This is a genomic window from Streptomyces sp. NPDC037273, assembly GCF_055603625.1.
In genome coordinates this window covers 828,832-885,097 of the sequence record NZ_JBVJVO010000002.1, presented here as the reverse complement: position 1 = coordinate 885,097, position 56,266 = coordinate 828,832, and the positions used below count along the sequence as shown (strand labels likewise).

Here is a 56,266-nt window from a genome sequence, read left to right as displayed (position 1 = left end):
CCGCTCCGCCCGTACCAGCGCCTTACGGGCCCGCCCCGGGGCCGCCATCATGTCCGCGCTCGTCGAGCCCTTCGTGCACAACCGCCCGGAGTTCGCCGGGTGCGCCTTGTCCCCGGAGGCCTTCACCGCGCGCCGCAGGCCCGTCGCCGGGTCGCGCTCCACGTCGAGGACGATCCCGCAGCCGACCCCGCAGTACGAGCAGACCGTCCGGACAGCCTCGGCCCGCGAGTCCGACGACGCCACCGGGACTCCTCCCCCTCAGGAACACTCCGCCCGCCCCGACCCGCGCCGGAACCGCCGGACCGTGGGAGGTCTCCCACGGCCTCCGACGGTACGAACCGCGCGTTTCCGGACCGTCACACGCCACGGGCACCCGGCGTTACACGCCCCGCACGACGGCCGGGAGATTACCGTGAGCGACCGGAGGACGGCTCAAGCCGCACAAGGGCCGGGCCCGGCCCCGAAGACGTCAAGGCACGGTGGCACGGCTCCTTCGATGGTGTGGTTTCGCCGCACGGCGAGGCGACGCCCGTGCGCGGGGCGTGCGCGCGGCGCGCGCCCGGCCCTTCCGTGGTGGTGGCCGGTTTCGCCCCCCGCACGCGGGCGTGCGACGAGGCCGGAGCGGCGCCGGCGGGCGGGATTCCGGAGATCACGCGGTACCTAGACTCCCCGCACATGTCGCTCTGGCTGCTCAATAACTTCAGCACCTTCAACCTGACCGTCGTCATCGTGGGCGGGACGATTCTCCTGGCCGTCGTCGGAAGCCTCTTCACCCGCCGCAAGTACCCGTCGCTGGCCGAGGGGGAGCACAACGACATGGTCGGAGTCACCCTGGGGATGTTCGGCGCGATCTACGGGATCATCCTCGCGTTCGTCATCGTCACCCTCTGGACCCAGCTGGAGAGCACGCAGACCGTCGTCGCCACCGAGGCCACCGACGCCGCGCTCATCGCCCGGGACGCCGCCGCCTTCCCCGCCCCCGTACGCGACCGGCTCGACATCGCGCTCAGCGGCTACGTCCACGGAGTCGTCGAGAAGCAGTGGCCCCTGATGCGCGAGGGAACGCCCGACTACGACGCCACCGCCAACAGCCTCCAGGGCGTCTTCGACGTACTCCAGTCGTACGAACCGAAGTCCGCCGGCGAGGAGGTCTTCTACGAGGAGGCCGTCGGCCACCTCAACGACATCGCCGCCCAGCGCCGCGCCCGCCTCACCATGGCCGAGCAGCAGCTCCCCCCGCTGCTCCAGCTCCTCGCCTTCGGCGGCGCGCTGGTCCTGATCCCGCTCACCTTCCTCTACGGAATGCGACGGCGGAGGATCCAGCTCCTCTTCGTCGCCTCGGTGGCCGGCCTCATCGGATTCAGCCTGCTGCTCGTCCTCGTCCTCGACAGGCCGTTCGCGGGCGAGCTCAGTGTCAGTCCGGCACCGTACCGTCAAGGAGCGCTCGCCCGGTACTGGGACGAGCCCCCGGCAGCGGAGGAGAGCACCCCGTGAGGATCCACCTGACCAGCGTCTTCGTCGACGACCAGGCCAAGGCCCTGAGCTTCTACACCGACATCCTCGGCTTCGTGAAGAAGCACGACGTGCCGGTCGGCGAGGAGGACCGCTGGCTGACCGTCGTCTCGCCCGACGAGCCCGGCGGCACCGAGCTCCTCCTGGAGCCCGCCCGCCACCCGGCCGCCCGCACGTACCGCGACACGCTCGTCAAGGACGGCATCCCGCTCGCGCAGTTCGCCGTCGAGGACGTCAAGGCCGAGTACGAGCGCCTGCGCGCCCTCGGTGTCCGCTTCACCCAGGAGCCCGTCGACATGGGCCCCGTCACCGTCGCCGTCCTCGACGACACCTGCGGCAACCTGATCCAGATCGCGACCAAGCCGGAATAGCCGGACGCCGGCCAGAGGGGGGCTGGTCGGCGGGGGAGCCGTCCGGCATGCCGAGGCCCTTGACAACAGGCCATGCTCCTGGCGCAGTTGCTCTGCATTACTCCCGAGTACGGTGTCCCACCCGAAGGAGATCAGAGCATGACCAGCCCTGAGAGCGCGGCCCCCGAGTACGACGTCGTCATCAGCGGAGCGAGCCTCGCCGGCAGCGCCGCGGCGATCCTGCTCGCCCGGCGCGGCGCCCGTGTCGCCCTGCTCGAACGCCGCTCGGACCCGGAGTCGTACAAGGTCCTGTGCACCCACGCCATGCAGGCGGCCGCCTACCCCGTGCTCGACGAACTCGGCCTGGTCCCCGCCCTGGAGAAGGCGGGCGCCATCCGCAACGACGCCCGCTGGTACACCCGCTGGGGCTGGATCGAACCGCGCCCCGCACCCGGCGGACCCGAGCTGCCCTACGCGTACAACATCCGGCGCAGCACCCTCGACCCGATGATCAGGGCCCGCGCCGCCGAGACCCCCGGCGTCGACCTGCTCCTCGGCCACCAGGTCAGCGGCCTGATCGCCGAGGCGGGGCGGACCCTCGGCGTGCGCGCCACGACACGGCGGGGCGAGCGGGAGATACGGGCCCGCCTGGTCGTCGGCGCCGACGGCAAGGACTCAGCCGTGGCCAAGTACGCCGCGATGCCCACCCGGACGCACGAGAACGGACGGTTCGGCTACCTCGCGCACTTCCGCGGCCTGCCCCTGCGCGACGGCATCAGCCACGCCTGGTTCCTCGACCCCGACGCGGCCTACGCCTTCCCGAACGACGACGGCGTCACCGTCGTCGCCGTCCTCCCGGACAAGAAGCGCCTGCCGGCCTTCCGCGAAGACCTGGAGGGCAGCTTCCTCGACCTCCTCCGCGGCCTCCCCGACGCACCCTCCTTCGACGACGCCGAACGCGTCTCGAAGATCATCGGCATGCTCGACTACCCACTCCACACCCGCAAGCCCACCGCCCCCGGCCTCGCCCTCATCGGCGACGCCGCCCTGACCGGCGACCCCCTCTGGGGCGTCGGCTGCGCCTGGGCCCTCCAGTCCGCCCAATGGCTGGCCGACGCCGTCGCCCCGGCCGCCACCGCCACCGGCGACCTCGACGCCTCCCTGGCCGCCTACGCGCGCACCCACCGCCGCCGCCTCAACGGCCACCAGTTCCTCTCCGTCGACTACGCCAAGTCCCGCCCGTTCAACCCCGTCGAACGCCTCCTCTTCTCCGCGGCGGCCCGCGACGCCTCCATGGCCCGCCACATGCACCTCTTCGCCTCCCGCCTCATCGGCCCCCGCCAGTTCCTGGCCCCCCGGGCGCTCGCCAAGGCCGCGGCCGTCAACATCAAGCACCGTCGCTCCGCACGCGCTCAGTCCGGATCCCGTACCTGACGGACAGCCAGTAACCCGTACCCCCCCTACGGTCAGGCGTGCGGCACCGACACCGCCGTCGCCACGAAGCCGTCCCGGACCGTCCACCGCCCGTCGAACCCGTCGAGCCGGCGGCCTCCGACCCGTGGACCCGGTACGAGGAGCCGGGCGTGGAACTCCCCGCGCGGGGGGCCGCCGGGACGTACGGAGAACTCGATGTCGGCCTCCGCGAAGTCGAGCCACGTGCCCGTCAGCGGCGACCACGCCTTGTAGACGGCCTCCTTCGCGCTGAACAGGAGCCGGTCCCAGGGGACAGCGGGGTCGTCCGCCGCGAGCCGCTCCAGGCGGTCGCGCTCGACGGGCAGCGACACGGCACCGAGGACGCCCTCGGGCAGCGGGGCCCGGGGCTCGGCGTCGATGCCGAGGGAGGCCAGGTCCGTGCCGAGCGCCAGCGCGGCCGCGTAGTAGCCCTCGCAGTGGGTGAGGCTCCCGACCAGACCCTCCTGCCAGGCCGGCGCGCCCCGCCGGCCCGGCAGCACCGGCTGCGGCGGCAGGCCGAGCTTCGCCATCGCGCGCCGGGCACAGGCCCGTACGGCCGTGAACTCCCGGCGCCGCTTCTCGACGGCCCGGCTCACGAGCGCCGCCTCCTCGGGGTACAGCTCCGATTCCAGACAGGTGTGGTCGTGGCTCTCCACCGCGACCACGCTTCCGGGAAGCAACTCCTCGATCACGCCACACCCTCCCCCTCGGGTCGTCGAAGCCGCCCTCCGCACCCGCCCGACCCTACGGTGAGAGTATGAGCGACCCGGAGAAGAACAAGGCCACCGCCAAGGCCTTCTACGACCTGATGTTCAATCAGTGCCGCCCCGCCGAGGCCATCGACCGCTACGCCGGTGACACCTACATCCAGCACAACCCGCACGTCGCCGACGGCAAGCAGGCCTTCGTCGACTACTTCGAGCGCATGGCCGCCGAGTACCCCGGCAAACACGTCGCCTTCAAGCGCGCCTTCGCCGAGGGCGACCACGTCGTCCTGCACTGCCACCAGACCTGGCCGGACGAGGCGTACGCCGGCATCGACATCTTCCGCTTCGACCCCGCCGGCCGGATCGTCGAACACTGGGACGTCCTCCAGGTCGTCCCGCCCACGTCCCGGAACGACAACACCATGTTCTGACGCCCGTCCGGGCGGCTAGACGACGGACTGGGGGTGGCGGAAGAGGCCCGTGGGGTCGTAGTGACGCTTGACGGCAGCCAGGCGGGGGTAGTTGGCGCCGTAGTAGGCGTGCCGCCAGTCACCGAGGTCCGGATCGGGGAAGTTGACGTAGGCGGCCGAGGTGCCGAGGCGGCGGCGGAGGGCCCGGTGGAGGGCGCCGGTCCCGGCGAGGAGGCCGTCGACCGCCGCCTGCGGGGTGCCGGGGGCCCAGTGGGTGCCGATGTCGATGACATAGGTGGCATCCCGGTGGGGGTAGGCGGTGTCGCCGGGGCGGAGCCGGTCGGTGGTGCCGCCCATCGCGAACAGCGTCACATAGCCGGTGGCCCTCGCCGGTCCTGGACGCCAGGCCCGCGCCCACTCGGCGATCTCCGCCACCGTGCCGGCACCCAGCCACCGGTCGGGAACGAGCGACCGGGAGGCGTAGCAGTCCCTGGCCCCCGGGGTCTCCATCAGCCGGTCCTGCGCGCCCCAGAAGCCGAGCTCCTCGACGCGCGCACGGGAGGGCCGGAGCGCCAGGAGCGGCGCGAGAAGCCGGCGCAGGGCGTCCTCGGGGCCGAGCCGCTGCCCCAGCACCCACAGACTCGTGGTGCCGTCACCCGCGTGCTTGAAACCGACCCGGACGTCGAAGTCGCCCGCGCCGTCCCCGGCCAGGACGTCCTGCACCTCCCGGACGACGTCCACGGCCGAATCCAGCCCGAAGACGAGGTCGAAGACCGTCGCCCGCAGCGACCCCACGGGCACGGCGTCGAACGTGAAGGCCGTGTTGATGCCGAAGTTACCGCCCGCGCCGCCACGACAGGCCCAGAACAGGTCCGCGTTCTCCCTCTCGGTGGCGCGCACCAGGCTGCCGCCCGCGAGCACGACCCGCGTCTCGGCCAGGCGGTCGCACGTCAGGCCCCACTTGCGGTCGTTGAAGCCGAGCCCGCCGCCGAGCGTGAGCCCCGCGACCCCGACGCCCGGACAGCGCCCGCCCGGGAAGTACAGGCCGGCGTCCCGGGCCGCGTACACGTCGGAGTTGGTCGCCCCGCCGCCCAGATGGAGACGGCGCCCGTCCGGCGCCACCCGGTTCATCGCCCGCAGGCTGATCACCAGACCGGTCGTCGTCGAGTGGCCCGCGTAGTTGTGCCCGCCGGAGCGCGGTACGAAGGGCACACCGTGCTTCGCCGCCTACCGCAGCGCCCGCACGTCGCCCTCGGTCGCGCAGGCCACGACTCCGGCCGGCAGGACCGACGCGTACCGCCGGTTGTCGGCCGCGGCCTGGGCCGGATAGTCCCCGTCCCCGGGCCGGTACAGACGGGCGGCCGCGCTCAGCGCACGCCGCAGCTCCCGCCACGCGCCCCGGTCGGCGAGGTCCGCCGGGGCGGCCGCCGTGGCAGGACCGGCGAGTCCGGGCGCGCGTACGGCTCCGGCGGCCGTGGCCGTATCGGCGAGTCCGGGCGCCAGTACGGCTCCGACGGCCGCGGCCGTACCGGCACGCAGGGCGGCTCTTCGGCTGATCTCCATTGGTCGTCTCTCCTCTGAATCCGTCGGCCGGGCCTACAGGCCGCCGGTGTACAGCAGCTTGTCGGCGGTGTCGGGACTGAGGTTGGTGAGAAGGCCCTTGGTGGAGTTGCCGTCGAGCCACTGGCTGATCTCGGCGGGGGAGGCGGTGGGGTGCGCGGCCTTGTAGAGGGCGGCGACGCCGGTGACGTGGGGGGCGGCCATGGAGGTGCCGTTCAGGGAGACGGAGCCGCCGCCGAGCCTGGCGGACAGGATGGCCTGGCCGGGGGCGAAGAGCTCGACACAGCGGCCGTGGTTGGAAAAGGAGGTCTCCTCGTCCCACACGTTGGAGGCGGCGACGGTGACGACGCCGTCCGCAGACGCGGGGGAGACCTCGCAGGCGTCCTTGGCGTCGTTGCCGGCCGCGATGACGGGCAGCACGCCGGCGCGCTGCACGGCGGTGACGGCGTCGTTGAGGGCGGCGGACCGGTTGCCGCCGAGTGAGCCGTTGAGGACGGCGGGCTGCCGGGCGTTCCTGGCGATCCAGTCGAGACCGGCGATCATGCCCGAGTACGCGCCACGGCCGTCGCAGCCGAGGACGCGCACGCTGACCAGACCGGCCTTGCGGGCCACCCCGTACGTGCTGCCGGCCACCGTCCCGGCCACATGGGTGCCGTGGCCGCTGCAGTCCTGGCCCGCCCGCCCGTCACCCATCGCGTCGAAGCCGAACACGGCCCGCCCGCCGAACTCGTCGTGCCCGTAGTCGATCCCGCTGTCGAGGATGTACGCGGTCACCCCCGCGCCGCTCCCGCGCGTGGTGAAGTCCTGGTCGAGCGGCAGCTTCCACTGGTTGATCCGGTCCAGGCCCCAGGTCGCGGCCGGCCCCCGGGGCTGCGCGGGCGTGACGGCCGGCTGCGGCGGCGCCAGGGCCACCGCGTCCTCCTCGACCGAGGCCACCCCCGCCGTCCTGCGGACCAGGTCCAACTGCACCGCGTTGAGCGGCACCGCGAAACCGTGGAGCGCCTTCTCGTAGACGAACGTCGGCTTCAGCCCGAGCTTCTCCGCGATCCCGGCGGCGTCGGCCGTCCCGTCGACACTCACGATGTACCTGCCCGGCACCGCGTCCGCCGCCGTGATCAGGGGCGCGGGGCCCGGCTCGGGCGCCGCGGCGGACTCCGCCGCCGTCGCCCACGGGGCGACGAGGGCCAGGGCCGCGCCGCACGCGCAAGCAAGAGCGACTCTGGTACGTGTGTTCATTCCGGTGTTCATTCCGGGAGGTGATCACGCGGCAACGATCACCGGCGACGACACCCCGGCCGTTTCCGGCGGAAGCCCCAAACATCACCTCAATGCCCTGCGACCTACAGCGGGAGCCAGGCCGCCCGCCGACCCCCGTACCGCTCCCGTCAGACCTCGATCGGGATGCCGCCGAGCCGCATCGCTTCCTCGATCTCGTCGAGCCGGGCGTCGGACACGGCGCCTGCCCGCTCGCTGACGTCCCGTTCGGTGAGGGTGGCGAGCCAGGTGCAGGGGGTCACGCCGGGCTGCGGGAAGGCGACGCGGACGACGCCTTCGAGGGGGAGGCCGTCGGCGGCGCCGAGGGGGACTTCGAGACCCATGCCCGTGATGTCGACGGGGGCGGGCTCGACGATCTGCATGCCGCGGAACTCGCCGTTCGCGCCTTCGGAGAGCAGCACCACCGCTCGCCGCTCCCCGAAATCCGCCCACCAGACTTCACCACGCCGCACGGGTACCTCCAGACGGGAAGGGCGGTCCGCTCCGAGGCGGACCGATCATCACGTTACTCCCGGCAGCGTGACCGCGGTCAGGACGAAACCACGCCCCACCCCCCACCTGCCGGAGAACACGTCGTGGCGTCGCCCGGCCACCTCGGGCCCGGGCACGAGGAGCCGCGCCGAGAACGTGCCGGAAGCCGCGTCGAACTCGACCTCCGCCTCCTCGAACCCCAGCTCGCGCCCGGTCAGCGGGTACCAGGCCTTGAACACCGACTCCTTGGCGCTGAACAGCATCCGGTCCCAGTGGACCCCGGGACGACGCCGGGCCAGTGCCGCGACCGCGGCCGCCTCGCGCGGAAGCGAGATGGACGCCAGGACCCCCGCGGGCAACCGCAGATTGGGCTCCGCGTCGATCCCGAGGGAGACCGCGACCTCGGTCCGCGCGACGGCCGCCGCCCGGAAGCCCGCGCAGTGCGTCATGCTGCCGCTGACCCCCTCCGGCCAGGTGATCACACCGCGCCTGCCCGGCACGAGCGGCGCCGGCGGCACGCCCAGCACCGCCAGGGCACGCCGTGCGCACAGCCGCACGGTCGTGAACTCGGCCTTCCGGCCCGCCACGGCATTCACGACCGCCGCCGCCTCGGCCGGGAAGAGCCGGTCGGGCCCCTCCTGCGCCGGCGTCAGCTCCTCGTACGACGTGACGCCGACGACGCCCTCGGGGAGCACCGACCCGATCACGCCGAACGCTCCCCGGCCGGCCGGGGCAGGATTTGCCGCAGCGGCGAGCGCGGCGGCCGCTGCCGCCACTCGCGCGGATACCCGATCGACACCTCCTCGAACCGGACCCCGTCGTGCCAGGTCACCCGGGGAATGTGCAGGTGACCGTAGACAGCGGCGACGGCCCGGAATCGCCGGTGCCAGTCCGCCGTGAGCTCGGTGCCGCACCACTGCGCGAACTCCGGATGACGCAACACACGGGTGGGTTCCCGCACCAGCGGATAGTGGTTGACCAGTACGGTCCCGTGCCCGGGATCGACCGCCGCCAGCCGCTCCTCGGTGAGCGCCACCCGGGCCCGGCACCAGGCGTCCCGCGACGGATAGGGATCGGGATGCAGCAGATACTCGTCCGTGCACACCACCCCCGCCTCATGCGCCACCCGGAGCGACTCCTCCTTGTCACGCGCCCCGGGCGCCATGAACGAGTAGTCGTACAGAACGAACAGCGGCGCGATCGTCACCGGCTCCTCCCCGCCCCGCCACACCGCATACGGGTCCTCGGGCGTCAGCACACCCAGCCCCCGGCACAACTCGACGAGCGCCTCGTACCGGGCGACCCCGCGCAGCGTCACCGGGTCCGTCGGATGCGTCCACAACTCATGGTTCCCCGGCGCCCAGATCACCCGCGAGAACCGCCCGGCCACGAGCCCCAGAGCCCACGCGATGTCCTCGAACTTCTCCCCGACATCCCCGGCGACGATCAGCCAGTCCTCGTCCGACTCCGGCCGCAACGACTCCGTGATCCGCCGGTTCTCCTGATGAGTGACATGCTGGTCGCTGAGCGCGAACAGCTTTCCGTGGGTCACGCGGGCATCCACACCCTCTCCCCCTCGCGCCGTTTCCCGCCCCGCACCACCCCCGGGGCCCCTTCTCGCTGTTCGAGATCCTTTCGATCCTCCCCACCCCTGTCAACGCCGGCCGAAAGCCCACGACGACCCAGAAAGGAACGGCCACCCGGAGGGAAACCTCTACAGCCAGTCCTTCCGCTTGAAGACCACGTACAGGCTCGTGCACACCACCGCCATCAGCACCACAGCGAACGGATACCCGCCCGCCCAGTGCAGCTCCGGCATGTGGTCGAAGTTCATGCCGTAGATCGTGCCCACCAACGTCGGTGCGAAGAGGATGGCGGCCCAGGAGGAGATTTTCTTGATCTCTTCGTTCTGTTCGAAGCCGGCTTCGGCGAGGGCGCGCATTTCGGCGTTTTGTTGTTGGGTGACGAGGGTGGCGTTGACGGTGAGGATGTCGGTGAGGGCTTGGCGGAAGCTGTCGACGCGTTCGCTGGTGTGGGTGACGTGGTCGGCGACGTCGCGGAGGTAGCGCTGGAGTTCTTCGTCGGTGCCGTATTTGGGGAAGCCGGCGATGAGGGCGTGGAGCATGCCGACGAGGGGGCGGGTGGCGCGCTGGAACTCGACCATTTCGCGGGAGAGTTCGTAGATGCGGCGGGAGACGGCGGGGTCGCCGCCGAAGACTTCGGTCTCGATCTCGTCGATGTCGTTCTGGACGCCGGCGACGACGGGGGCGTAGCCGTCGACGACGGCGTCGAGGATGGCGTAGAGGACGGCTTCGGGGCCGAGGGCGAGGAGGTCGGGGTTCTCCTCCATGCGGCGGCGGACGGCGGAGAGGTCGGGGGCGGCGCCGTGGCGGACGGTGATGAGGAAGTCGGGGCCGACGAAGACGTGGAGTTCGCCGAAGTCGACTTCTTCCTGGGCGTCGAGGTAGCGGGCGGCGCGGAGGACGACGAAGAGGGTGTCGCCGTAGCGTTCGAGTTTGGGGCGCTGGTGGGCCTCCATGGCGTCCTCGACGGCGAGTTCGTGGAGGTCGAACTCGGCGGCGAGCGAGTGGAGTTCCTCGTGGGTGGGGTGTTGGAGGCCGATCCAGGCCATGCCGGCGGGCTGTTCGCGCAGCCGGCGGAAGGTCTCCGCGAGGGTGGCGGGGGAGGCGACGCGGTGGCCGTCGCGGTAGAGCCCGACCTGGACCACGCTGGGCGGGTCCGGTGGCGTCTGCGCGGACGTGGTCTCGGGTGGCGGCTCGGGGTGGCGGCGCCACGCCGCGCGGGGGCGGCGGTCGGACATCGTCGTACACCTCCTGGGTCCTCCGCAGGATATATGGGGCGGATGGGATGTATGCCGTGTGCAGTCCCTCCGCGGGCCCGGGTCGATGTCCCCTTGCGGACCGCATCTGTCCGCAAGGGTCGGTAGCGTGCTGTGCATGGCCCTGAAGACGACTTATCCCGTGCTCGGTACGCGTGCTCTGAACCGCGCCACGCTCGACCGTCAGCTGCTGCTGCGCCGTGCGCCGCTCGGTGCCGAGGAGGCCGTGGGCCATCTCGTCGGGCTCCAGGCGCAGAACACCAAGCCGCCGTACTACGCGCTCGCCGCGCGGCTCGAAGGGTTCCGGCCCGAGGACCTGTCGGCCGGGATGGAGTCGCGGAAGGTGGCGCGGATCGTGTCGCTGCGGTCGACGGTCCACACGCACACCGCGCGGGACGCCGTCGGGCTGCGGCGGCTGGTGCAGGCGGGTGCCATCGAGCGGGAGCTGAAGATGTTCCGCAAGGGGCTCGACGGCGTCGACCTCGACCGGCTGACGGCCCTCGCGACCGAGTACGTCGAGGAGCGGCCGCGCACGCCCAAGGACCTGCGGGAGCGGCTGCTCGTGGAGTGGCCGGAGGCCGACCCGCTGGCGCTGACCATCGCCGCGCGGTGTCTGCTGCTGATGGTGCAGGTCACCCCGCGCGGCCTGTGGAGGAGGAGCGGGCAGGTCGCGCTCACCACGACGCGCGTGTGGTTCGACGAGCCCGACGGGGACATGGCGGAGATCGACGAGACCGTACGGCGCTACCTGGGCGCCTTCGGACCCGCCTCGGTCCAGGACATGCAGACCTGGTGCGGTCTCACCCGCCTCCGTCCGGCGTTCGAGCGGCTGCGGCCCGAGCTGCTCGTCTTCCAGGACGAGCGCGGCACCGAACTCTTCGACCTCGCCGACGCGGCCCGCCCCGACGACGACACCCCGGCGCCGCCGCGGCTCCTCCCCGAGTTCGACAACCTGCTGCTGTCCCACGCCGACCGCTCCCGGATCATCCCCGCCGAGCACCACGGCCGCACCTGGACCGGCAACCAGGCCCACCGCACCTTCCTCGTCGACGGCTTCCTCGCAGGTCTGTGGCGCCTCGACGAGGCGAAGGACCGTACGACCGTCACCATCGAGCCCTTCGCACCCCTGACGCGCGCGACGCGCACCGCCCTCACCGCCGAGGCCGAGCGGACGCTCGATCTGTTGACGCCGCCTGGTACTCCGTACGAGATCGCGTACGCGGAGGGGTGAGGGCTGAGGGGCGGAGGGGTGAGGGCTGAGGGGCGGCGGGCCGGTGGTCGTAGCGCTGCCGAGGAGGGCCCGGGGCATGGCGAGACCTGCCCCGCCCCGTCACGGCAGTACCCCCGCCCTCCGCGCCGCGACCACCGCCTCCATCCGCGTGTGGGCGCCGAGCTTGCGCATGGCCGAGCGGAGGTAGCCCTTCACGGTCTCGGGGCGCAGCCCGAGCCGACGGGCGGCGGTGGCGTTGGTGGCGCCGGAGGCGACGGCGGCGAGGACGTCGGTCTCGCGGGGGGTGAGGGCGACGCCGGGGACGGGTGCGGCGGGGCCGGAGGCGGTGCGGAGGCGGCCGGCGACGGCGAGCAGCCGGTCCCGCAGGGCCGGGTCGGTGACGTGGGGCGCGAGCTCGCGGAGTTCGCCGTAGGCCTGGCGTACGTCCTCCCAGGAGGGGCCGGGGGAGGGCGGGGTGAGCAGCTCGCGGACCTCGTCCTGGACGGCGAGGGCCTGCTCGACGTCACGCGCGGCGGCGACCGCGGCGTCGAAGATGCGCTCGCCAATCGGCAGGGCGTCGCGGAGGGCCCCGTACAGGACTCCGCGGACCTTGCGGCGTACGACGACGGGGACGGCGATCACGGAGCGGAGGCCCTCGGCGGAGACGGGGACGTCGTACTCGTGGGTGATGTGCTGCGCCGAGGGGTAGTCGGTGACGGCGCACGGCCGGGAGAGGGCGAGGCACTTGCCGCCGAGGCCGGAGCCGGCGGAGATGGCGAGTCCGTGGAGTGCGGGGGTGACGGCCCCGTTCAGCTCGGCGATCCGCATCCCGCGGGCCTCGTGGAGCAGGCCGCCGAAGACCACCGGAAGACCGGTGGCGCGGCGCATCCGCAGCAGCGCGGCACGCAGCTCCACCGATTCGACGTGCTCGCGCACCGTTCTCTCCCCGTCGTCGTTGGCTGGTTCACCCCCGAACGGGGGTAGTGAGACCTGGGTCACCGATTACACGATGTCCAGGACCGGTCCCGCAACGAGGAGGACACATGACGGCAGCGAGCGCGACCAGCGCGACGGAGGCGTTCCGGGCGGCCCGGGACTTCCTGCTCCGGCACCGCGACGACTACGAGACGGCCTACGAGGGCTTCGCCTGGCCCCGGCCCGACCGTTTCAACTGGGCGCTCGAATGGTTCGACGTCATTGCCGAGGGCAACGACCGGACCGCCCTGCACATCGTCGAGGAGGACGGCACCGAGGCGAAGGTCTCCTTCGCGGAGATGTCCGCCCGCTCCAACCAGGTGGCGAACTGGCTGCGCGGCCAGGGGGTGCGCGCCGGCGACCGGATCATCGTGATGCTCGGCAACCAGGTCGAGCTCTGGGAGACCGCGCTCGCCGCGATGAAGCTGCGCGCAGTCCTCATCCCCGCCACCCCGCTCCTCGGCCCCGCCGACCTGCGCGACCGCGTCGACCGCGGCCGCGCCCGCCATGTCATCGTGCGTGCCGAGGACACCGCCAAGTTCGACGAGGTGCCCGGCGACTACACGCGGATCGCGATCGGCGGCGACGGGGTGAACTGGCTCGGCTACGAGCACGCGGCCCAGGAGTCCGCCGACTTCGAGCCCGACGGCGTGACCTTCGCCGAGGACACGCTCATGCTGTACTTCACCTCCGGTACGACCGCCCGCCCCAAGCTCGTCGAGCACACCCACACCTCGTACCCCGTCGGGCACCTCTCGACCATGTACTGGATCGGCCTCAAGCCCGGCGACGTCCACCTCAACATCTCCTCGCCGGGCTGGGCCAAGCACGCCTGGTCCAACCTCTTCGCCCCGTGGAACGCGGAGGCGACCGTTTTCATCCACAACTACACGCGCTTCGACCCGGCGCGGCTGATGGACGAGATGGAACGGAACGGCGTCACCAGCTTCTGCGCCCCGCCGACTGTCTGGCGGATGCTCATCCAGGCCGACCTCGGCCAGCTGAAGACCCCGCCCCGCGAGGTCGTCGCCGCCGGCGAACCGCTCAACCCCGAGGTCATCGAGTCCGTCCGGCGCGCCTGGGGCGTCACCATCCGTGACGGCTTCGGCCAGACCGAGACCGCCGTCCAGGTCTCCAACAGCCCCGGCCAGCGGCTCAAGGAAGGCTCCATGGGCCGCCCGAGCCCCGGCTTCCGGGTCACCCTCGTCGACCCGGTGACCGGACGCCCCGACGCCGACGAGGGCGAGATCTGTCTGGACCTCTCGGCCAACCCGGTGGGCCTGATGACCGGCTACCACGGGGACCCGGAGCGTACGGCCGAGGCGATGGCGGGCGGCTACTACCGCACCGGCGACATCGGCACCCGCGACGAGGACGGCTACATCTTCTACGTCGGCCGGTCCGACGACGTCTTCAAGGCCTCCGACTACAAGATCAGCCCCTTCGAGCTGGAGAGCGCGCTCCTGGAGCACGAGGCCGTCGCCGAGGCCGCCGTCGTCCCCGCCCCCGACCCGGTCCGCCTCGCCGTCCCCAAGGCGTACGTCGTCCTCGCCGCGGGCTGGCAGCCCGACGAGGAGACCGCCAAGGCACTCTTCGCCCACTCGCGCGCGGTCCTCGCCCCGTACAAGCGCGTCCGCCGCATCGAGTTCGCCGAACTCCCCAAGACCGTCTCCGGCAAGATCCGCCGAGTGGAACTCCGCCGCCTCACGGCGGAGGGCGGCGGCAAGGAGTACGCGGAAGGGGACCTCGCGTGAGCCCGGAGCTGTCGTCCATGCAAGGAGACCTCGCGTGAGCCAGGAGCCTTCGTACGCGCACGGTGTGTCCACCACCCCGCTGCTCGGCGACACCATCGCCGGCAATCTCGACCGGGCCGTCGCCGCCTGGCCGGAGCGGGAGGCGCTCGTCGACGTGCCGACCGGCCGCCGCTGGACGTACGCCCAATTCGGCGCGGACGTAGACCGGTTGGCGGACTCGCTGCTCGGCAGCGGGGTGCGGAAGGGCGACCGGGTGGGCATCTGGGCGGTGAACTGCGCCGAGTGGGTGCTCGTCCAGTACGCCACCGCCCGCATCGGCGCGGTCATGGTGAACATCAACCCGGCTTACCGCGCCCACGAGTTGGCGTACGTGCTCAACCAGGCCGAGATCACCCTCCTGTTCGCGTCCCTCGCCCACAAGACCAGCGACTACCGCGCGATGGTCGACCAAGTGCGGCCGGAGTGCCCGCAGTTGCGTGAAGCCGTCTACTTCGGCGACGCGAGCTGGGACGCGCTCCTCGCCCGCACGGCCGGCGAGCTGCGCCCGGAACCGCTGTCCTGCGACGAGCCGGTCAACATCCAGTACACCTCGGGGACCACGGGCTTCCCCAAGGGCGCCACGCTCTCCCACCACAACATCCTCAACAACGGTTACTTCGTGGGCGAGATGATCGCCTACAGCGAGCAGGACCGGATCTGCATCCCGGTGCCCTTCTACCACTGCTTCGGCATGGTGATGGGCAACCTCGCGGCCACCTCCCACGGCGCCTGCATGGTGATCCCGGCCCCCTCCTTCGACGCCGCCGCCACCCTCAGGGCCGTACAGGAGGAGCGCTGCACCTCGCTCTACGGGGTGCCGACGATGTTCATCGCCGAGCTCAACCTGCCCGACTTCGCGACGTACGACCTCTCCTCGCTGCGCACCGGGATCATGGCGGGCTCGCCGTGCCCCGTGGAGGTCATGAAGCGGGTCGTCGCCGAGATGAACATGGCCGAGGTGTCCATCTGTTACGGCATGACCGAGACCTCGCCCGTCTCCACCCAGACCCGCCGCGACGACGACCTGGAACGCCGCACCGGCACCGTCGGCCGGGTCATGCCCCACGTCGAGGTGAAGGTCGTCGACCCCGCCACCGGCCTGACCGTCGCCCGCGGCACGGCGGGCGAGCTGTGCACCCGCGGCTACAGCGTCATGCTCGGCTACTGGGACGAACCCGCGAAGACCGCCGAGGCGATCGACTCCGGCCGCTGGATGCACACCGGCGACCTCGCCGTCATGCGCGATGACGGCTACGTCCAGATCGTCGGCCGCATCAAGGACATGATCATCCGCGGCGGCGAGAACGTCTATCCGCGCGAGATCGAGGAGTTCCTCTACGCCCACCCCAAAATCGCCGACGTCCAGGTCGTCGGCGTCCCCGACGAGCGCTACGGCGAGGAGATCCTCGCCTGCGTCATCCCCCGCGACCCCGCCGACCCACCCACCCTCGACGACCTCACCACCTTCTGCCGCGACCGCCTCGCCCACTACAAGATCCCGCGCCGCATCGAGATCCTCACCGAATTCCCCATGACGGTGAGCGGGAAGGTCCGCAAGGTGGAACTGCGACAGCGGTACGCGGCGGAGTGAGGGTCCGGCCGGTCCGCCGAGCTCGGCGGCGGACCTCGCCGGGCTCCGTCTCAGTCCGCTCGGCGGCGGACGTCGCCGGGCTCCGGTCTCAGCCGACCTCGCGCCGCATGCAGATGCGGGGCCAGGCCGAGAGGCCGTGGGCGGCTTCGGCGCGGCTGATGGCCAGGAGGCCTTCCGTGAGGGCCGGATCGTCGTCGCCGAGGGGGCGGAAGCCGAGGCGGGCGTAGTACGGGGCGTTCCACGGGACTTCGGTGAACGTCGTCAGGGTCAGGGCCGCGAGGCCCTGCTCCCTGGCCGCCGCCGCGAGGTGCTCGATCAGCGCCCGGCCGACACCACGGCGGGCCGCGTCCGGGTGGACCGACACCTGCTCGATGTGGGCCGAGCCGTCGACCGTGTCGGCGAGCAGATAGGCGACCGGGCGGTCGCCGGAGTCCACCGCCACCCACGCGCGGCCCGCGCTGCGGTACGCCTCCAGGACGTCGAGCGGCAGGGGGTCGTCATCGGCGATCGCCGCCATGCCGAGGGAACGGAAGGGCTCGCCCGCCGCCCGTTCGATGTCCTGGAGCAGCGGAAGTTCGGCCGGAGCGGCCGCTCTGATGCGCATAGGACAGTATGACGCGAGGTCACCGGGGAGGGTCCCCCGCGCCCGGACCGGGCTCCGGAGGAGGCCTGTTCGCGCCCATGCTCCTGTACGGGTACGGGTACGGGTCCCCGGCCGGACCTTCGTCGGCGGGGCGGTCGAGCAGGCCGCCCTCGCGGGAGAACCGGGGCAGGAAGAGCGCGAGCGCGGGATCGCCGTACAGGGCGACGTACAGCTGCACGAGATGCCCGTCGGTGACCTCGTGCCGGTGAGCGGGCAGCGGATACCGCTCGCGGAGCTCGTCGAGCAGCAGCCCGGCCGCCCGGGTCGCGGGCGGAAGCCGCAGCAACGCCACCGCCGCCAGCACCGCCGACCCACCGGCCGCCACCGCCGCGGCGATGTGCGCCCCGGACGTCCCGGGCGTGACGAGTCCGGCCGCCGCGCCCGCCACCACCGTCAGCGGTACGCACCCCAGCAGCACCCGCGCCGCCCACAACCGCGCCAGCGGCCGCAGCAGCCCCGCCCCGCGCAGCTCGTCGCGCAGCGCGTCCACCGCCCGACGCGCCTCGGGCCGCGCCGCGAGAGCCCCCAGCGCGAACGCCCGGTGCAGCGCCCCATGCACGCCGAGCTGCACCGGATCACTTGTCCTCCCCGGCCCACCATTGGCCCGAATCGTACGTTTACGCCCCGCCGCCACCGCCCCCCGCTGATGCAGCGCCACCAACGCCACCGTCACCGCCGCCCGCCGCCCACCCCTCAACAACGCCAACGCCTGCGGCCCCGGCACCTCACCCCCCGGCGACGCCCCACTCCCTCGACTGCGGCTTCGCAACAACACCGCCGCGAGCAGCAGTTCCCCCCACGCCGCCCCGATCAACCACCACATCCCCGCCGTCATCTCACCCACCCCCACGGTGAGTTGTGCCCGCCAGACCATGATCCTCACGCCCAAATGGCCGATTCCCACCACCGACCTGTCCCATCCGAGACGCCCACCCCCGCCGCCGCCCGGGCCTCCGTCCCCTACGCCCGTGGTCCTGGCGCCCTGGGCCGCCGCGCCGGCCCCGGGCTCGCCGGGCCGGCCCTCCACGACCGCAGCTCCACCCCGTGGACGAGTGCCTTCGGCCCGCGGGGCCGCCCTGCGGCGACCGGTAGGCCTTGGCGCCCGACCGGTGGGCGGTCTCGCGCCCTGCGTGCCAGCGGACGCCTGCCTCCGGCCCGCAGGGCGTCTGCGTCGACGGGTACGGCTTTGGCGCCCGCCCGGTGGAGGTCTCCCTCTGGCCCGCAGGGTCCTTGAGTCGACCGGTAGGGCCTGGGCGCGCCCGGCCGGTGGGTGCCTGCCTCCGGCGCGCAGCGACTGGTACGGCCTCGCGCCCCACTAGCGGACGCCTGCCGTTGGGCCTGCATGGCCTTGTCGCCCGGCTGGCAGGCGCCTCGGGCCGGTGGCGCGCTGGACTTCGCGCTCGCGGGGTCGGCCCCGCGAGCCCGAAGTCCTGGCCCCGTGGGTGAGTGCCACAGGCCCGGACCCGGGGCCCTGGCTCCGCCCGGCGGGCGCTTGCCTCCGGCCCGGAGGCCTGAGGCGCAGGCGCAGGCGCTTTGGGCGCGCGGCGCCAGCCTTGCGGCTTCGTGGTGCCGGGCTCGCATGCCCGTGCCCCCGTTCCCTGGAGCCGGTAGCAGCAGCTATCGGGCTCGCGGGCCCGACCTGCAGGCGCGCGTCCGCCTCCGGCGCGGAGGAGCGCTTTTCGCCGGGCTCGCATGCCCGTAACCCCGGCCCCGTGGGCCGATGGCAGCAGTTCTCAGGCCCGTGGGCTCGACCTGCGGGTGCGCCGGGCCTGCGGCTTTTCGGCCTTGGGCCCGGGGCCGCGTTTCGCTGGCCGTCAGGCTTGTGTCCCGGTCCTTGGGGCTGGTGGCGGGAGGTCTCAGGCTCGCGGGTTCGACCTGCGGGTGCGCTGGCCTGCGGCCCGCCGGCCTCCGCCCCTGAGGCCCGCTTCGCAGACCGTCAGGCTCGTGCGCCGGGCCTCGCAGTCCCGGGGCTCCAGCCGCCGCAGGCCTGTGGACCCGGCTCCCGTGGTCCCGGAGCCCCAGTCCCGCAGTCGGTGGTGCCTGGCCTACAGGCTCGTGGCGTCAGCCCCTCCGGCTCGTGGGTGGGCCCACCTTCAGGCCCGTAACCCTGGCTCCCGCAGCCTTGCGGCGGCCGGCCTTCAGGCCCGCAGCCCCCGCCCCCCCCGCAGGCCCGTGGCGTCGGCGTCCCAGCCTGCGTAGCCGGCTTCGCGGCTCACGCCCCGCCCGCTGCCAGATCGTCGGCGGGGAGGTTCACGGGTTGTGGGGTTCCGGTGAGGTCGAGGACGAAGAGGGGGAGGCCGATTTCGGCGGCGCGGGAGCGGGCCTCGGGGGTGTAGCCGGCGAGGGAGAAGAAGACGCTCACCGAGGAGGCGCTGAGGCCGTTGAGCCAGAGGCACTCCACCGCGCGGAGCCCGGTCTGCCGGGTGCTCGGGTCGACCTGGGCCACGAGGCCCGGCGCGCGCAGGTCCACGCCGGACACCGGGCGCTCCTCGGGCTGCACGACATCGCGGAAGCCGAGCCACCGCAAGTACCCGGCCGCCGCCGCCACCGCGTCCCGCGCCGTCCTGATCGTCACCGGCCGGAACGCTCCCCGCACCGGGGCCGGTCGTGGTGCCGTCGGCGGCAGCGGAACGTGCGCGGGATACCGCTCCGCGAACGACCGTTGCGCACCCAGCCTCGGCGGCACGCCACCCGCCCCCTGCGGCGGCACCCCCGACGCGCTCTGCGTGGCCGCCCCCGGCCCCCTCCCGAACCAGTCCGACCCGGGCTCGGCCGCCCGCGGCCGCGCGGAACCGGGCGACTCGCCGTCGCCTCCACCGACCCCGAAGCCCATTCCGAGCGGCCCGGCGCCCCCGGCTCCCGCCGCCCCGGAACCGTCCCCGCGCCCGAGCCCGAGCTCCGGCCCGGACCCGCTCCCCAGCCCGTCCCCGTGCCTACTCCCGCCCCCGGGCTCAAGCCCACGCTCGGCCCCGAGCCCATCGTGGGCCCCGGCCCCGAGCCCGTCCCCGGGCTCAAAGCCACCCCCGATCCCGAGCCCATCACCGGCCCCGGCCCCGGTCCCAGCCCCGACCCCACCCCCGAGCCCATCGCCGGCCCCGCCCCCAAGACGGTTCTCGTTCCCGAGTTCGTGCCCGTGCCCGTGCCCGCGCCCGTCCCCGTACCCCGCTCCGTCCCCACCTTCGGCAGCGCCAGCACCCGCACCCGCGCCCCCGGGCCCGCATGCCGTTCCCGGCCACGGCCCGGCATGCCCACCGTCAGCCCCAGGGGTCGAGACGCCCCCGTCGTCCGCACCCCCGTTGCCACCCCGCGGGCCGGCCCCCGGAGCCGTACCGGAGCGGCCACCCGCCCCGGGCACAGGAGACCCGCCAGAGGCGGGCGCAGGCGCGGGCGACGCAGGCGTGGCCGCAGGCTCAGGCGCAGCTGGGGCCACAGGCCCCGGCCCCGGCACCGCCCCCGCCGACGGCCGCCCGTCCCCGCCGTCCAGTCGTGCCGACGGGGCGCCGCCCGGCGTGGCCGTGGGCTCGGTGACCGGGCGGACGGGGACGCGGAGGACGGTGCCGCAGGGGCAGCCGAGTTCGGGGTGGGGCCAGTCGGAGGTGTGGTGGCAGGAGGGGCAGCGGACGGTGACCCATTCGTCGGTCCAGTTGCGGTGGGTGATGGGGGTGGGGGCGGCGCCGGGGAGGAGGGGTGGCGCGATGGGGGTGCCGCAGGCGCAGGGGAAGACGGGTGCGGCGTATGCCTGGGTGCGCAGGCACTCCGGGCAGCGCACTGGTACGGAATCGCCCACAACCAACCCCCTGTCGTTCGGTCCCATCGTCCACCCATCGGCGGCGTCGGGGGAGATGTTCGGCCACTTCGGTGATCCCGTCGGGCGGACTTCTCTTGACGGCTCTCCGGGAGCCCACCTACATTGCTTCCGTATAGCAGAACAGTATTTCCGCATTACGGAAACGGGTCGCGAGAGGCTTCCGGGCCACGGCGCGCACCCCGCATCCGACCGGCCGAAGCAGGAGCACTCCCATGCCTCGTATGACCGCCGCCGCAGCGGCCGTTGAGATCCTCAAGCGCGAAGGCGTCACCCAGGCGTTCGGCGTCCCCGGCGCGGCGATCAACCCCTTCTACCGCGAGCTCAAGAACGTGGGCGGGATCGGCCACACGCTGGCCCGCCACGTCGAGGGCGCGTCCCACATGGCCGAGGGCTACACCCGTGCCAAGGCCGGCAACATCGGTGTCTGCATCGGTACGTCGGGCCCCGCCGGCACCGACATGATCACCGGCCTGTACTCGGCGATCGCGGACTCGATCCCGATCCTGTGCATCACCGGCCAGGCTCCGGTCTCGAAGCTCCACAAGGAGGACTTCCAGGCCGTCGACATCGCGACGATCGCCAAGCCGGTGACGAAGGCCGCGACGACCGTCCTGGAGGCCGCGCAGGTCCCCGGCGTCTTCCAGCAGGCCTTCCACCTGATGCGCTCCGGCCGTCCCGGCCCGGTCCTCATCGACCTGCCGATCGACGTCCAGCTGACCGAGATCGAGTTCGACCCGGAGACCTACGAGCCGCTGCCGGTCTACAAGCCGTCCGCGACCCGCGCGCAGGCCGCGAAGGCGCTGAGCTTCCTGCTGGAGTCGGAGCGTCCGCTGATCGTCGCCGGTGGCGGCATCATCAACGCCGACGCCACCGACCTGCTCGTCGAGTTCGCCGAGCTGACCGGCATCCCGGTCATCTCCACGCTCATGGGCTGGGGCACCATCCCGGACGACCACGAGCTCGCCGCCGGTATGGTCGGCGTCCAGACCGCGCACCGCTACGGCAACGCGACCTTCCTGGAGTCGGACTTCGTCCTCGGCATCGGCAACCGCTGGGCCAACCGCCACACGGGCTACAACCTGGAGGCGTACACCAAGGGCCGGAAGTTCGTCCACGTCGACATCGAGCCCACCCAGCTCGGCAAGATCTTCGCCCCGGACTACGGCATCGCCTCCGACGCCAAGGTCGCCCTGGAGCTCTTCATCGAGATCGCCAAGGAGCTGAAGGCCGCCGGCACGCTGCCGGACTTCTCCGCCTGGGCCGCCTCCGCGCAGGAGCGCAAGGCCACCCTCCAGCGCCGCACGCACTTCGACAACATCCCGATGAAGCCGCAGCGCGTCTACGAGGAGATGAACAAGGCCTTCGGCCCGGAGACCCGTTACGTCACCACCATCGGTCTCTCCCAGATCGCGGCCGCGCAGTTCCTGCACGTCTACAAGCCGCGCCACTGGATCAACTGCGGCCAGGCCGGCCCGCTCGGCTGGACCATCCCGGCCGCCATCGGTGCCGCCACCGCCGACCCGGAGACCCCGGTCGTCGCGCTCTCCGGCGACTACGACTTCCAGTTCATGATCGAGGAGCTGGCGGTCGCCGCCCAGCACAAGGTCCCCTACGTCCACGTCCTCGTGAACAACGCGTACCTGGGCCTCATCCGCCAGGCGCAGGGCGGCCTCGGCATCAACTTCGAGGTCAACCTCGAGTTCGAGAACATCAACACCCCCGAGATCGGCGTCTACGGCGTCGACCACGTCAAGGTCGCCGAGGGTCTGGGCGTCAAGGCCATCCGCGTCACCGACCCGGACAAGCTCGGCGAGGCCCTGGAAGAGGCCAAGAAGCTGGCCGTCGAGCACCAGGTCCCGGTCGTCGTCGAGGCGATCCTGGAGCGCATCACGAACATCGCGATGAGCAAGACGGTCGACATGAGCGACGTCACCGAGTTCGAGGACCTGGCCACCGAGCCCGGCCACGCGCCGACCGCGATCAAGGCCCTTCAGGTCTGATCGTCCCCCTCGTCAGAGGTACAGGCCCCCGCCCCGATGAGCACCGGGACGGGGGCCTCACCCTGTCCGTCACTCCTTCCGTGCCCGTACGAGGACCGCACCCGCCTCCGTCCACTCGTAGAGCACCGAGCGTCCCGCCCGCCCGCGCCGGATGAGCCCGGCGTCCCGCAGCACCTTCAGATGGCGGCCGACCGAGCCGAGGCCCTGCCCGGTGAGGGCCACCAACTGGCTGGTGGACTTGGGGGTTTCGAGACGTACGAGGACGCCGGCGCGGGCGGTGCCGAGCAGCGCGCCGAGCGCCTCGGGCACGGTGGGGCCGGTGCTGTCGGCGAGGACGCCCGAGCAGGCGTAGACGACGGCGAACCGTTCGGTGCCCGCCCAGGACACCCAGCCCGTGTTCGGGGTGACGGGCACGAAGAGCAGCCGGCCGCCGTCGACCGAACGCGGCGGATAGGCGCGGGAGTTGACCTGGAGGCGGCCGTCGCCGAGCCAGCGCAGCTTCCCCGGGCACAGTTCGTCGAGGGCCGCGGCCCAGCCGCCCCGGCTCAGTCGGGCGGTGCGCGCGACCACATCGGCTTCGAGGATCCGGAGGCGGCGCGGCCAGTCGGGAAGCACCGTCTCCCGCCACACCCACGTCAGGATGTCCGCCATCCGGCCCGGAAGGCCCTCGGCCGACCTCAGTGGCTCCGGTACGGGCCCGCCGACCGCCACCTCCAACTGGGCCACGGCGTCGCCCGGTTCGGCGTCCCGGACCGCCACGACCTCGTCCTCGAAGGACCGTCCGTGCTCACCGGTGGGCGTGGGTGTCAGGAAGTCGGCGTTCCAGGTGGGCCCGAGGGCGGCCCGTACGAGCAGCGCGTCGAGCGGCTCGGCGGCGAGCCGTCGCCGGTACGCGGGCAGATGGGCGGCCAGCCAGGTCCGCTCGCCCGGGTGGGTGGCCACGGCCCCGTGCAGCGTCTTGAGCGCGGCGACCGTCTCGGCGAGCGGAGAGACGACGAAGCGGCTGCCGGCCAGCGAGTCCGTACCGATCCGCCACCAGCCCATGCCGCCCACCCCCCTCGTTGGTTTCGCCTCCCCGCGAAACGATATCGCTGTGGCCGGCCGGCTCGGAGACTCCCCACATGTCCCGCTACCGCGCCCTCTTCCGTACCCCCGAGTTCACCCCGCTCTTCCTCGCCGGCTCGGCCCAGACCGCCGCGCAGACCGTCGCCGGACTGGGTCTCGCCACGCTCGTCTTCCGGGCGACCGGCTCCCCGCTGCTCTCCGCCCTGGCGCTCTTCGGCCCTTCGCTCGCCCAGCTCCTCGGGGCGACGACGCTGCTCTCGGCCGCCGACCGGCTGCCGCCGCGCGCCGCGCTCTCCGGCATCGCTCTCTTCTTCGCCCTGGCCACGGCGGTCCTCGCGACCCCCGGTCTGCCCGCCTGGGCGGTCTTCGCGGTCCTCCTCGCGCAGGGGCTCGCGGCCTCGCTGGGCGGCGGCGTGCGGTACGGGCTCCTCAACGAGATCCTGCCGCGCGAGGAGTACCTGCTCGGCCGCTCGGTGCTGAACATGTCCTCCGGCGCCTGCCAGATCGGCGGCTTCGCCACCGGCGGGCTCCTCGTCGCCCTGCTCTCGCCCCGCGGCGCGGTCCTCACCGGCGCGGGTCTGTACCTCGCCGCCGCCGTCCTCGCGCGGTTCGGCCTGGGCGCCCGCCCGCCCCGGGCGCAGGGGCGTCCCTCGGTGGCCGCGACCTGGCGGAGCAACGCCCGCCTGTGGTCCTCGCCCGCCCGCCGCCGCACCTACCTCGCCCTGTGGGTGCCGAACGGCCTGATCGTCGGCTGCGAGTCGCTGTTCGTGCCGTACGCCCCCGAGCACGCCGGGCTGCTCTTCGCCTGCGGCGCGCTCGGGATGCTGGCCGGTGACACCGCCGTCGGCCGCTTCGTACCGGCCCGGCTGCGGGGACGGATCCGCTTCCCGCTCCAGGCGCTGCTCGCGGCCCCGTTCCTGCTCTTCGCCCTCGATCCCGGGCTTCCCCTCGCGATCGGCCTCGTCACCGTGTCGGCGGTCGGGTACGGGGCGAGCCTGCTGCACCAGGAAAGGCTGATGGCGCTCGTGCCCGAGGAGCTGAGCGGCCACGCCCTCGGACTGCACACCTCGGGCATGCTCGCCCTCCAGGGCGCCAGCGCGGCCCTGGCCGGCACCCTCGCCCAGTACACGTCACCGCGTACGGGCATGGTGCTGCTGGCCCTCGCCTCCCTCGCGGTGACGTTCCTGCTGGCCCGGGCCGAGCGGGGCGGCGAGGTCCCTAGCGAGGTGCCGTCGACCGCAGCACGACCGTCTCCTCGCAGGGCCCGTCGGCGAACAGCTTGAGCGCCTCCACCTCGTCCTTGTCGGCCGAAAGGCCCCAGCGGAGCTTGGTCGCCACCCACTCGCCGACGTAACGGCAGTACTGCCCGGCGTCCGACGGCACCCACTCGGCCGGGTCCCGCCCCGCCTTGTCCTTACGGCTCCGGGCCGTGACGGCGACGAGCGTCGCGGCCGCGCCCTGGTCGTTGGCGTACTGCTCGCGGCGCGCCGCGGTCCATCCGGACGCGCCCGACTCCCACGCCTCCGCGAGCGGCACCAGGTGGTCGACGCGCAGGGTCGCCGGATCGGTGACGCTCTGCCCGTCGTAGTAGGAGGTCCAGCGGCCTCCGGCCAGGGCACAGTCCGCCCCCGTCCGCGGCGCGTCGACGGCCTCCGCGAGCAGCACCTCCGCGCGGGTGTCGCAGCCGTCGGCCGGGTCGAGCCCCTCGTTCCAGTGCCGGAACGCGCCCTCCTCGTACCCCTCCGGGTCCTCGGCCGCCTCGGTGAGCACGGCCAGCGCGTCGGGCAGCAGCACGACGTTCGCCGACAGCGCGGGGGAGGGGGCGGCCAGCGGCGACAGGATCAGCGCGAGCGGCGTGAGGCCGCGCATCAGGTTCTTGATCATGTACGAGTGGATAGCTCCGGCCCCCCGACCCGGCCGCCCCGAATCGCGGGCCACTCCGCCGAGCGGGTGCGCATCTTCACCGCAGAAACGATGCGCTGGCCCACTCGTATATACGAAGAAGAGCGCGGAACCAGGGACCGTAAACCTGGTTCCGCGCTCTCCCGCTTGTGACCGCCCGACGGCACGAGGCTGGCGCGACAGGACGTTCGCGCCGCCGGGCGGAGTCTGGGGGCGTTGGGACCGCGGTGGTGCCGACGGGCGGGTCGGCCGGTCCCTTCTTTCAGGTCAAGAAGGGGGGCCTGGCGCCCTTACCACCGCACTGGCTCGGCGCCGCCGCGGTCCTCACGCTTGTCCGGTCCGCCGGCCACCCCTCATCCGGGCCGGCGATCCGGACCGCGTCCGGCACTGACCTCCCGTCAGGTGCCGTACGCAGTCTTGGTGTTGCCGAGGATCAGTCCTCGCGCAGGGCGCGGACCGCCTCGGCCACGCGCTTGCCGTAGTCCGCGTCGGCGGCGGCGAAGTGCGCGAGGTTCTTCTCGATGACGTCCTCGCGGGAGACCTGGGAGAGGCCGCCGGCGATGTTGGCGACCAGGCGCTTCTTCTCGTCCTCGGACATCAGGCGGTAGAGCTCGCCGGCCTGGAAGAAGTCGTCGTCCTTGGTGTGCGCGGGCGCCTCGTGGGTGCCGGTCCAGCCGTGGATCGCGAGCGGCGCGGAGAGCGCGGCGTCGGTCTGGGCCGGGCCCTGGTACGAGTTGGGCTCGTAGTTCTTGTCGTGGCGCGAGCCGTTGCGCAGCGCCATGGCGCCGTCGCGGCCGTAGTTCTGCGCGGTGGTCGCCTTGGGGGCGTTCACCGGGAGCAGGGTGTGGTTGACGCCGAGGCGGTAGCGGTGGGCGTCCGCGTAGGCGAAGAGGCGGCCCTGGAGCATCTTGTCCGGCGAGGGGCCGATGCCCGGCACGAAGTTGTTCGGCGAGAAGGCGGCCTGCTCGACCTCGGCGAAGACGTTCTCCGGGTTGCGGTCGAGGACCAGGCGGCCCACGCGCTGGAGCGGGTAGTCGCTGTGCGGCCACACCTTGGTGAGGTCGAACGGGTTGAAGCGGTACTCCGCGGCCTCGGCGGCCGGCATGACCTGGACGTACAGGGTCCAGCTCGGGTTCACGCCGCGCTCGATGGCCTGGAGCAGGTCGGTCTGGTGCGAGTTGGCGTCCTTGCCGACGAGCTCGGCGGCCTGGTCGGCGGAGAGGGAGCGGATGCCCTGGTTCGTCTTGAAGTGGTACTTGACGAAGAAGGCCTCGCCCGCCTCGTTGGTCCACTGGTAGGTGTGCGAGCCGTAGCCGTTCATGTGGCGGTACGAGGCGGGGATGCCGCGGTCGCCCATGAGCCAGGTGATCTGGTGGGTCGCCTCGGGGGCGTGGGCCCAGAAGTCCCAGACGTTGTCCGCCTCCTGCTTGCCCGTGAAGGGGTCGCGCTTCTGGGAGTGGATGAAGTCGGGGAACTTGATCGGGTCCTTGATGAAGAACACCGGGGTGTTGTTGCCGACGAGGTCGTAGTTGCCCTCTTCGGTGTAGAACTTCAGCGCGAAGCCGCGGGGGTCGCGCACCGCGTCCGCGCCGCCGAGCGAGTCGGCCACGGTGGAGAAGCGGATGAAGGTCTCGGTCTTCTTGCCGACCTCGCCGAGGAAGTTCGCCTTGGTGTAGGCGGTGACGTCGTCGGTGACCTCGAAGTAGCCGTACGCGCCGGAACCGCGGGCGTGCACCACGCGCTCCGGGATCCGCTCACGGTTGAAGCGCGCGAGCTTCTCCAGCAGGTGCTGGTCCTGCAGGAGGATCGGGCCACCGACGCCGGCGGTGGCGGAGTTCTGGTTGTCGGCGACGGGGGCGCCGGACTCGGTCGTAAGCACGCGCTTCGACATCGTGACCTTCCGTACGGGAGCTCTGCTGACGGTCCGAGGAGCGTAAATTCGGCTGGAACGTAACGTCAACAGTTTGTTGAAAAGGAAGTGTGGTGTTCCGGCCGGCGGCGACGCCTTGGGCGCGACAGGACAGGTGTCAGCGCCGCCGCCGGCCGGAATTCAGGGGCCCCGGGTGGGGGCGGGTGGGTCAGACCTGGGCGCCGGAGAGGCGCTCGACGGCGCGCAGCAGGGCCGAGTGGTCCAGGCCGCCGTCACCCTGGGCGCGCAGCGAGGCGACGAGCTGGGCGACCACGGCGCCGACCGGGAGGGCCGCACCGACGTTGCGGGCGGCGTCGGTGACGATGCCCATGTCCTTGTGGTGCAGGTCGATCCGGAAGCCGGGCTTGAAGTCCCGGTTCAGGAAGTTGTCCTTCTTGCGGGTCAGCACGGTCGAGCCGGCCAGGCCGCCGTTGAGGACGTCCAGGGCGGCCTGGAGGTTCACGCCGGACTTCTCGAGGAAGACGACGGCCTCGGCGCAGGCCTGGATGTTGACCGCGACGATCAGCTGGTTGGCCGCCTTCACCGTCTGGCCGGAGCCGTGCGGGCCGCAGAGCACGATGGTCTTGCCGAGGGCCTCCAGGATCGGGAGCGCCTCGTCGAAGTCGGCCTGCTCGCCGCCGACCATGATCGAGAGCACGGCCTCGATCGCGCCGGCCTCGCCGCCGGACACCGGGGCGTCGATGACGCGGATGCCCTTCTCGGCGGCGTTCTTGGCGAGGTCCACCGAGGTCTGCGGGGTGATCGAGGACATGTCCACGATCAGCGCGCCCTGCTTGGCGTTCTCCAGGATGCCCTCGGGGCCGTAGGAGATGGCCTCGACCTGCGGGGAGGCGGGCACCATCGTGATGATGACGTCGGCGTCCTTGACGGCCTCGGCGATCGAGGAGGCGGCGCTGCCGCCGGCCTTGGCGAGCCGGTCCAGCTTGTCCTGCTCCAGGGTGAAGCCGGTGACCGAGTAGCCGGCCTTCAGGAGGTTCTCGGACATGGGGGAGCCCATGATGCCGAGGCCGATCCAAGCGATCTTGGGGAGGTTGCTCATGAGGGTGCCTCTCAAAACAAGGTGGTACGGGGAGGGAGCCTGCGTCAGCGGGCCGGGCGGGCCTCTGCGGGCAGCCACTCGAAGGAGGCGGCGGCGTCGGCGGCCTTGTACTCCAGGCCGACCCAACCGTCGTAACCGGCCTTCCGCAGCTCGTCGAGCAGCTGCTCCAGGGGGAGCTCGCCGGTGCCCGGGGCGCCGCGGCCCGGCATGTCGGCGATCTGCACGTGCCCGGTCTTGTCCGCGTGGTCCGCGATGACCTGGGAGACGTTCTCGCCGTTCATGGCCAGGTGGTAGATGTCGAGGAGGAACTTGGCGTTGCCGAGGCCGGTGGCTGCGTTCACCTTGTCGACGACCTCGATCGCGGAGGGGGCGCTCACCAGCGGGTAGAGCGGCGACTCCGGCTTGTTCAGGGTCTCGACGAGGAGGATCGCGCCGATCCGGTCGGCCGCGCGGGCCGCCAGGACCAGGTTCTCCAGGGCGAGGGTGTCCTGGATCTGCGGGTCGACGCCCTCGACGCGGTTGCCGTAGAGCGCGTTGAGCGCCTTGCAGCCGACCGAGGCGGCGAAGTCGGCGGCCACCTCGATGTTGGCGCGGAAGCGGTCCGACTCGTCCCCGGGTACGGAGAGGGCTCCGCGGTCGGGGCCGGGCAGCTGCCCGGCGTAGAAGTTCAGTCCCACCAGCTGGGTGCCGGCGTCCTCAAGAGCCTTCTTGAGGGCGTCGAGCTCGCTCTGCTCGGGGGTGGCGGTGTCGATCCAGGGCCACCACAGCTCGACCGCCGTGAAGCCCGCCGCGGCGGCGGCCGCGGGGCGCTCCAGGAGCGGGAGTTCCGTGAAGAGGATCGACAGGTTCACATCGAAGCGCTGGTCCGTGAATCCCATGAGGGGTGCGCTCCTTCCGTATTGCGGAAGTAAGTTTCTGTCTGACGGAATGTTGCAAGGGGGTTGCCGCACTTGTCAAGAGGTCCCCGCAGGTCCGGGGCTGCCGCCGGCCGGATCGGGGCCGTACTTTGGGTCCATGGAGCGTTTGAGAGTGGAGTTCACGACCGAGCCGTTCGACCTCGACGAGGCACCGGCGCACGCGGTCGTGGCCCGTGAGGTCATCCAGTCGGCCGAACTGGACGCGGTCGACGTCGGCCCCTTCGGCAACACGGCGGAAGGCGGCGCCGACGCGGTGCTCACCGCGGTCGACGCGCTGCTGCGCAAGTCGCTCGCCGCCGGCGCCACCCGCGTCTCGCTCCAGGTCAACGTGATCGGGGAGGACGAGAAGTGAGCGAGCACCCTTTGGCCGCGGCCGTGAAGCCCCTGGTGGACGCCATGGGCGCCGAGCTGCTCGTCCCCGCGCAGGCGGAGGCCGACGACGTCGTCCTGTCCTGGGAGGGTGAGGACGTCCTCGCCGTACGGCTGCCGCAGCTCTCCGACTCCCTCGATCACATCCTGGCGGCGATGGAGCGGCGGCACGGGATGCCGCTGGCCGAACTCGATCGCAAGGCCAAGCAGGAGGTCGTCCGGCTCCTGGAGGCGCGCGGCGCCTTCTCCGTACGGCACGGGGTGGAGACGGTGGCCGGGGCACTGGGTGTCAGCCGGTTCACCGTGTACAACTACCTGAACAGGGAGACCGCCCTGAACAGGGAAAAGGCCGCCAAGAGCGACTAGTTGATCATGTATGGCCACAAGCCGTCGTCCGGATGTCGGGACGACGGCTTTTGTGTGGCCGAGTTTTCAACAAAGTGTTGACGTTGTGTTGCGGAGGGCGTTAGCTATCCGCAGCCCGTCCGACGCACAGCGAAAAACAGCCACGGAGGCTTCCCGTGACTTCAGGAACGACACCGGGCCTCACCCGGTTCAACACCTCGGCGGACAGCGAGGCCGTCGCCGCGCTCCACGAGGTGTGCTCCAGCTCGGCGTGGGGGAGCAAACTGCTCGCCCAGCGCCCGTACGCCACCGCCGAAGCCCTCTTCCTCGCCAGCGACGCCGCCATGGCCGAACTGACCGCAGAGGACCTGGCCGACGCGATGGCGGGCCACCCGCCGATCGGTCGTCCGAAGGCAGGGGACCCGACCTCCTCCCGCGAACAGAGCGGGATGGCCGGCGCCTCCACGGAGCTCAAGGCCGAGATGCTCGAACTCAACCTGGCCTACCAGGAGAAGTTCGGACATGTCTTCCTCATCTGCGCCACCGGCAGGACCGGCGAGCAGATGCGTGACGCGGTCCGGGAGCGGATCGGGAACTCGCCCGACCAGGAGCGGGAGATCGTCCGCACCGAACTGGGCAAGATCAACCGCATCCGCCTCACCCGTCTCGTAGAAGAAGAGGGCTCCGCATGAGCACCGACACCACCGCCTCGGTGTCCACGCACATCCTGGACACCAGCATCGGCCGCCCGGCCGAGGGCGTGGCCATCACGCTCGCGGCCCGCAGCGGCTCCGACGCCGAGTGGGTCACGCTCGGCGGCTCCGCCACCGACGCGGACGGGCGCTGCAAAGACCTGCCGGCGCTGCCGGAAGAAACCACCCACGTACGTCTCGACTTCGAGACCGAGACGTACTTCGCCAAGAAGCAAGCCGAGGCGCAGCAGGACGCCCCCCGCGTAAGGGACAGCGGTGCGTTCTTCCCGGAGGTGGCGATCACGTTCGCCGTCAAGCCGGGCGAGCACTACCACGTACCGCTGCTGCTCAACCCGTTCGGCTACTCCGTTTACCGAGGGAGCTAGCAGACATGCCCACGATTCTCGGCCAGAACCAGTACGGCAAAGCAGAGAACCGCGTCGTCAAGATCACGCGGGACGGCGCCACCCACCACATCAAGGACCTGAACGTCTCCGTCGCCCTCTCCGGCGACCTCGACGACGTCCACCTCACCGGCTCCAACGCCCACTGCCTCCCCACCGACACGACGAAGAACACCATCTTCGCGTTCGCCAAGGAGTACGGCATCGAGTCCGCCGAGCAGTTCGGCATCCACCTCGCCCGCCACTTCGTGACGAGCCAGGAGCCGATCAAGAAGGCCCGCATCCGGATCGAGGAGTACTCCTGGGAGCGCATCGCCTCCTCGGACGCCAACTCCAAGTTCATCGGCTCGGACGAGGTCAACCACTCCTTCGCCCGCAAGGGCCAGGAGACCCGCGTCACCCAGATCACCTACGACGGCGAGAAGTTCGAGGTCATCTCCGGCCTCAAGGACCTCGTCGTCATGAACTCCACCAACTCGGAGTTCTGGGGCTACATCAAGGACCAGTACACCACCCTCCAGGAGGCGTACGACCGCATCCTGGCCACCCAGGTGTCCGCGCGCTGGCGCTTCAACTGGACCGACGACGAGCAGCGCATGCCCAACTGGGAGCGGTCCTACGAGCAGACCAAGAAGCACATGCTCGAGGCCTTCTCGGAGACGTACTCGTACTCCCTCCAGCAGACGCTGTACCAGATGGCCACGCGCATCATCAACCACCGTTCGGAGATCGACGAGGTCCGCTTCTCGCTCCCGAACAAGCACCACTTCCTCGTCGACCTGGAGCCCTTCGGCCTCAAGAACGACAACGAGGTCTACTACGCCGCCGACCGCATGTACGGCCTCATCGAGGCCACCGTCCTCCGCGACGGAGCCACGGCGCTCATCCCGGTCGACATGACCAACCTCTAAGCGGCATCCGCGTCACCGGCCCCGCCCGCCCGCAGTCGGGCGGGGCCGGTGAACCGGACCGGAGGGAACAACCATGGCACAGCCTGCAAAGGGGCCGGCACCCGCCGAAGGCCCGTGTTCCACCCCGCCGTCCACCACCGCCACGGCCACGGCCGCGTGTCACCCGGTGGACGAGAAGCTTCCCGCCTCGCGGCTCGTCCCCGCGGCACTCCAGCACATCGCCGCCATGTACGCGGGCGTCGTCACCCCTCCGCTGATCATCGGCCAGGCGGTCGGCCTGGACGCCGCCGGAATGACCCGGCTCATCGCGGCAAGCCTGCTCATCGCCGGCTGTGCCACCATCCTGCAGACCCTCGGCATCGGACGCTTCGCCGGCAACCGGCTCCCGTTCGTCAACGCCGCCTCCTCCGCCGGCATCGCGCCGATGCTCGCCATCGCCGAGACCAGCGCCCCCGGACACCAACTCCCCGCCATCTACGGCGCGGTGATGGTCGCCGGAGTCTTCTGCCTCGCCGTCGGACCCTTCTTCGGCAAGCTCCTGCGCTTCTTCCCGCCGCTCGTCACCGGCGTCGTCATCACCCTCATCGGGGTCACCCTGATGCCCGTGCCCGTCGGCTGGGCCCAGGGCGGCGACAAGACCGCCGCCGACTTCGGCGCCATGAAGTACCTCGCCCTCGCCGGCTTCACCCTCGTCGTCATCCTGCTCTTCCAGCGCTTCGGCAAGGGCTTCGTCAAGCAGATCGCCCTGCTCCTCGGCCTGCTCATCGGCACCCTCGCCGCCATCCCCTTCGGCATGGCCGACTTCTCCGCCCTGCGCGAGGCACCCGTCGCCGCGCTGCCCGCGCCCTTCGCCTTCGGCACCCCCGAGTTCCAGCCCGCCGCGATCCTCTCCCTCTGCATCGTCATGCTGGTCCTCATGACCGAGTCCAGCGCCGGCATGCTCGCCCTCGGCGAGATCTGCGAACGCCGCAGCGACGGGAAGACCATCACCCGCGGCCTGCGCACCGACGGCATCGCCACCCTGCTCGGCCCCGTCTTCGGCGGCTTCCCGACCTCGGCCTTCGCCCAGAACGTCGGCGTCGTCTCTCTCACCCGGGTCCGCTCCCGGTACGTCGTCGCCGTCGCCGGCGGCGCCCTGATCGTCCTCGGTGCCTTCCCGGTCCTCGGCGCGGTCGTCTCGATGGTCCCGATGCCCGTCCTCGGCGGCGCCGGCATCGTCCTCTTCGGCTCCATCGCCGTCAGCGGCATCCGCACCCTGTCGGAAGCCGGACTCGACGACAGCTCCAACATCATCCTGGTGGCCGTCGCGCTCGGAGCGGGCATCATCCCGCTCGCCGCTCCCACCTTCTACGCCGGCTTCCCCGCCTGGGCACAGACCGTGCTCGGCTCCGGCATCAGCGCGGGCGCGCTCGTCGCCGTCCTGCTCAACCTGTTCTTCCACCATCTCGGCACCCGGAGCCGTCACGCGGCTCCGGCACTCAAATCCTCCTAGGGTCCTGCCGTGCCCACACCACCCCCGAGGAATGAAGGAAGCACCGCCATGGCAGCACCTTCGGCAGCCCAGCGCATCGTCATCGAGAACGCGGCGATCGCGACCGTCGACGCGAACGACACCGAGTACGCCTCCGGCTACCTGGTCGTCGCCGACAACAGGATCGAGTCCCTCGGCGCCGGCAAGGCGCCGGAGGGCCTGGAGAACGTGGTCCGCCGGATCGACGCCACCGGTCACCTGGTGACGCCCGGTCTGGTCAACACCCACCACCACTTCTACCAGTGGATCACCCGAGGCCTGGCCACCGACCACAACCTCTTCAACTGGCTCGTCGCGCTCTACCCGACCTGGTCGCGGATCGACGAGTCGATGGTCCGCGTCGCCGCCCAGGGCTCCCTGGCGATGATGGCCCGCGGCGGTGTCACCACCGCCATGGACCACCACTACGTCTACCCGAAGAACTCCGGCGACCTCTCCGGTGCCATCATCGGCGCCGCCTCCGACATGGGCGTCCGCTTCACCCTCGCCCGCGGCTCCATGGACATGAGCGAGAAGGACGGCTTCCTGCCGCCGGACTTCGCCGTCGAGACCACCGAGGGCGCGCTCGCCGCCACCGAGGAGACGGTGAAGAAGTTCCACGACGCCTCCTTCGACGCGATGACCCAGGTCGCCGTCGCCCCCTGTTCCCCCTTCTCCATCTCCACCCAGCTCCTCAAGCAGGGCGCCGAGCTCGCCCGCCGCCTCGGCGTGCGCATGCACACCCACGGCTCGGAGACCGTGGAGGAGGAGAAGTTCTGCCACGAGCTCTTCGGCATGGGCCCGACGGACTACTTCGAGTCCACCGGCTTCCTCGGCGAGGACGTGTGGATGGCGCACTGCGTCCACATGAACGACTCCGACATCGCCGCCTTCGCCCGCACCGGCACCGGCGTCGCCCACTGTCCCTCCTCGAACGCGCGCCTCGCCGCCGGCATCGCCCGCGTACCCGACATGCTGAAGGCGGGCGTCCCCGTCGGCCTCGGCGTCGACGGCACCGCGTCCAACGAGTCCGGCGAGCTCCACACCGAGCTGCGCAACGCGCTCCTCATCAACCGCCTCGGCGCCCACCGCGAGGCCGCGCTCAACGCCCGCCAGGCCCTGCGCCTCGGCACCTACGGCGGCGCGCAGGTCCTCGGCCGCGCCGACAACATCGGCTCCCTCGAAGCCGGCAAGCTCGCCGACTTCGTCCTCTGGAAGATCGACGGCCTCGGCCACTCCTCGATCGCCGACCCGGTCACCGCGATCGTCTTCGGCGCCGCGGCCCCGGTCACCGCCTCCTTCGTCAACGGCAAGCAGATCGTCGAGAACAACCGCCTTCTCTTCGCCGACGAGGAGCAGATCGCGCGCGACGCGCGCGCGGAGGCCCAGCGCCTGGCCCGTATCACGGCCCAGAGCTGATCCTCCCCACGGAGTCCGACCGAGGGGGACGGCCCTCGGTCGGTCGCCGCGGACCCGAGCGGGGTCCGCGGCAGCCGGACCGGGTGGTGCCGTACGCAGAAGACGTACGGCACCCCCGGGACGGTGAAACGTGCCCGGCCCCCACCCGGCACCCGCCCCGGCCCCACCGGGCACCCGCCCCGTCCGGCACTCGTACTGCCCGGCACTCGCATCACCCCGCACCTCGCCCCGTCCGGCACCCGCATTGCCCCGCACCTCGCCCCGTCCGGCACCCCGCATCGCATCGCACCACCTCCCTGAACCCCTCGTCGCCGCCGACGTGTAACCGACCGGAGGAACCGCCGTGGCCACCCAGCCCCAGGTTCGCAATGCACCAGACGAAGGCTCCGCCCCCGAAGACCGCGAGAAGCATCCGGTCGACGAGACGCTGCCCCCACTCAAGATGGCCACGAGTGGCCTTCAGCACGTCGCCGCCATGTACGCGGGCGTCGTCGCCCCGCCCCTGATCGTCGGAGCGGCCGTCGGCCTCTCCGGCACCGAACTCACCTTCCTCACCGGCGCCAGCCTCTTCACCGCGGGCCTCGCCACCTTCCTCCAGACCCTCGGCGTCTGGAAGATCGGCGCCAAGCTGCCGTTCGTCAACGGCGTCACCTTCGCCGGCGTCGCACCGATGCTCGCCATCGTCGACACCACCGAGAACAAGGCCGACGCGCTCCCCGTCATCTTCGGCGCGATCATCGTCGCCGGTCTGCTCGGCTTCCTCGCCGCCCCCTGGTTCTCCCGCCTCGTGCGGTTCTTCCCGCCGGTCGTCACCGGCACCGTGATCACCCTGATCGGCGTCTCCCTCCTCCCGGTCGCCTTCGGCTGGGCCCAGGGGCCCAACCCCAAGGCCGCGGACTACGGTTCGACGACCTACCTCTCGCTCGCCGGCATCACGCTCGTCGTGGTCCTGCTGCTGCGCCGCTTCACCCGAGGCTTCCTCAAGCAGATCGCCGTCCTGGTCGGCCTCGTCCTCGGCACCCTCATCGCCATACCGTTCGGCGTCACCGACTTCTCCCCGGTCACCGAGGCGGACATCGTCGGCTTCCCGTCCCCCTTCCACTTCGGCGCCCCGCAGTTCGCGCTCGCCGCGATCATCTCCATGTGCGTGGTCATGCTGGTCTCCATGACCGAGTCCACCGCCGACATGCTGGCGCTCGGCGAGATCGTCGACCGGCCCGCAGACGAGAAGACCATCGCCGCCGGCCTGCGCGCCGACACCCTCGGCTCCGCGCTCAGCCCGCTGTTCAACGGCTTCATGTGCAGCGCCTTCGCCCAGAACATCGGCCTCGTCGCCATGACCCGCATCCGCAGCCGCTTCGTCGTCGCCTGCGGCGGCGGCTTCCTGGTCCTGATGGGCCTCTCCCCGGTGGCCGCCTCGCTGATCTCGGTCGTCCCCCGGCCCGTCCTCGGCGGCGCGGGCGTCGTCCTCTTCGGCTCGGTCGCCGCCAGCGGCATCCAGACCCTGGTCAAGGCCGGCCTGGAGAAGGACAACAACGTCCTGATCGTGGCCGTCTCCCTGGCCGTCGGCATCATCCCGATCACCAAGCCGGACTTCTACCACGCCTTCCCGGAGACCGCCCAGATCATCCTGGACTCCGGCATCTCCACCGGCTGCGTCGCGGCCGTCCTGCTCAACGTGGTCTTCAACCACCTCGGCCGGCGACAGGACGACGACGACGTCACCGCCCCGATGGAGCCCGGTGAGGACATCTCCGGCAGCCACTCGGCGAAGGCGGCGCACGCCCACTGAACCCGCTGCTCACCCCCTCGCCAGCCCCGGTCCCCGCGCACGCCGCGGGGCCCGGGGCCGTCGTGCTGATCAACCCCAACACCTCCACCGCCACCACCGCGATGATGACCACCCTCGCCCAACAGGCCCTCACCCAGGCCGCTTCCGCGCGGGCCGCTTCCGCGCGGGGCGCTTCCGCGCGGGGCGCTTCCGCGCGGGGCGCTTCCGCGCGGGGCGTGGCCTTGTCCGGAGCGACGTCCGGTGTGGCCTTGTCCCGCGCCGCCGCCGGTGGCCCGGCCGCGCCTGGCGTGACCGTCGGCAGCCTGTCCGTGCGGGGCGTGACCGTCGCCCGCGGTCCCGGCATGCTCACCGACCCCGACGCCCTGCGCGCCGCGGCGCCCGAGGTCCTCGCGGCGGGACTCCGAGCCGCGGCCGAGGGAGACTGCGCCGCGCTGCTCGTCGCCGCCTTCGGCGACCCGGGGATCGAGGAACTGCGTGCGGCGGCCGAGGTGCCCGTGGTGGGCCTGGGAGAGGCGGCGCTCAGGGAAGCCGCCTCCCACGGCCTCCCGTTCGGGATCGCGACCACCACCCCGCTCCTCGCCGACGCCATCACGGAACGCGTCACCGCTCTCGGTCTCGCGGACCGGTACACCGGCGTCCGGCTCACCGCCGGCGTCCCCGAGCGCCTCTCCGCCGACCCCGCCCTCCTCCTCGACCGGCTGGAACGGGCGGTCCGCGCCTGCGCCGAACGCGACGGCGCCCGGGTCGTCGTCATCGGCGGCGGCCCGCTCGGCGAGGCCGCCGAAGAGCTCCGACGCCGTTGCGCGATTCCCGTCGTCGCCCCGATCCAGGCGGCGATCCACGCGATCCACGCGATGATCCGCCTCCCGGCGTCCTGAACCCCCCACGGCGGCGCGGCCGCCCGCCGCCCGTCCCGCCTCCCGCTCACCGCTCCACCTCGATCCGGCGCCGGCACTCCTGGGCCAGCGCCGGATACGCGGCGGCGATCGCCTCGTAGAGCCGCCGGCGCAGCAACCGTTCGGCCTCGGCCCGCCCGGTCGCCCCGTACAGGCCGTCCAGCAGCGCCTCGTACCGCGACAGGGCATGCCGCAGATAACTCACCTGCCACCGCACGAGCGAGCCGCCGGCGGGGAGACCACCGCCCCGTGGACCGCCCGGACCCCCCGTGCCACCCGGACGGCCCGCACCGCCCAGAGCTCCGGCGGGGGCCGCGGCGGACGGCGGCGGTGTCGCCGGACTTCGGCCCGTCAGGAGGTGACGGTGGCGGACGGCGCGCCGTTCCAGTTCGGGGCCGGGCAGGCGGGGAACGTCGATGGGCTCGGCGCGGATCGCGGCGAGGACGGCGGCGCGGCGGCGCTCGGCGTAGGCACCGGCGGCGGCGGAGCGGGCCGGTGAGAGGAGCGAGGTCTCGGTGAACTCGGGGGTCCGCTCGACGGTCTCGACCCGGGCCAGGAGATAGAGGCGGACGGGCGCGAGGGACCAGCGGCGCGGGTCGCGGCCCTGGACGTCGGGCGTGCCGAGCAGCTCGCGCACCATCGTGTCGGTCCAGCCTCGTCGGCGTACCCCGGCGAAGGACACATAGGTCGTACGGTCCGTCATGATTCCCCCAAACTTGATTACAGAGAGTGACATTCACAGTGAAGCGCACCCCACTGACAACGCCCTCCCGCCGGGTCCTGTCGGGACGCTTGCCGGGGTGGGCCTAGCCGTGTCATATAGGTCTGGACCTTTTCGACGGACGGAGGCCGGCCCGTGCAACGCCCGCTCGCCGCAAGCCTGTTGAGTGCCCTCGGACTCCTCCTGGCGCTCGCCCTCGCCGCCTGCTCGGCCGCCGCCGCACCCGAGCCGAAGGACACCCGCGCCCCCACCACCCCCGTCGGCGTCACCGCGACGGCGGGCAGCGCGAGCACCGTCCACGTCATGTGGAGCGCGTCCGGCGACGACCGTGCCGTCACCGGATACGAGGTCTACCGCGAGGGCCGCAAGGTCAAGGACCTCCCCGCGACCACCCTCATGACGGACGTCGTCGGCCTCGCCCCCGCCACCCGCCACACCTTCACCGTCCGCGCCCGCGACGCCGCCGGGAACCTCTCGGCCCCCAGTGCCCCCGTCACCGCGACCACCCTCCCGACCGCCACCGAGGACCGCACGCCCCCCACCGCGCCCTCGGCCCTCCGCGCCACCCCCGACGGCAGCCGCGCCGCCACCCTCCGCTGGGCCGCCGCCCGCGACGACACCCGGGTCACGGCGTACGACGTCTACCAGGCCGACACCCGTATCCACACCGTCCCCGGCACCGACACCACCGCCCGTCTCACCGGCCTGCGCCCCGGCACCGCCTACGCGTTCACCGTCCGCGCCCGCGACGCCGCCGAGAACTCCTCACCGGACAGCGCCCCCGCCGACCTCACCACCGCCTCCGCCCCCGGCGCGCCCCCGAACACCGCCCCCAAGGACCTCGTCGCCACCTCCGCCAAGGGCGAGATCACCGTCACCTGGACCCCGCCGGCCACCGGCGCCCCCGTCACCCACCACGAACTCCACCTCGACGGCCGCTTCGCCACCACCATCATCTGGGGCACCACCCCACCCCCCGGCCGCGCCACCTACACCTTCCCCGTCCCCGACCCCCCGGGCACCCGCTACACCCTCACCCTCCGCGCCCGACTCCCCGACGGCACCTGGGGCGACTTCTCCGCACCCCGCACCGTCGTCGTGCGCTGACGAGCGAGTACGGAGAAGCCGAACTCCCAGGACGAACACCCGAACTCCCCGGAACTTGGCCGAAATCGCCCCCTTTCGCCGAGCCCCGTCCCGCCCCACCCTGCGACCAGGGGACACCCCACCCTGCGACCAGGGGACAAGGGACAGGGGACAGGGGATTCGACAGGCTGCTGGGGGGCGCGCCGATGAGGGAACCGATCACCGAGCCAATCACCGAGCCGATCACCGAGCCGATCACCGAGCCGATATACGTACCCGCGCTGCCCGCCCGCCGGAGCGCGCTCAGCGCCTACGGCGGCCTCGCACCGGACATCCGGGCGGCCATCGCACCGCTCTGGACCGTCCCGCCCCGCGTGGGCCCCGAACGGACACCGGGCCGGTACCGCCCCGACCAGGCGGACCCGGACGCCCTTGCGCTCGGCACCCACGTACACCGTGCCCTGACCGCGATCGCGCGAGTCCAGCGCGGTCGCCCCGCCTGGGTCGACACCTGTCACGTCGAGACCGGGCCCCGCGCCTTCGTCACGGGCCCGCCGACCCTGCGGCCCGTGACCGGCACCGACCGCGCCGCATGGCAGCAGGTCGCCTGCGCGGAAGCCGCCGCGGCGGGCGGCGGCCTCGGCGTGAGGGTGCGCCCGGCCGAGGTGTCCGACGAGCGCTGGGCCGAGGACGTCGGCCGTCTCCTGCGCCGGATCGCGTTCGCGCGCTGCCCCGTGGACCTCCTCCTCGACCTGGGAGCGGTCGACGACGCCCACCTCGACATCGACCACGCGCCCCACCACGGGCCCGACCTCGGCCCCCACCGCTGGGCGCTCCACGCCCTGGACGTCCTCGGCCCGCTCCACCCCTGGCGCACCGTCGTCCTGCTCGCCGGCGCCTTCCCCCGTACCCACCCCCAGGGCTACGGGGCCGCGCTCACCGAGACCGGAAGGGCCGACCGGGACCTCCGCGACCTGCTGCGTCACCTCACCGGCGGCCTCGGGCGACAGCCCGTGTACGGCGACTACGGAGCCCACGACCCGGCGAGCGCCGACCGGGTCTCCGACGCGGGAGACAGCCCGTTCCACGGTGCCGTGCGCTACACCACCACCCGCACCTTCCTGGTGGGCGAGGTAGGCGCGGACCGGGCCGACCACCACCTCCTCGTCCGCTCGCACGCCCGGGACATCGTCGACACCGCCGACTTCAGAGGCGCGGACTACAGCCGGGGCGACCGCTGGCTCCAGGCCTGCGCGGACGGCGGCGGCCTCACCGGCACCCGCCACCCGGACGCCTGGATCTGGGCCGGCCACCTCCAGCACCTGACCCACGTCGCCCGCGAGCTCCGAGGCAGCACCTGACCCCCTTGACCCCCCTGAGACCCACCTGACCCACCCGACCCACGTGACCACCAGACCCGCGAGCTCCCCGGAAGCGGCCAGGCCGCCCCGCGCGTCGCCGACACACCTGTCCGGAGGGTGTTTCCGCCCGGAAGGGGCGCCCCGGAACTACCCTGGGAAGCGTGGCCGAGACCGTACTCACCAACACCGGACTCGACAGGTTCCTCGAACTCCTCGACGGAACACCCGAGCGCCGGGACCCCGCGTTCGCGCGTGCCGCCGAGGCGGTGCTGGGACTGCTCGCCCTGCGAGGGGCGGACCGTGGCACGGGGGTGCCGGAGCCGACGCCCGGTCTCGTGCGGCAACTCCTGGTGGAGGACCTGCCGACCTTCGTGTACGCGCCACCCGGCGAACTCGCGGCCTACCCGGCCGTTCTGACGGCGCTCGCGGCGCGGTTCGACGGCGGGCGCGGGGAGCGGGTCGCGGCGGTGGTCGCCGACGCGGGGCCGGACTTCGAGCAGGCCATGAAGGATCCGGGGAACCTCACCTGGCACCGCTGGTACGCCTCGCTGCTGCGCACCTGCGGCACCGACCTCGCCGACCCGGAGGACGTACGGCGCAGGCTGGCCGCGCTGGAGGGCGCGCCGTTGCCGGACGGCGTGCACCGGGCGGACCTCATGGGGCGTACGGCCCTCGCGGACGTGCTGCTCGCGGAGGCGCTCACCCGGGCGTACGTGCGGGACGCGGAGGGGCAGCCCGAGGCGGGGCCGCTGCTCACGGACCACGCGGTGGCGACGGGTATCGGGCAGGTGGCCGCCGCGCTCCAGGACCGGTGGACGGCGGCGGGGCTCGCGGAGCAGTTGTCCGGGCCGTACGCGCGGTTCGCGCCGGGGCCCGATGCCTTCCCGCACCTCGTCCTCGCCGACGCGCTGCTCGACGAGCACCTGGACTACTACAGCGACACCGCCGTGCCCGTGCCCCCGCCGCCCGCGATCGAGACGGGGGCGGGACCGGGCGCGGTCGAGGCGGACGCCGACGCCCTGATCGCGGCCGTCGAGGAGCTCGCGGAGGAGGAGTTCGAGCCGTACGGCGGTGAGGCTCCGCACCTGCTGTACGCGGTCTACGAGCGCGGCTGTTCCGCGGAGTCCATCGCCCGCAAGGCCGCCGAGTACGAGGACTGGACCGTCGACCCGGCCATGGAGGACCTGCCGGTGGCGGTGCCGGCCGAGGCGCCCGGGACGTACACGGTTCCGCCGGTGCCGGAGCTCGTCCGGCTGCTCGGCACGGCCGAGCTGGACGAGGCCGACCGGGCGCGGCTCGAAGGCCCTGCCAAGGAGCTTGCCGTGACCGTCGACCGGCTGGCGGCCACCGGTCTGGTGTTCCGCAGCGGGGACGCGTTCGGGCTGACCCCGCGTGGTGCGGGCGTGGTGCGCTATCTGCTCGGTGTGCGCGGGATCGTGGCGCCCGACGCCGCCCAGGCCGCCGCGTGGGGCGCGGCGGACGTGGTCGCCGCCGCCGAGGGCTGGTCCCCGTTCGTCGCCACGCGCGTGCTGGCCGACTGGCTCCACGCGCGCGGGGACACCCCCGATGCCTGGTCCGCCCTGCTCGCCGCCCTCGGTACGGTCCACGCCGGCGCCGAGGAGGCCGCCGGCGTCCGGGGCCTCTTCGCCCTCCTGGACACCGCCTCGGCCCCCGCCGACGCGCTGCGCGGAGCCCTCCGCGACCCGGTCATCGGGGCGTATGCCCTCCAGGCGCTGCGCGACCGCGACGAGCCGGCCGACGCGATCCAGGTACGGACGTCGGCGCGCGCCCTGTACGTCCTGGACGCGCTGCCCGGCAAGAAGGGGCCGCTGGAGTCCCGCCGTACCGCCTTCGACGAGGCGGCGGCGGCCTGGCCCGGCGGTTCCGCCGCCCTCGTCCGGGCGATGGCGGCGGCGGACCGTCACGAGGCCGAGCGGGTCCTCCGCCCGCTCGGCATCGCCGTGACGTGACCGTGGTCCCGCCCGGGTGTCAGCCCGTCGTCAGGTACATTCCCGAGGCTCCCGCACCCGCCGTGTTCCGGCAGCTGTGGTTGCCGGTGGGGCGGGCGTGGACGAGGGCCAGGCAGCGGCCGAGGGCCTGCTGGCCGTAGGCGTTGGGGTGCATCGACTCCTGGACGAGGCCCTGGGTGTTCTGGCTGTCGATCCAGCGCGCCCACTCGCTCGTCGTCGCCGAGGCCGGCACGGTCGACGAGACCTGCTTGCTCGCCTTGGCGCACACCTCACGCCCCTGGAGCGCGTCCCGCAGGTCCATGAACTGCACGCCCTTCGCCGCGGCCACGCCCTTCAGCCGGTTGGCGAGCTGCGGGACGAGGGAGTCGCGGGCCCAGTCGGAGTCGGCGTTCCAGAACGGGCAGCCGCCCGTGTTGGTGCGCGCCCAGCCGCTCTCGCCGTAGCGGTTGTCGGCGGCGCGCGGGATGGGGGAGGGGTACGACTGGAGCACGATCCGGTAGTCGGAGGTGGCGTAGCCGGCGGCCGACATGACCGCCCGGATCTCGTCGACGGACGTGGCGACGTCCGCCATCACACCGTCGATCTTCGCGTCGACCTCGGCCTGCTGGTCGTCGTGGCAGTACGAGTACCAGACGATGTAGTCGGTCGCGCAGGTCCTGATGATGTCGGCGAACCCGAGGTCGTTGCCGCCGATGGACAGCGCGATCAGCTCCACGTCGTTCGCGGCCGCCACGGCCGCCAGCTGATCGGCCTGCGGCGCCTCGCCCTTGTAGGCCTGACCGCCCTGCGACGCGCGCATGACGTTCCGCGTGGTCGCCCCGGAACAGGCGAGGTTGATCAGCTGGCTCGCGAGCGCCCCTGCGCTCTTCACCTCGGCGGTGTCCGAGCGGTGACACCCGCCGGCCGTGGTGCCGTACACCCGGGACGGGTCGTACCCGCTGCCCGTCCACGCGCGGTCGGTGCCGTTGCGGTTGCCGGAGTTGGTGAGGCTGTTGCCCTGCCACCGGCCGGCCTCCCCTGAGATGTAACTGTCGCCCATGGCGACGATCGCGGTCGGCCCGCTCCCGTTCGCGGCGTGAGCGGACGGAACAGCGACGGAAGCGAGCCCGGCGGCGGTACACAGTGCCAGGAGTGCGCGCAGCGCACGGTGGGGGGACGAAGGCATGGCTGTGCTCCTGCGGTATGCGTGACGCAGTGATGTGGGGGACAGCCGCCGGCGCCGGTGACATGGCGGAATCTGACACGCCCCGGCTTGTTACCGCTAGGTAGCTGCACATCTCGGTTCCGTCACGTCCCCTGTCCCCGCACAGGCCCACTCGCCACCCACGACAAAGTCCCGCCCCCGGAGCTGTGCCTTCACCGGCGACGGGGCTGTGCGGGGTGGCAGCTTTCAGCCCGAAACGAGCTCGTGCAACTTCGCCCTGGTCAGCTCATCCGTGGAGTAGACGACCGTACCGATCATGCCGCGCGTCAGGAGGACCTTGTATGTGTTGCGGATGAGGCGATCGATCTCGTCGTCAGGGGTGGAGCGGTTGAATACCGGGTCCTTCGACTGCGTCCGATCCGTCACCCAGGCCCCGTTCCGCCAGACGAGATCGGGACCGAGAATGACCCCGCTCCAGTCGTACTCGAACCCCTGCGCCGTGTAGACGCAGCCGACCTGTCCGAATCCGGCCGGGTCGGTGGCCCACAGCGCCGACGGCGGTGCACCGGCCACCGCACGATCACCGAAGACGTTCCACGGGCGAGCCCAGTCGCCTATCACCACGTCGGCGGGCAGGGCCTGACCCGGCGCGGTTTCCTTCGTCCATCGCCAGCAGTACCCGGCCGCCATGCGCGCGCTGTGCCCTTGCGCCCGCTTGCTCTCGAGAAAGGCCTCCATCTCGCCTGGGGTGTCCGCCACCCTGAGCCGCATCTTGCCGTCCGGGTCCCATGGCACGGGGCCGCCCGGCGACAGGCCCAGAAGGCGCAGTGTCCAGCGGAGGTATGCGTCGCTTCCGCCGCAACGGAACTGGCTGTCGAGGGAGACGACGGTGCAGTCGAGGCCTTTGGCAGTGGCGGCCGCGCGAATCTGGTCGAGATTGCCCATCTCGCCGGGTCGTACTATCTGGTGCTCGTCCAGGAGGAAGACCGGTACCCGTGCGGCGTCGATGAGTTCCTCGACCTGCGGCCGGTCGGTGCGTCGGTTCGCTGGGGTGTATCGATTCGCCGACGTCCTGCGCATGCGATGAGCTTCGTCGCAGAGGATGACGTCGAGTGCGTTCTTCTCGGCGGCCATGAAACTGTTGAAGTACTTGAAAAGATCTTGTACTTCACGCTTGCGCGCCCCGGCGACCCTGCGCATCGTCTTCGTGAAGGACTGTGACCCGGTGGCGTGGAGAGTCGGCCGTCCCTGTCGGTACAGCTCACCCAGCAGGGAGAGGGCGATGACGCTCTTGCCCGTTCCGGGTCCGCCCGTGACGACGACGACGTTCTTGCGGTCCGCCTGTGCGGCATGGCGAACCGCGCGCATCACCGTCTCATAGGCCACGCGCTGTTCATCGAGCAGCACAAACTGCTCCCGCTCGCGCACCTCCTGGGCTGCGACCGCCATCAGTTGCCTCGAAGGGCCGATTTTGCCGGCCAGGAGCTCGTCGGCGGCGGTGGCACCGTTCATGGGGGCGAGTCGCGACTGGAGGAAGGTGATGAACGCACCACGGCGTTGCTCGCTGAACAGCCTGCCCCGCTCGGATTCGCCCACCTCGGCGAGACCTGAGATGCCGGACTCCGTGGCGTTGTGAAGGTATGCGGCTCCCGCTATTCGTTCAGGGCGCTCTGCCAGGGCTCCGTTGAACGAGACGAGGTAGTCGCAGTAACCACGCACCTGCTCGATGGGGTTGAGCACGGGGTGTGTGTAGGTGTCGACGCGACACAACAGCGGCTCCCCGTCCTCCGGTGCCGCCTGACTCCACTGCTTGAGTTCGATGGCGACGTAGGACGGCTCGCCGGTCATGGGATGGACGCCGGCAAGGACCGCGTCGGCGCGCTTGCTGGTCAGCGGCAGCCCGAACTCGAGGAGCACGGTCACGTCCTGCAGCCCCGCTTCGACCAGCACGCTCATCAGGGCGGGCAGGCTGCGTTCCCAGGACCTGATCTCGGCTGCGCTTGGCTTGTGTCCACGGTCCTCCATGAACTGTTCCACCAGGCGTTGGGGGAGCATTCCCTTCACGGCCTGAACCGCGGCGTTGGAGACGGTGTCACGAAGCAAAGCAGAGCTCCCGAGTGTGGCGAGATCGAGATGAGGGGCGAAAGTGGCTGTGTGCGACGCCTGAGGATCCGTGGTGGTCAGCAGGTTCGCGTCCGACGGTGCCGCGCATGATGTCTGCTTCGGAATGCCGCGCCGTGGGTGGAGGGTGATACCGTCGGCCCAGCATGAAGGAAACGTTTCGTCTGAAATCGGATGCGGGACCGGCGGCCGCGTGGGCTAAGGCGCTCGGGTGTGCGTGCGGCTGTGGAGTCTTGATGCGCAGACACGCGCGGTCTCCCTACGGTGAGGCGTGGTCCGGTACCGAGTCACTGGAGTTCGATGGGTGGCTCAAAGTGATCTGCTGTGTGAGGTGATGTCGATTCTGTTCGCTTCGTCGACGATCTATGATCACTGACGTCATTGCGGCCCGACGGGCTTCCCTCATCGGACAGGCCCCCACCCGCGCGAGCTTACTCGTGCCCTGGGGGACTCTTCCGTGCTTCTGCTGCAGCTCTCCGCGCGGCATCTGTTGAAACTCCATCAGCGAGATCGTCTGTTGCCGCACCTGGCCGCGCGTTGGGTCCGATTCAAGGGGAAGCCGGCATCTGCGTCCGAGCAGGAGGCCTGGAAGGAAAGCCTGATCCGGCTCGCGGAGGAGCTGGTCGACGCGGGGCACGGCGAGCTGCACATGTTCGTGGAGTGTGAGCCTCAGGGGGTGGACGGTGCCGCGGACGTGATCCTCGTCGGAGTGCATCCCGAGACGGGGCAGGACTCGCTGCTTGTCGTGGAGCTCAAGAGATGGAGCTCGGTGGAGGTGGCAGCGAATCCTGAGAAAGTGAATGTGCAGGGTTACAGAAAGCCCAAGAAGCATCCGAGCGCTCAGGTGGGGAACGTTGTCGATTTCTTCGCTTCGGATTCCTCGATGGACGGCCTGAGTGTCTCCTATGCGGGCCTCACCTACCTGCACAATGCCAGCGAAGAATCAGTGGACCCATTGCTGATGGCGGGCACCCCGAAGGGCTCGCACACGTTCTACTTTACGGACGAAACGCGCCTCGATCTCCTGGAGGAGGTGCGTGACAGATTTCAGCCGGAGAGTGGGGCGGCCGCTGCCGGGCGTCTTCTGCGGAGACTCGGGCTGCGCAACGCGCCACTGTTGGAGGCGATGGCGCTCTCCGAGGGTGTGGACACGGCCTTCACTCTGAGAGGCGAGCAGCGGAGTGTCTGGCGCGATGTCAAGCGTGCTGTGGAGAGAGGGCGGAGCAGCGGCGGCGACCATGGTGAGCACAGCGTCTTCCTGGTCAGGGGCGGGGCGGGCACGGGGAAGAGTGCTATCGGCCTCCAGCTGATGAGACATTTCACGGCGGCTGGAATGAACGCGCGTTATGCCACCGGATCGCTCGCATTTCACGCTGCTCTGGAGCAGCTTTTCCAGCGAGATGACGTCCTTTCCAAGGAGCAGCTTGCGCACTTTCTCAGTTTCGTCGAGCCCCCCACGCCTCCACTCGATCTACTGATCTGCGACGAGGCCCATCGCATACGCGAGCTGTCGAGCGTGCAGTACTGGCCGCCGGAGAAACGCGGTACGAAACCCCAGGTGGACGAGCTGATCCAGGCGGCTCGGGTGACTGTGTTTCTGCTGGACGACAACCAGTCGCTCAGGCGCGGCGAGGTGGGCGCCAGTCGGCTCGTCGCAGATGCGGCGCTGCGCCACGGCGTCACTCCGGACATCTACGACCTCCAGAACGAGTTCCGGTGCGGCGGCAGCGAGGGGTTTCGAAGGTGGGTTCTGGACCTTCTCGGAATCTCCGGCGGGACGCCGCATGTGTGGGAGTCGGACGGGCTCATGCACGTTGAGGTGGCCGACAGCGTGGAGGATCTCGAGAAGGTGATCCTGGAGGAGCAGCGGGCCGGGGCTACCGCTCGGATGGTCGCAGGATTCTGCTGGCCGTGGAACCTGCCCGATGAGGGAACCCGTGAACTCCCGCTCGATGTGAGCATCGCCGGTTGGAAGCGACCTTGGAACGCGAAGGGGACGCTGAAGCGGTACGCGCAGGGTGAACCTCCGGCCGAATTGTGGGGAGTGGACGCGGCCGGGGTCGGGCAGATCGGCTGCGTCTACACCGCCCAGGGCCTCGAGTGGGACTGGTGCGGCGTCATTCTCGGCGAGGACATGGTCCGACGTGGCGATGAGTGGCAGTTCAGGAAGGGGAAGGTCTCGAAGAAGGACGAGGAGACCGGGCTGCGAGAGCTGCTCGCACCGGGATCCGTCGACCCCGGTCTGCCGAAGGACCCGGACGAGTTCGCTCGTCGGATCCGGAACGCGTACCACGTGCTCCTGACGCGTGCCAGCGCCGCGATCGTTCTGTACTCGGCAGACCCGGAAACTCAGCGGTATCTCAAGGGGATGGTCGCTCCTGTGGAGGAGGAGGGCCTGAGGCCCTCCGCGGCATCGCGGTCCGAAGAGCAACGTTTCGAGCGCATGCTCCGGGCCCAAATTGCCGGGCAGAAGCGGAAGCAGGATTCTCAGTTCGGAGGCCAGCTTGGCCTGTTCGACTCCTGAGCAGCGAGGATGTGATCAGGCGGCGGGCTCGAAAGCCCGCCGCCGCCCACTACCGGATTCCGGTGATGGACGCTGCCACATGCGCCACCCAGAGCAGCAGTTCCGTTGCCAGGCCGCCAGCGATGCTGAGGGTGAGGTCACGCAACCAATCACGCCGAGTGGGCTTGTACTTGACGGGCTCCATGCCAGGCATCTCCTTGAGGAGTCGGATCATTGGCAGGGAGGTCCCCAGCCGGGGCACCGGCCGATCCGAGGAAGCGCGACGCGTACACCCTCCGAACGGAGGGGTGGCAAGCAGCCTCAACGTTACCCCGCAACCACCGTCGGGTGCACGGGGATCGGAGATGTGGCGAGGCGTGAGAAGGCCTTGGCTCGGTGTGTCGGAGACACGCCGAGCCAAGGCCGCAGGGTTTCGGCCGCTGTGCGATTCAGCCGAAGTGGGGAGAGATCAGCCGACCAGCTGTTCGTATGCCGGGAGGGTCAGGAAGTCGGCGTAGTCGGCGTCGAGGGAGACGTGGAGGAGGAGGTCGTGGGCCTGCTGCCACTTGCCGGCCGTGAAGGCCTGCTCGCCGATCTCGGTGCGGATGGCGGCGAGCTCCTGGGCGGCGACTTCGCGGGCCAGCTCGGGGGTGGCGGTCTTGCCGTTCTCGAAGACGACGCCGGCGTTGATCCACTGCCAGATCTGGGAGCGGGAGATCTCGGCGGTGGCGGCGTCTTCCATGAGGTTGAAGATGGCGACGGCGCCGAGGCCGCGGAGCCAGGCCTCGATGTAGCGGATGCCGACCTGGACGGCGCTGACGAGGCCGTCGTAGGTGGGCTTGGCGTCGAGGGAGTCGATGGCGATGAGGTCGCCGGGGGCGACGGAGACGTCCTCGCGGAGGCGGTCCTTCTGGTTCGGCTTGTCGCCGAGGACGGCGTCGAAGGAGGCCATGGCGATGGGGACGAGGTCGGGGTGGGCGACCCAGGAGCCGTCGAAGCCGTCGCCGGCCTCGCGGTCCTTGTCGGCCTTGACCTTCTCGAAGGCGACCTTGTTGACCTCGGCGTCCTTGCGGGACGGGATGAAGGCCGCCATGCCGCCGATGGCGTGCGCGCCGCGCTTGTGGCAGGTGCGGACGAGGAGTTCGGTGTAGGCGCGCATGAACGGGGCCGTCATCGTGACCGCGTTGCGGTCCGGGAGGACGAACTTGGCGCCGCCGTCACGGAAGTTCTTGACGATGGAGAAGAGGTAGTCCCAGCGGCCGGCGTTGAGACCGGCGGCGTGGTCGCGGAGCTCGTAGAGGATCTCCTCCATCTCGTACGCGGCCGTGATGGTCTCGATGAGGACCGTGGCGCGGACGGTGCCCTGGGGGATGCCGACGTAGTCCTGGGCGAAGACGAAGATGTCGTTCCAGAGGCGGGCCTCCAGGTGCGACTCGGTCTTCGGCAGGTAGAAGTAGGGGCCCTTGCCGAGGTCGATCAGACGCTGGGCGTTGTGGAAGAAGTAGAGACCGAAGTCGACGAGCGCGCCGGGCACCGGGCGTCCGTCGAAGGTGAGGTGACGCTCCTCCAGGTGCCAGCCGCGGGGGCGCATGACGACCGTGGCGAGCTGGTCGGCGGGCTTGAGGGCGTACGACTTGCCGGAGCGCGGGTCGGTGAAGTCGATGTTCCGCGTGTAGGCGTCGATCAGGTTGACCTGGCCGAGGACCACGTTCTCCCACGTCGGGGCGGAGGCGTCCTCGAAGTCGGCGAGCCAGACCTTCGCGCCGGAGTTGAGCGCGTTGATCGTCATCTTGCGGTCGGTCGGGCCGGTGATCTCGACACGGCGGTCGTTCAGGGCCGCCGGGGCCGGCGCGACCTTCCAGGAGTCGTCGGCGCGGATCGCGGCGGTCTCCGGCAGGAAGTCCAGGGTGGACGTGCGGGCGATCTCGGCGCGGCGCTCCGCCCGGCGGGCGAGGAGCTCGTCCCGGCGCGGGGTGAACCGCCGGTGCAGTTCGGCGACGAAGGCCAGGGCGGCCTCGGTGAGCACCTCCTCCTGACGCGGGAGGGGCTCGGCATCGACGACGGCCAGGGGGGACGGCGCGGGTGCGGACATGAACTGTCACTTCCTTCGCGGACTTCACGGGCGGTGCCAGGCGGCCGCCGGGCGTCGCGCGGGACGGCACGGAGTGCCGCGGGCGCCGGGATACGGCCGCAAGCGCCTTCTGAACGAGCAGGCGCTTCTGAACAGTGGATACTAGTTTCCTCATGGTGGAAGTTCAATGGTTTGTTGATGTCGAGATTCTCCGGATCGACACAACATGGCGCTCGGTGCCAAGCCGTTCACTCCAGGTGCGACAGGTCCGCCTCCGTGTCGATGTCATAGGGCTCGGCCACATCCGAACAGTCCACCGGCGTGATCGCATCCCGGTGCGCCGCCAGATAGTCCCGCGCGCCCCGGTCGCCCACCGCGCCCTCGGCGATCCCCGCCCAGTGCCGCGCGCCGAACAGCACCGGATGCCCGCGCCGCCCGTCGTACGAGGCCGCCGCCAGCGAATCCCGCGAGGTGTACGCCGCACGCACCCGCGCCACCGCCTCCGCCCCGATCCCCGGCTGGTCCACCAGGGACACCAGTGCCGCGTCCACGCCCCGCGGGTCCGCCGCCAGCGACGCGAGCCCCACCCGCAGCGAGGAGCCCATGCCGCCCGGCCACTCCGGGTTCTCCACCACCACGCACCCGGCCAGCTCCGCCCGCTCCCGTACGGTCTCGGCCGAGGCGCCGAGGACGACGTGGATCACCTCGCAGCCGGCCTCCCGCAGGACGCCCAGCGCGTGCTCGATCAGCGGCCGGCCGCGGTGGGTCAGGAGTGCCTTGGGGCGCCCCCCGAGCCGCCGGCCGCCCCCGGCGGCGAGGAGGAGTCCCGCGACGAGCGGAGGCCGGTCTTCAGCAGTAGTTGTCATGCGGACTGCATACCGCATCAGGCGGAATGACACGGTCGCCTGAATTCCGTCCACCAAGGGTGGCGCGCCGGGGTGGCGAAGGAGTTAACTGGCCCGCGGCTCACGGCACCCGACCGTCGTCCGGCGGGTCCGTTCGGAGTGTTCGTCGTACGGAGTTCTGCGCACAGTGTCGTGCGGGGGGAGAACCATGTTGCGAAGCGTGGGGCAGAGGCGAGTGACCGGCGAGGGTGTGGACCCCAGGGTGGCCGAACTGCGGTCCGCCGTGTCCCGGCTCAGGCGCGAACTGGCGGGCCACCGGGCCGAGTTCGCCGATCGTGCCATCGCCGAGGACGAGCTCGCCGCGCTCGACGCCATGGCCCTCAGCGGCGCCCCCGAGGTACGGCGCCTCCGCCGCTCCCTCCTCCTCGTCGCCGGCTCCGTCGGCTCGGTCAGCGCCCTCGCGGAGGCCCTCGCGGGCGTCCGCCGCGCCGTCGAGCTCTTCGGCCCGCCGCCCGCGCCGCCCGGCGCCTGAGCGGTCGGCCCCGGTCCGGCGTCCGTGCGTCCTGGGAAAAGCGATTGCCCCAGGTGAGCGGCTCGCGTTGGCTGGACCGATGACCGAACTGCGTACCGAACGACTCACCATCCGCCGCTGGCGGGACTCCGACCTCGCACCGTGGGCGGCGATGAACGCCGACCCCGAGGTACGGGAGCACCTGGGCGCCACGCTGACCCGCGAGCAGAGCGACGCCTCCGTCGCCCGGTTCCTCGCCGACTTCGACCGGCGCGGCTTCGGATGGATGGCGGTCGAGGTACGGGACACCGGCGAGTTCGTCGGCTTCGCGGGGCTCGACGAGGTGGACGACTGGGCGCCGTTCACCGGCGTGGAGATCGGCTGGCGGCTCGCCCGTACGGCCTGGGGGAAGGGGTACGCCTCCGAGGCCGCCCGCGCGGTCCTCGCGCACGGCTTCGACGACCTGGGGCTCCCCGAGATCCTCGCCGTGACGACGGCCACGAACGTCCGCTCCCAGGCCGTGATGCGCCGGATCGGCATGACCACCGACCCGGCCGACGACTTCGACGACCCCACCGAGCCCGAGGGCCCGCTGCGCCCGAACGTCCTCTACCGCATCGCCGCGCCCGCCAGGGACTAGCGCCGGATCAGCCGGCGGGCCGTCGCCGCCGCGACCGCGGCCGTGCGGGAGTCGACGCCGAGCTTGGCGAAGATGTGGACCAGGTGGGACTTGACGGTGGCCTGGCTGAGGAAGAGGGCCTTGCTGATCTGCTGGTTCGAGAGGCCTTCGCCGACGAGCTGGAGGACTTCCAGTTCGCGCTTGGTGAGGGCCTCGGCGGGGGTGCGCATGCGGTCCATGAGGCGGTGGGCCACGGCGGGGGCGAGGGCGGACTGGCCGGCCGCGGCGGTGCGGACCGCGGCGGCGAGTTCCTCGGGCGGGGCGTCCTTGAGGAGATAGCCGGAGGCGCCCGCCTCCACCGCCGCGAGGATGTCGGCGTCCGTGTCGTACGTGGTGAGGACCAGCACCTTCGGCCCGGCCGGGACGGCCGTGATCGCGGCCGTGGCCTCCGAGCCGTGCATGCCGGAGCCGAACTGCAGGTCCATGAGGACCACGTCCACGCCCCCGGCGGCGGCCAGTTCCACCGCGCGTTCGGCCGTGGCGGCCTCGGCGACGACGGTGAAATCGGGTTCCGTGTCGAGGACGGCGCGCAGCCCGGCCCGTACCACCGGGTGGTCGTCCGCGAGGAGCAGGCGGATGGTCATGCCGGGACTCCCGTCGGGAGGGCGGGGCGGAGGGTCATGCGGAGGCTCCAGCCGGGAGGGGGAGGGAGACGGCGACGGCGGTGCCCTGGCCGGGCGCGGACTCGACGGTGAAGGTGCCACCGAGGGACTCGGCGCGTGAGCGCATCGCGGGCAGGCCGAAACCGGCGTCGGAAGAGGGCCGGACGGAGCCGGGTTCGAAGCCGGTGCCGTCGTCGACGACGTCCAGGGTGACGGAGGCGTCCATGAAGGACAGGGTGATCTCGGCCCGTGAGGCCGAGGCGTGGCGCACCGTGTTCGCGAGCGCCGACTGCGCGATCCGCAGCAGCGCCACCTCGTACGGGGTGGGCAGTTCGACCGGCGTACCGCTCATGGTGAAGCGCACCCGGGGGCCGGCCGTGGGGGTGCCAGGGCCCGGCCGTCCCGGTTCGCAGAGCCTTTCGAGGGCGGCGGCGAGGGAGCCGTGCTCCAGGTCGGGGGGAGAAAGGGCGCGGACGAAGCGGCGGGCCTCGGCGAGGTTGTCCTGGGCGGCCCGGCGGGCGGCGTCGATGTGGCCGGCGGCGGGGGAGCCGGGGGGCAGCGCGCGTTCGGCGGCGCGCAGCAGGAGCTGGATGGAGGAGAGGCCCTGCGCGAGGGTGTCGTGGATCTCGCGGGCGAGGCGCTCGCGCTCGGCGAGGGTGCCCGCGTGGCGTTCGGCCGCCGCGAGCTCGGCCCGTGTCTCGATCAGCTCCTCGATGAGCCGGCGCCGCCGCTCGCTCTCGCGGTAGAGGGCCTGGTAGCCGAGGACGGTCGCGACGGCGACGGCCCCGCCGAGTAGCGGGCCGATGAAGACGCCCGGATTGAGCGGGGCGCCGTGGCCCACGTACGAGACGATCGCCGCGACCGCCGTGAGCGCGACCGCCGGGAGGGACCAGCGGACGGGCAGCAGGTGCAGCTGGAGGAAGTAGAGCGGGAAGGCCAGCCAGAGCGCCTCCGGGGTGAGGAGGAGCAGCACGAGCCACGAGGCGGCCAGGGCGCCGAGCCAGAGGGCGGCGGCCCGCTGGGAGCTCCGCACGGACGGCAGGTAGGACCCGGCGGCGTAGACCGCGCCCGTGACGACCGCCATCGCCGTACCGGCGGCCGAGTGCGCCCGTACCGCCGCGAGCACGAGCAGGCCCGCCATGAGGAGGTGCAGGCAGAGGCGCAGGGCGCGGAGGGCGGGGGTCAACGAGCGGGGGTCCATGATTCCTTCAGGGTAGACACCGGGCGACATTCCGGACTCAACCGAAAGTTTGATTGCGGAGCCATCCGTGGCGCGATGCCCGCCGGGCACCCCGCGGACCACCCTGGTCAGCATGTTCGTGGCATGGAGAGACCTGAGATTCGCCAAGGGGCGGTTCGCGCTGATGGGGACCGTGATCGTGCTGATCACGCTGCTCGTCGGGCTGCTGTCGGGGCTGACGGCCGGACTCGCGCGGGAGAACATCTCCGCGATCACCGGGCTGCCCGCCGACCGGCTGGCCTTCGCGGCGCCGCCCGCGGGGCAGTCGGTCTCGTTCACCAATTCGGTGGTGACGCGGGAGCAGTGGCAGCGGTGGGCGGGGCAGCCCGGTGTGACCGAGGCCGACCCGATCGGCATCCGTACGCTCAACGCCGCGGCCGGTGACCGCACCGCCGCCGTCTCCGCCTTCGGCACGGAGCCCGACGCGGGTATCGCCCCCGCGCCCGCCGGCACCGGCAAGGTCGTCCTGTCGGAGTCGGCCGCGGAGGAACTGGGCGTGAAGGCGGGCGACGCCGTGCGCCTCGGCCCGCTGGAGGTCACCGTCGCCGCGGTGTCCGGCGACGCCTCGTACAGCCACACCCCGGTGGTGTGGACCTCGCTCGACGACTGGCAGAAGCTCGGCCACAGCGGCACGACCCCGCAGGAGCAGGCCACCGTCATCGCGCTGAGCGCGGGCGACGGCGGCACGGACTGGGCGGCCGGCGACAAGGCGGCCGGGACGGAGGCGCGGACGATCGACGACGCCCTCACCGCCATAGGGTCCTACCAGGCCGAGAACGGTTCGCTCCAGCTGATGCGCGGCTTCCTGTTCGCCATCTCGGCGCTCGTCATAGGGGCCTTCTTCACCGTCTGGACCATCCAGCGCAGCGGTGACGTCGCCGTCCTCAAGGCGCTCGGCGCCTCCACCCCGTACCTCCTGAAGGACGCGCTCGGCCAGGCCGTGCTCATGCTCACCGCGGGCACGCTGCTCGGCACCGGGCTCGCGGTCGGCATCGGCGCGCTGGTCAGCGGCGGGAACGTGCCCTTCGTCCTGGAACCGCTGACGGTGCTCGGACCGGCCGCCGTGATCGTCGTCCTCGGTGTCCTCGGCGCCGCGCTGTCCATCCGGCGGATCACCGCCGTCGACCCCCTCACCGCCCTCGGGAGCGCCCGATGAGTCTCGTCCTCGACGCCGTCACCCTCACCTACCCCGACGGCGACGGCCGGCTCACCGCCCTCGACGCCGTCTCCCTCGACGTCCCCGCCGGCACGCTCACGGCCGTCGTCGGGCCCTCCGGCTCCGGCAAGTCCAGCCTCCTCGCGGTCGCCGCCACCTTGGTCACCCCGGACGAGGGCCGCGTCGTCGTCGCCGGTACGGACACCGGCGCGCTCGGCCCGGCCGCCAAGGCGGAGCTGCGGCGCGAGCACATCGGGATCGTGTTCCAGCAGCCGAACCTGCTGCCCTCGCTCAGCGCGGCTGAGCAGCTCCAGGTGATGGCCCACCTGTCGGGACGTCCGCCCAAGGCGGTACGGGGCCGGGCCCTCGAACTCCTCGACGCGGTCGGCCTCGCCGACCAGGCCCACCGGCGGCCGCACCAGCTGTCCGGCGGCCAGCGCCAGCGCGTCAACATCGCCCGGGCCCTGAT

General features: G+C 71.8%; 52 protein-coding genes and 1 pseudogene (2 of these 53 running past the window's edge). 26 read left to right on the top strand and 27 right to left on the bottom strand.

All coding sequences use genetic code 11. The features are described from left to right. On the bottom strand, positions 1–243 hold the 5' portion of the coding sequence (locus tag ACZ7G1_RS09225) for a molybdopterin-dependent oxidoreductase (RefSeq protein ID WP_470880653.1). 3,993 nt of this gene lie to the left of the window's left edge; only the first 243 of its 4,236 coding nucleotides appear in the window; the start codon lies at positions 241–243; the stop codon falls past the left edge of the window. Between the two features lie 432 nt (positions 244–675). Between ACZ7G1_RS09225 and ACZ7G1_RS09220 the strand changes: the two genes are divergently transcribed. The 3 genes from ACZ7G1_RS09220 to ACZ7G1_RS09210 all read left to right on the top strand — a co-directional run bounded on the left by ACZ7G1_RS09220 (position 676) and on the right by ACZ7G1_RS09210 (position 3,296). Further along, positions 676–1,494: a bestrophin-like domain gene (locus tag ACZ7G1_RS09220; RefSeq protein WP_470880654.1), complete on the top strand. Its 819-nt coding sequence runs from the start codon at positions 676–678 to the stop codon at positions 1,492–1,494. Then, positions 1,491–1,883: a VOC family protein gene (locus ACZ7G1_RS09215; RefSeq protein ID WP_470880656.1), complete on the top strand. Its 393-nt coding sequence runs from the start codon at positions 1,491–1,493 to the stop codon at positions 1,881–1,883. Before ACZ7G1_RS09220 ends, ACZ7G1_RS09215 begins: the two co-directional genes overlap by 4 nt. Before the next feature lie 138 nt (positions 1,884–2,021). Next, a complete protein-coding gene (locus tag ACZ7G1_RS09210) occupies positions 2,022–3,296 on the top strand; it encodes an NAD(P)/FAD-dependent oxidoreductase (protein WP_470880658.1) in 1,275 nt (424 codons plus the stop codon). A gap of 32 nt (positions 3,297–3,328) precedes the next feature. Here ACZ7G1_RS09210 and ACZ7G1_RS09205 read toward each other — a convergent pair whose 3' ends face one another. After that, positions 3,329–4,006, bottom strand: coding sequence for a 4'-phosphopantetheinyl transferase family protein (locus ACZ7G1_RS09205; protein WP_470880660.1), 678 nt, complete (start codon positions 4,004–4,006; stop codon positions 3,329–3,331). Positions 4,007–4,071: 65 nt separating this feature from the next. Here ACZ7G1_RS09205 and ACZ7G1_RS09200 point away from each other — a divergent pair, with 65 nt between their 5' ends. Then, positions 4,072–4,452 (top strand): nuclear transport factor 2 family protein, encoded by a 381-nt coding sequence (locus ACZ7G1_RS09200; RefSeq protein WP_470880662.1) that lies wholly within the window; start codon positions 4,072–4,074, stop codon positions 4,450–4,452. A gap of 15 nt (positions 4,453–4,467) precedes the next feature. Here ACZ7G1_RS09200 and ACZ7G1_RS09195 read toward each other — a convergent pair whose 3' ends face one another. The 8 genes and pseudogenes from ACZ7G1_RS09195 to ACZ7G1_RS09160 form a co-directional block, all read right to left on the bottom strand. Beyond that, a complete protein-coding gene (locus ACZ7G1_RS09195) occupies positions 4,468–4,788 on the bottom strand; it encodes a BBE domain-containing protein (protein WP_471204035.1) in 321 nt (106 codons plus the stop codon). 546 nt (positions 4,789–5,334) lie between these two features. Further along, positions 5,335–5,646: pseudogene (locus ACZ7G1_RS09190) on the bottom strand (FAD-binding oxidoreductase); the annotation flags it as partial. A gap of 12 nt (positions 5,647–5,658) precedes the next feature. Beyond that, entirely contained in the window at positions 5,659–5,994 is a 336-nt protein-coding gene (locus ACZ7G1_RS09185; protein WP_470880664.1) for a hypothetical protein, read from the bottom strand. 33 nt (positions 5,995–6,027) lie between these two features. After that, positions 6,028–7,227: a S8 family peptidase gene (locus ACZ7G1_RS09180; protein ID WP_470880666.1), complete on the bottom strand. Its 1,200-nt coding sequence runs from the start codon at positions 7,225–7,227 to the stop codon at positions 6,028–6,030. 149 nt (positions 7,228–7,376) lie between these two features. Then, the gene (locus tag ACZ7G1_RS09175) at positions 7,377–7,718 is read right to left on the bottom strand and encodes a type II toxin-antitoxin system PemK/MazF family toxin (RefSeq protein WP_470880668.1); all 342 of its coding nucleotides are present in this window, start codon (positions 7,716–7,718) and stop codon (positions 7,377–7,379) included. A gap of 48 nt (positions 7,719–7,766) precedes the next feature. Further along, a complete protein-coding gene (locus ACZ7G1_RS09170) occupies positions 7,767–8,444 on the bottom strand; it encodes a 4'-phosphopantetheinyl transferase family protein (RefSeq protein WP_470880670.1) in 678 nt (225 codons plus the stop codon). Continuing rightward, on the bottom strand, positions 8,441–9,289 hold the full coding sequence (locus tag ACZ7G1_RS09165) for a metallophosphoesterase family protein (RefSeq protein WP_470880672.1): 849 nt from the start codon (positions 9,287–9,289) through the stop codon (positions 8,441–8,443). The genes ACZ7G1_RS09170 and ACZ7G1_RS09165 overlap by 4 nt, the downstream gene beginning before the upstream one ends. Before the next feature lie 162 nt (positions 9,290–9,451). Further along, a complete protein-coding gene (locus ACZ7G1_RS09160) occupies positions 9,452–10,558 on the bottom strand; it encodes a magnesium and cobalt transport protein CorA (RefSeq protein ID WP_470880674.1) in 1,107 nt (368 codons plus the stop codon). A gap of 136 nt (positions 10,559–10,694) precedes the next feature. On the opposite strand from ACZ7G1_RS09160, the gene ACZ7G1_RS09155 reads away from it, so the two are divergent. Continuing rightward, positions 10,695–11,807 carry a winged helix DNA-binding domain-containing protein gene (locus tag ACZ7G1_RS09155; RefSeq protein ID WP_470880676.1) on the top strand — a complete coding sequence of 371 codons (1,113 nt, stop codon included), beginning with the start codon at positions 10,695–10,697 and terminating at the stop codon, positions 11,805–11,807. A gap of 99 nt (positions 11,808–11,906) precedes the next feature. Here the strand turns inward: ACZ7G1_RS09155 and ACZ7G1_RS09150 are convergent, their stop codons facing one another. Continuing rightward, positions 11,907–12,722, bottom strand: coding sequence for a helix-turn-helix transcriptional regulator (locus ACZ7G1_RS09150; protein WP_470880678.1), 816 nt, complete (start codon positions 12,720–12,722; stop codon positions 11,907–11,909). 107 nt (positions 12,723–12,829) lie between these two features. On the opposite strand from ACZ7G1_RS09150, the gene ACZ7G1_RS09145 reads away from it, so the two are divergent. After that, positions 12,830–14,515: an AMP-binding protein gene (locus tag ACZ7G1_RS09145; RefSeq protein ID WP_470880680.1), complete on the top strand. Its 1,686-nt coding sequence runs from the start codon at positions 12,830–12,832 to the stop codon at positions 14,513–14,515. Positions 14,516–14,549: 34 nt separating this feature from the next. Then, positions 14,550–16,145 (top strand): AMP-binding protein, encoded by a 1,596-nt coding sequence (locus ACZ7G1_RS09140; protein WP_470880682.1) that lies wholly within the window; start codon positions 14,550–14,552, stop codon positions 16,143–16,145. A gap of 88 nt (positions 16,146–16,233) precedes the next feature. Here ACZ7G1_RS09140 and ACZ7G1_RS09135 read toward each other — a convergent pair whose 3' ends face one another. The 3 genes from ACZ7G1_RS09135 to ACZ7G1_RS09125 form a co-directional block, all read right to left on the bottom strand. Next, positions 16,234–16,749 carry a GNAT family N-acetyltransferase gene (locus ACZ7G1_RS09135; RefSeq protein ID WP_470880684.1) on the bottom strand — a complete coding sequence of 172 codons (516 nt, stop codon included), beginning with the start codon at positions 16,747–16,749 and terminating at the stop codon, positions 16,234–16,236. A 19-nt stretch (positions 16,750–16,768) separates the two neighbouring features. Beyond that, the gene (locus ACZ7G1_RS09130; protein WP_471204032.1) at positions 16,769–17,611 is read right to left on the bottom strand and encodes a TIGR04222 domain-containing membrane protein; all 843 of its coding nucleotides are present in this window, start codon (positions 17,609–17,611) and stop codon (positions 16,769–16,771) included. Between the two features lie 1,389 nt (positions 17,612–19,000). Further along, positions 19,001–19,363, bottom strand: a complete 363-nt coding sequence (locus tag ACZ7G1_RS09125) for a hypothetical protein (RefSeq protein ID WP_470880686.1) — start codon at positions 19,361–19,363, stop codon at positions 19,001–19,003. Between the two features lie 1,454 nt (positions 19,364–20,817). On the opposite strand from ACZ7G1_RS09125, the gene gcl reads away from it, so the two are divergent. Next, positions 20,818–22,596 carry a glyoxylate carboligase gene (gene gcl, locus ACZ7G1_RS09120; RefSeq protein WP_470880735.1) on the top strand — a complete coding sequence of 593 codons (1,779 nt, stop codon included), beginning with the start codon at positions 20,818–20,820 and terminating at the stop codon, positions 22,594–22,596. A 69-nt stretch (positions 22,597–22,665) separates the two neighbouring features. On the opposite strand, the gene ACZ7G1_RS09115 is transcribed toward gcl, so the two are convergent. Next, positions 22,666–23,640 (bottom strand): ArsR/SmtB family transcription factor, encoded by a 975-nt coding sequence (locus ACZ7G1_RS09115; protein ID WP_470880688.1) that lies wholly within the window; start codon positions 23,638–23,640, stop codon positions 22,666–22,668. 77 nt (positions 23,641–23,717) lie between these two features. Between ACZ7G1_RS09115 and ACZ7G1_RS09110 the strand changes: the two genes are divergently transcribed. After that, positions 23,718–24,944, top strand: coding sequence for an MFS transporter (locus ACZ7G1_RS09110; RefSeq protein ID WP_470880690.1), 1,227 nt, complete (start codon positions 23,718–23,720; stop codon positions 24,942–24,944). Here ACZ7G1_RS09110 and ACZ7G1_RS09105 read toward each other — a convergent pair. The 4 genes from ACZ7G1_RS09105 to ACZ7G1_RS09090 all read right to left on the bottom strand — a co-directional run bounded on the left by ACZ7G1_RS09105 (position 24,880) and on the right by ACZ7G1_RS09090 (position 29,410). Continuing rightward, entirely contained in the window at positions 24,880–25,545 is a 666-nt protein-coding gene (locus tag ACZ7G1_RS09105; RefSeq protein ID WP_470880692.1) for an HNH endonuclease, read from the bottom strand. The genes ACZ7G1_RS09110 and ACZ7G1_RS09105 overlap by 65 nt on opposite strands. Positions 25,546–25,996: 451 nt before the next feature. Next, on the bottom strand, positions 25,997–27,454 hold the full coding sequence (locus tag ACZ7G1_RS09100) for a catalase (RefSeq protein ID WP_470880694.1): 1,458 nt from the start codon (positions 27,452–27,454) through the stop codon (positions 25,997–25,999). A 187-nt stretch (positions 27,455–27,641) separates the two neighbouring features. After that, complete coding sequence (locus ACZ7G1_RS09095; RefSeq protein WP_470880696.1) at positions 27,642–28,532, bottom strand: 2-hydroxy-3-oxopropionate reductase; 891 nt, start codon at positions 28,530–28,532, stop codon at positions 27,642–27,644. Positions 28,533–28,576: 44 nt separating this feature from the next. Further along, positions 28,577–29,410, bottom strand: coding sequence for a TIM barrel protein (locus ACZ7G1_RS09090; protein WP_470880698.1), 834 nt, complete (start codon positions 29,408–29,410; stop codon positions 28,577–28,579). Between the two features lie 136 nt (positions 29,411–29,546). Here ACZ7G1_RS09090 and ACZ7G1_RS09085 point away from each other — a divergent pair, with 136 nt between their 5' ends. The 9 genes from ACZ7G1_RS09085 to ACZ7G1_RS09045 all read left to right on the top strand — a co-directional run bounded on the left by ACZ7G1_RS09085 (position 29,547) and on the right by ACZ7G1_RS09045 (position 37,769). Beyond that, positions 29,547–29,801: a YkoF family thiamine-binding protein gene (locus ACZ7G1_RS09085; RefSeq protein WP_470880700.1), complete on the top strand. Its 255-nt coding sequence runs from the start codon at positions 29,547–29,549 to the stop codon at positions 29,799–29,801. 44 nt (positions 29,802–29,845) lie between these two features. Then, positions 29,846–30,184, top strand: coding sequence for a helix-turn-helix domain-containing protein (locus ACZ7G1_RS09080; RefSeq protein WP_470880737.1), 339 nt, complete (start codon positions 29,846–29,848; stop codon positions 30,182–30,184). Between the two features lie 155 nt (positions 30,185–30,339). Continuing rightward, the gene (uraD, locus tag ACZ7G1_RS09075) at positions 30,340–30,855 is read left to right on the top strand and encodes a 2-oxo-4-hydroxy-4-carboxy-5-ureidoimidazoline decarboxylase (protein WP_470880701.1); all 516 of its coding nucleotides are present in this window, start codon (positions 30,340–30,342) and stop codon (positions 30,853–30,855) included. Continuing rightward, complete coding sequence (gene uraH, locus ACZ7G1_RS09070; RefSeq protein WP_116158141.1) at positions 30,852–31,241, top strand: hydroxyisourate hydrolase; 390 nt, start codon at positions 30,852–30,854, stop codon at positions 31,239–31,241. Before uraD ends, uraH begins: the two co-directional genes overlap by 4 nt. 5 nt (positions 31,242–31,246) lie before the next feature. Beyond that, positions 31,247–32,170: a factor-independent urate hydroxylase gene (pucL, locus tag ACZ7G1_RS09065; protein ID WP_376437737.1), complete on the top strand. Its 924-nt coding sequence runs from the start codon at positions 31,247–31,249 to the stop codon at positions 32,168–32,170. 73 nt (positions 32,171–32,243) lie between these two features. Next, complete coding sequence (locus ACZ7G1_RS09060; RefSeq protein WP_470880703.1) at positions 32,244–33,662, top strand: nucleobase:cation symporter-2 family protein; 1,419 nt, start codon at positions 32,244–32,246, stop codon at positions 33,660–33,662. A 48-nt stretch (positions 33,663–33,710) separates the two neighbouring features. Beyond that, complete coding sequence (locus ACZ7G1_RS09055) at positions 33,711–35,099, top strand: 8-oxoguanine deaminase (RefSeq protein ID WP_376437742.1); 1,389 nt, start codon at positions 33,711–33,713, stop codon at positions 35,097–35,099. A gap of 442 nt (positions 35,100–35,541) precedes the next feature. Beyond that, positions 35,542–36,891, top strand: coding sequence for a nucleobase:cation symporter-2 family protein (locus ACZ7G1_RS09050; RefSeq protein ID WP_470880739.1), 1,350 nt, complete (start codon positions 35,542–35,544; stop codon positions 36,889–36,891). 62 nt (positions 36,892–36,953) lie between these two features. Further along, positions 36,954–37,769: an aspartate/glutamate racemase family protein gene (locus ACZ7G1_RS09045; RefSeq protein WP_470880705.1), complete on the top strand. Its 816-nt coding sequence runs from the start codon at positions 36,954–36,956 to the stop codon at positions 37,767–37,769. A 46-nt stretch (positions 37,770–37,815) separates the two neighbouring features. On the opposite strand, the gene ACZ7G1_RS09040 is transcribed toward ACZ7G1_RS09045, so the two are convergent. Further along, entirely contained in the window at positions 37,816–38,490 is a 675-nt protein-coding gene (locus tag ACZ7G1_RS09040) for a hypothetical protein (protein WP_470880707.1), read from the bottom strand. A gap of 153 nt (positions 38,491–38,643) precedes the next feature. Here ACZ7G1_RS09040 and ACZ7G1_RS09035 point away from each other — a divergent pair, with 153 nt between their 5' ends. The 3 genes from ACZ7G1_RS09035 to ACZ7G1_RS09025 all read left to right on the top strand — a co-directional run bounded on the left by ACZ7G1_RS09035 (position 38,644) and on the right by ACZ7G1_RS09025 (position 42,925). Continuing rightward, positions 38,644–39,615, top strand: coding sequence for a fibronectin type III domain-containing protein (locus tag ACZ7G1_RS09035; protein WP_470880708.1), 972 nt, complete (start codon positions 38,644–38,646; stop codon positions 39,613–39,615). Between the two features lie 185 nt (positions 39,616–39,800). Further along, positions 39,801–40,955, top strand: coding sequence for a beta family protein (locus ACZ7G1_RS09030; protein ID WP_470880710.1), 1,155 nt, complete (start codon positions 39,801–39,803; stop codon positions 40,953–40,955). A gap of 161 nt (positions 40,956–41,116) precedes the next feature. After that, a complete protein-coding gene (locus tag ACZ7G1_RS09025) occupies positions 41,117–42,925 on the top strand; it encodes a hypothetical protein (RefSeq protein WP_470880711.1) in 1,809 nt (602 codons plus the stop codon). A gap of 19 nt (positions 42,926–42,944) precedes the next feature. Here the strand turns inward: ACZ7G1_RS09025 and ACZ7G1_RS09020 are convergent, their stop codons facing one another. Beyond that, positions 42,945–44,090, bottom strand: coding sequence for a GDSL-type esterase/lipase family protein (locus ACZ7G1_RS09020; RefSeq protein ID WP_470880712.1), 1,146 nt, complete (start codon positions 44,088–44,090; stop codon positions 42,945–42,947). 225 nt (positions 44,091–44,315) lie between these two features. Further along, a complete protein-coding gene (locus ACZ7G1_RS09015; protein WP_470880741.1) occupies positions 44,316–46,124 on the bottom strand; it encodes a DNA/RNA helicase domain-containing protein in 1,809 nt (602 codons plus the stop codon). Between the two features lie 523 nt (positions 46,125–46,647). On the opposite strand from ACZ7G1_RS09015, the gene ACZ7G1_RS09010 reads away from it, so the two are divergent. After that, the gene (locus tag ACZ7G1_RS09010; protein WP_470880714.1) at positions 46,648–48,714 is read left to right on the top strand and encodes a DUF2075 domain-containing protein; all 2,067 of its coding nucleotides are present in this window, start codon (positions 46,648–46,650) and stop codon (positions 48,712–48,714) included. A gap of 49 nt (positions 48,715–48,763) precedes the next feature. Here ACZ7G1_RS09010 and ACZ7G1_RS09005 read toward each other — a convergent pair whose 3' ends face one another. The 3 genes from ACZ7G1_RS09005 to ACZ7G1_RS08995 all read right to left on the bottom strand — a co-directional run bounded on the left by ACZ7G1_RS09005 (position 48,764) and on the right by ACZ7G1_RS08995 (position 51,630). Continuing rightward, positions 48,764–48,898 carry a DUF6408 family protein gene (locus ACZ7G1_RS09005; protein WP_470880716.1) on the bottom strand — a complete coding sequence of 45 codons (135 nt, stop codon included), beginning with the start codon at positions 48,896–48,898 and terminating at the stop codon, positions 48,764–48,766. Positions 48,899–49,162: 264 nt separating this feature from the next. Continuing rightward, positions 49,163–50,785 (bottom strand): malate synthase A, encoded by a 1,623-nt coding sequence (gene aceB, locus ACZ7G1_RS09000; RefSeq protein WP_470880717.1) that lies wholly within the window; start codon positions 50,783–50,785, stop codon positions 49,163–49,165. A 227-nt stretch (positions 50,786–51,012) separates the two neighbouring features. Beyond that, positions 51,013–51,630, bottom strand: coding sequence for a nucleotidyltransferase family protein (locus tag ACZ7G1_RS08995; RefSeq protein WP_470880718.1), 618 nt, complete (start codon positions 51,628–51,630; stop codon positions 51,013–51,015). Between the two features lie 187 nt (positions 51,631–51,817). On the opposite strand from ACZ7G1_RS08995, the gene ACZ7G1_RS08990 reads away from it, so the two are divergent. Further along, positions 51,818–52,141: a DUF5955 family protein gene (locus tag ACZ7G1_RS08990; protein ID WP_470880720.1), complete on the top strand. Its 324-nt coding sequence runs from the start codon at positions 51,818–51,820 to the stop codon at positions 52,139–52,141. Between the two features lie 79 nt (positions 52,142–52,220). After that, positions 52,221–52,760: a GNAT family N-acetyltransferase gene (locus ACZ7G1_RS08985; RefSeq protein ID WP_470880722.1), complete on the top strand. Its 540-nt coding sequence runs from the start codon at positions 52,221–52,223 to the stop codon at positions 52,758–52,760. Here the strand turns inward: ACZ7G1_RS08985 and ACZ7G1_RS08980 are convergent. Continuing rightward, positions 52,757–53,383: a response regulator gene (locus tag ACZ7G1_RS08980; RefSeq protein ID WP_470880724.1), complete on the bottom strand. Its 627-nt coding sequence runs from the start codon at positions 53,381–53,383 to the stop codon at positions 52,757–52,759. The two genes, ACZ7G1_RS08985 and ACZ7G1_RS08980, sit on opposite strands and share 4 nt — an antisense overlap. Positions 53,384–53,417: 34 nt before the next feature. Next, the gene (locus ACZ7G1_RS08975; protein ID WP_470880726.1) at positions 53,418–54,602 is read right to left on the bottom strand and encodes a sensor histidine kinase; all 1,185 of its coding nucleotides are present in this window, start codon (positions 54,600–54,602) and stop codon (positions 53,418–53,420) included. A 112-nt stretch (positions 54,603–54,714) separates the two neighbouring features. On the opposite strand from ACZ7G1_RS08975, the gene ACZ7G1_RS08970 reads away from it, so the two are divergent. Then, positions 54,715–55,797, top strand: a complete 1,083-nt coding sequence (locus ACZ7G1_RS08970) for an ABC transporter permease (RefSeq protein WP_470880727.1) — start codon at positions 54,715–54,717, stop codon at positions 55,795–55,797. Next, positions 55,794–56,266 carry the 5' portion of an ABC transporter ATP-binding protein gene (locus ACZ7G1_RS08965; RefSeq protein ID WP_470880729.1) on the top strand. It continues 208 nt past the right edge of the window, so the window shows 473 of its 681 coding nt (coding positions 1–473); its start codon is at positions 55,794–55,796; its stop codon lies beyond the right edge, outside the window. The genes ACZ7G1_RS08970 and ACZ7G1_RS08965 overlap by 4 nt, the downstream gene beginning before the upstream one ends.

Coding starts and splice junctions, on each gene's coding strand:
- ACZ7G1_RS09220 (WP_470880654.1), top strand. CDS start 676: ATGTCGCTCTGGCTGCTCAATAACTTCAGCACCTTCAACCTGACCGTC.
- ACZ7G1_RS09210 (WP_470880658.1), top strand. CDS start 2,022: ATGACCAGCCCTGAGAGCGCGGCCCCCGAGTACGACGTCGTCATCAGC.
- ACZ7G1_RS09200 (WP_470880662.1), top strand. CDS start 4,072: ATGAGCGACCCGGAGAAGAACAAGGCCACCGCCAAGGCCTTCTACGAC.
- ACZ7G1_RS09195 (WP_471204035.1), bottom strand. CDS start 4,788: ATGGGCGGCACCACCGACCGGCTCCGCCCCGGCGACACCGCCTACCCC.
- ACZ7G1_RS09185 (WP_470880664.1), bottom strand. CDS start 5,994: ATGGAGATCAGCCGAAGAGCCGCCCTGCGTGCCGGTACGGCCGCGGCC.
- ACZ7G1_RS09180 (WP_470880666.1), bottom strand. CDS start 7,227: ATGAACACACGTACCAGAGTCGCTCTTGCTTGCGCGTGCGGCGCGGCC.
- ACZ7G1_RS09160 (WP_470880674.1), bottom strand. CDS start 10,558: ATGTCCGACCGCCGCCCCCGCGCGGCGTGGCGCCGCCACCCCGAGCCG.
- ACZ7G1_RS09155 (WP_470880676.1), top strand. CDS start 10,695: ATGGCCCTGAAGACGACTTATCCCGTGCTCGGTACGCGTGCTCTGAAC.
- ACZ7G1_RS09145 (WP_470880680.1), top strand. CDS start 12,830: ATGACGGCAGCGAGCGCGACCAGCGCGACGGAGGCGTTCCGGGCGGCC.
- ACZ7G1_RS09135 (WP_470880684.1), bottom strand. CDS start 16,749: ATGCGCATCAGAGCGGCCGCTCCGGCCGAACTTCCGCTGCTCCAGGAC.
- ACZ7G1_RS09130 (WP_471204032.1), bottom strand. CDS start 17,611: ATGTGGTGGTTGATCGGGGCGGCGTGGGGGGAACTGCTGCTCGCGGCG.
- gcl (WP_470880735.1), top strand. CDS start 20,818: ATGACCGCCGCCGCAGCGGCCGTTGAGATCCTCAAGCGCGAAGGCGTC.
- ACZ7G1_RS09115 (WP_470880688.1), bottom strand. CDS start 23,640: ATGGGCTGGTGGCGGATCGGTACGGACTCGCTGGCCGGCAGCCGCTTC.
- ACZ7G1_RS09110 (WP_470880690.1), top strand. CDS start 23,718: ATGTCCCGCTACCGCGCCCTCTTCCGTACCCCCGAGTTCACCCCGCTC.
- ACZ7G1_RS09105 (WP_470880692.1), bottom strand. CDS start 25,545: ATGATCAAGAACCTGATGCGCGGCCTCACGCCGCTCGCGCTGATCCTG.
- ACZ7G1_RS09100 (WP_470880694.1), bottom strand. CDS start 27,454: ATGTCGAAGCGCGTGCTTACGACCGAGTCCGGCGCCCCCGTCGCCGAC.
- ACZ7G1_RS09095 (WP_470880696.1), bottom strand. CDS start 28,532: ATGAGCAACCTCCCCAAGATCGCTTGGATCGGCCTCGGCATCATGGGC.
- ACZ7G1_RS09090 (WP_470880698.1), bottom strand. CDS start 29,410: ATGGGATTCACGGACCAGCGCTTCGATGTGAACCTGTCGATCCTCTTC.
- ACZ7G1_RS09085 (WP_470880700.1), top strand. CDS start 29,547: ATGGAGCGTTTGAGAGTGGAGTTCACGACCGAGCCGTTCGACCTCGAC.
- ACZ7G1_RS09080 (WP_470880737.1), top strand. CDS start 29,846: ATGGGCGCCGAGCTGCTCGTCCCCGCGCAGGCGGAGGCCGACGACGTC.
- uraH (WP_116158141.1), top strand. CDS start 30,852: ATGAGCACCGACACCACCGCCTCGGTGTCCACGCACATCCTGGACACC.
- pucL (WP_376437737.1), top strand. CDS start 31,247: ATGCCCACGATTCTCGGCCAGAACCAGTACGGCAAAGCAGAGAACCGC.
- ACZ7G1_RS09060 (WP_470880703.1), top strand. CDS start 32,244: ATGGCACAGCCTGCAAAGGGGCCGGCACCCGCCGAAGGCCCGTGTTCC.
- ACZ7G1_RS09055 (WP_376437742.1), top strand. CDS start 33,711: ATGGCAGCACCTTCGGCAGCCCAGCGCATCGTCATCGAGAACGCGGCG.
- ACZ7G1_RS09050 (WP_470880739.1), top strand. CDS start 35,542: ATGGCCACGAGTGGCCTTCAGCACGTCGCCGCCATGTACGCGGGCGTC.
- ACZ7G1_RS09040 (WP_470880707.1), bottom strand. CDS start 38,490: ATGACGGACCGTACGACCTATGTGTCCTTCGCCGGGGTACGCCGACGA.
- ACZ7G1_RS09030 (WP_470880710.1), top strand. CDS start 39,801: ATGAGGGAACCGATCACCGAGCCAATCACCGAGCCGATCACCGAGCCG.
- ACZ7G1_RS09020 (WP_470880712.1), bottom strand. CDS start 44,090: ATGCCTTCGTCCCCCCACCGTGCGCTGCGCGCACTCCTGGCACTGTGT.
- ACZ7G1_RS09015 (WP_470880741.1), bottom strand. CDS start 46,124: ATGCTCCCCCAACGCCTGGTGGAACAGTTCATGGAGGACCGTGGACAC.
- ACZ7G1_RS09005 (WP_470880716.1), bottom strand. CDS start 48,898: ATGGAGCCCGTCAAGTACAAGCCCACTCGGCGTGATTGGTTGCGTGAC.
- aceB (WP_470880717.1), bottom strand. CDS start 50,785: ATGTCCGCACCCGCGCCGTCCCCCCTGGCCGTCGTCGATGCCGAGCCC.
- ACZ7G1_RS08995 (WP_470880718.1), bottom strand. CDS start 51,630: ATGACAACTACTGCTGAAGACCGGCCTCCGCTCGTCGCGGGACTCCTC.
- ACZ7G1_RS08990 (WP_470880720.1), top strand. CDS start 51,818: ATGTTGCGAAGCGTGGGGCAGAGGCGAGTGACCGGCGAGGGTGTGGAC.
- ACZ7G1_RS08985 (WP_470880722.1), top strand. CDS start 52,221: ATGACCGAACTGCGTACCGAACGACTCACCATCCGCCGCTGGCGGGAC.
- ACZ7G1_RS08980 (WP_470880724.1), bottom strand. CDS start 53,383: ATGACCATCCGCCTGCTCCTCGCGGACGACCACCCGGTGGTACGGGCC.
- ACZ7G1_RS08975 (WP_470880726.1), bottom strand. CDS start 54,602: ATGGACCCCCGCTCGTTGACCCCCGCCCTCCGCGCCCTGCGCCTCTGC.
- ACZ7G1_RS08970 (WP_470880727.1), top strand. CDS start 54,715: ATGTTCGTGGCATGGAGAGACCTGAGATTCGCCAAGGGGCGGTTCGCG.